The organism is Arenimonas sp. MALMAid1274 (assembly GCF_049195245.1).
In the GTDB taxonomy this organism is placed as follows: domain Bacteria; phylum Pseudomonadota; class Gammaproteobacteria; order Xanthomonadales; family Xanthomonadaceae; genus Arenimonas.
Window position 1 is genome coordinate 605431 of record NZ_JBMIRR010000027.1, and the last position, 55427, is coordinate 660857.

A 55427-nucleotide genomic window follows, 5' to 3' on the forward strand; every position below is an offset into this window, starting at 1 on the left:
GGTGATGGCATGGCTGCTGACCCTGGCCTGGAGTCGATCGGTGGACCGCCTGCGGCGCCAGCGCCGGCAGCGCCTGGAATCGCCGCTGCATCCGGAAGGCCAGGAAGCCGCGTATACGCCGGGTGAAGACGATCCCGCGGACCTGATCATCGACCGGCTCAGCCAGGTGCAGGCCCTGGAGCGCGCGTATGGCGCGCTCACGCCCATCCAGCGCACGGTGCTTGAGCTCGCCTATCGGGAGGACCTGTCGCAGCCCGAGATCGCGCAGCGCACCGGTCTGCCGCTGGGCACCGTGAAGTCGCATGCCCGCCGCGGCCTGGCCGCCCTGCGCAGCGCCCTGCCGGCCGGGACGGAGTCGCCATGAGCGCCTTCATTCCCGAGAACGACGAGCTGCTGGCGGCCGTGCTGGGCCTGGTGCCGCCGCAGCTGCCGCCGCCCGACCAGGCCGCGGCCCTGCGCGAACGCGTGCTGGCGGAGGCCCGCCGCGTGCGCACCCGCGTGATCCGCGCCGACGAGGGCGAATGGAAGCCCTTCGTGCCCGGCATCCGCATCAAGACCCTGCGGCGTGACGAGGCGGACGGTACCCAGACCAGCCTGTGGCGGATCGAGCCCGGCGCGTCGGTGCCGCCGCATCCGCACACGCGTGAGGAAGAGTGCCTGGTGCTGGAGGGTTCGGTCATCCACGACGAGATCGAATATTTCCCCGGCGACTTCCTGCTGGCGCCCCCGGGCGAGCGGCACAAGCCCTTCCTGGCCCCGCGCGGCGCGCTGCTGATGATCCGCAGCGAGCTGATCCCCGACCCGGAGAAGCTGCGCAAGCTGGCCCAGTCGGGGTCCTGATCGATTGCTGCATCCGGGCGCCCTCGAGCCCGCGTAGTCCAACCTGCACGCGGGTGGCGTGCTGCTCGTCCTTGCCGAGGCTCCCATGAAATCAATGCCCTTACTGCTCCTGCTGGCGGCGGCGTCTCCGCTTGCGCTGGCGGCAACCCCGGTTGCGCCGGCGCGTGCCGGGACCGCCAGCACGACAGCGCCCGCGCCCGCCGCGCGCCGGCTGTCTCCTTCCGAAATCGCGGCCGCCAGTCCGGTGCCGATCTGGCGTCGCAACGGCGTGCTGGTCGAGTTCGGCGGGCGTGCGCTGTACACCTTCACCGACGACAAGCCGGGGCAGAGCGCCTGCGATTCGCGCTGCGAAGCGCTGTGGCCGCCGCACTACGCCGAGCCCGACGCCAAGCCGGTCGGCCCCTTCACGCTGGCCCGCAGCTCCGATGGCCGGCCGATGTGGGCCTGGCAGGGCCAGCCCCTGTATCGCTGGGTCTCGGACCGCCGGCGCGGCTCGGCCGGCGGCGACGGTGTGGCCGACAAATGGTTCTTGGTGAAGGTGCCCGCGACCCTGGAATCGCAGGTCACCGCCTACTACCCCATGCCGATGCGCCGTCCGGCGCCGCGGCCCACGCCGTCCGCGGCCCAACCCTCAGGTAATCGTCCATGAGTTCGTACCGCATCTCCCTTCTCTGCACCGCCCTGGTGCTGGCCGCGGCCAGCGGCGCCGCCCGGGCCCAGGACGCCGAAGACGACGACGGCTTCCAGACCCGCGGCAAGCTGCTGCTCACCGGCGGCGTCAGCCAGGTCGAGGGCGCGGCGGGCGGTGGCCTCACGCCCTGGGCCGTGATCGGCGGCTACGGCACGCGCGACCAGATCGGCGCCAATGCCTACTACACCAAGGTGAACCTGGACGATTACCACCTCGACAGCTACGGCGTGCTGGTGGGCCTATACGACCGCGTCGAGCTGAGCTTCTCGCGCCAGAAGTTCGACACCGAGGCGGTGGGCGGGGCACTGGGACTGGGCAACGGCTTCACCTTCACCCAGGACACGATCGGCGTGAAGGTGAAGGTGGCCGGCGACGCGGTGCTGGAGCAGGACAGCTGGCTGCCGCAGATCGCGGTCGGCGCGCAGTTCAAGAAGAACGACCAGGCGGCCGTGCTGGCCTTCGTCGGTGCGCGCGACGACAGCGGCGTGGACTACTACGTCAGCGCGACCAAGCTTTACCTGGCGCAGAGCCTGCTGCTCAACGGCACGGTGCGCTTCACCAAGGCCAACCAGTTCGGCATCCTGGGCTTCGGCGGTGACCGCAACGACAGCTACCGGGCACAGTTCGAAGGCTCGGCGGCCTACCTGGTCAACCGCAACCTGGCCATCGGCGCCGAGTACCGCACCAAGCCCGACAACCTGGGCATCGCCGACGAGGACGATGCCTGGGACGTGTTCGTGGCCTGGGCGCCGGCCAAGAACGTGTCGCTCACCGTGGCCTATGTGGACCTGGGCAACATCGTCATCCGCGACGACCAGCGGGGCGTGTATGCGTCTTTGCAGGTCGGCTTCTGAGTCCCCTGGAGAATTCACGATGAACTTGATCAAACCCCTGGGCCTGGCCCTGGTGCTGGCGTTCGCGCCGGCGGTATATGCGCAGGATGCGGTGCCGGCCGACGAGCAGGCGATGCTGGACGAGGAGGCGCGTCTGGACGCCGAGGAAGCCGCGATTGCGGCCGAGGAAGCGCGGCTGGATGCGGAGGAGGGCGGCAACGTGGCGGCCGAGCCGATGGCCAGCGATCCGACCGCGCCGAACCCGGCGCCGGCGCATCCCGAGCTGCGGCCGGTGCTGGACCAGTTCGGCGGCGAGGCCGGGCTGACCGCGCTGATGGAGACCTTCATGACCGGCCTGCTGGCCGACGAGCGCACCGCCAGCTTCTTCGCCAACTCCGACCAGGTGCGGGTGAAGCGCCAGCTGGTCGAACAGTTCTGCGTCATCCTGGGCGGCGACTGCACCTACACCGGCCGCGACATGCGCAGCTCGCACGCCGGCCTGGGCATCGACCGCAGCCACCTCAACGCCCTCATCGAAGTGCTGCAGGTGGCCATGAACGAGCACGACATCCCGTTCCGCGCCCAGAACAAGCTGCTCGCCAAGCTGGCCCCCATGCACCGCGAAATCGTCACCGAATGACCCGCCGCCGTACCATCCGATCGGTGGCGTGAAAACCTGAAAACATACCGGGTACGCTACCTGGTATGTTTTCTTTGGAGGTGGGGATGGGGCCGGGGCTGGATGCTTATTTGCGGGTGATGGTGGATGAGGAGGCTTCGGACCTCTTCCTCAGCGTGGGCGCGCCGGCGTGCATGAAGGTGGCCGGGCGCATCCGCCGGCTCAGCGAGCAGCTGCTGACGGCCGAGCACGTGGCCGCGATGGCGCACGCCGCGATGAACGAGCGCGAACGCGCCGAGTTCGAGGCCGAGTGGGAGATGAACCTGGGCCTGAGCCGCCCCGGCATCGGCCGCTTCCGCCTCAACATCTACCGCCAGCGCGGCGAAGTGGCGATGGTGGTGCGCTACATCACCGCCGATATCCCGCGCCTGGACGACCTGGGCCTGCCGCCGGTTCTGCGCGAGCTGGTGATGCTGCCGCGCGGCCTGGTGCTGGTGGTCGGCGCCACCGGCGCCGGCAAGTCCACCACCCTGGCCGCGATGATCGACCACCGCAACCGCAGCCGCACCGACCACATCCTCACCATCGAGGAACCGATCGAATACGTGCACCAGCACCGCCTGAGCGTGGTCGACCAGCGCGAGGTTGGCCTGGACACCAAGAGCTACGCCAACGCATTGAAAAACGCCATGCGCGAAGCCCCCGACGTGATCATGATCGGCGAGATCCGCGACCGCGAAACCATGCAGGCCGCGATGGCCTACGCCGAAACCGGCCACCTGTGCCTGTCCACCCTGCATGCCAACAACGCCAACCAGACCCTGGACCGCATCGTGAACTTCTTCCCCGAGTCCGCCCGCGCCCAGCTGCTGTCGGACCTGGCCCAGAACCTGCGCGCGGTGGTCAGCCAGCGGCTGCTGCCGGCGGTGCAGGGCGGTCGCGTGCCGGCGGTGGAAGTGCTCACTTCCACGCCCTACGTGCGCGGCCTGATCGAGAAGGGCGAAGTGACCGGCCTGAAGGAGGCCATGCGCCAGGGCGCCGCCGCCGGCATGCAGACTTTCGACGACGCCATGTTCAAGCTGCACGCCGAAGGCAAGGTGTCCTACGCCGACATCATGGAGCACGCCGACTCGCGCACCGACCTGGCCCTGCGCGTTCGCCTGCAGGGCGGCACCGAGGGCCTGGACCGCGGCCTGCAGCTGGACGCGCTGCCCGAGCCACCGACGCCGCCGCCCGGCCGCAAGGCCTGATCACTCCAGCGTTTCGGCCGCTTCCACCCGGTTCTTTCCCGACTGCTTGGCGCGATACAGCGCCGCATCCGCCGCGGCCACCAGCAGGTCGGGCGACAGCCCCGCGCGCGGCACGATCGCCGCCACGCCGATGCTGACCGTCACGGTGCCCAGCCTTGAGCCCGGATGCGGCAGGTCGGTATGCAGCACCGCCTGCCGCACGCGCTCGGCCACGGCCATCGCATCGGCCAGGTCCAGTCCGGGCAGGACCATGCCGAACTCCTCCCCGCCGTAGCGCCCCGCGGTGTCGTGCGGCTTGCGCAGCTCGGCCTCGACCCGGCGCGCGACCACGCGAAGCGCCTCGTCACCGGCAAGGTGTCCCTTGTGGTCGTTGTAGGCCTTGAACTCGTCCAGGTCGAACAGCGCGAAGGCCACCGGCGTGCCGCGCGCCAGCCCGATGGTCCACTCCGCCTGCAGGCGCTCCAGCAGCCGGCGCCGATTGGCCAGCTCGGTCAGCGCATCGAAGTAGGACAGCCGCGTCAGCTCCTCGTTGGCGCGGCGCAGCTCGATGCCGCGGCTTTCCAGCTCATCGGTGCGTTGCCGCACCAGGTCCACCAGCTCGGTCTCGCGCGCGTGCAGGTGCCGCTCGCGCAGGCGGATCAGGCCCCACAGCGCCAGCAGCAGCATTACCGCGTAGATCGCCAGCGCCGGTCCGCTGCGCCAGGCCGGCAGCGGGATGCGGAAGGCCAGCACCAGCGGCGGGGCTTCGGTGCCGCTGTAGTCGCGGGCCTCGATGGTCAGGCGGTAGTCGCCCGGCGGCAGGCCGGTGTACTGGCGCATCGGCGTGTCGTTCCATTCGCCGGGCGCGGGTTCCAGGCCTTCGAGCCAGCTGCGGTAGCGATTGAGGCCTTCGCGCTGGCCGCTGAGCAGCGCGAATTCCACCAGCAGGCTGCGCGTGCCCACCGGCAGCACCACCGGTTGGCCGGCGAAGTCTTCACCCCAGTCCTGCTCGTCCACCGTCACGCGCTCGAGCTGCAGCGGCGGCGGCACGGGACTGCGCGTGGGCGTGCGCGGCAGGTAGACCGCGGCCCCGCCGATGGTGCCGGCCCAGACCCGGCCCTGCGCATCCACCTCCAGCGCGCCGGCATTGCACTCGTCGTGCGGCAGGCCGTCGCTGCGCTGGAAACGCAGCACGTCGAAGCGCCCGTCGGGCAGCGGCCGCCAGCGCGCGGCGCCGTAGTCGGTGCAAAGGATCAGGTCGCCGGCGCCATCGCGCACGATGCCGTAGGTGTAGGGGTGGGGCGGCTCGGGCAGCACCGGCTCGGTCACCAGGCGCGGCCGCTGCGGGTTGGTGATGTCCACGCGCACGATGCCGTTGGACTGCGAGCCCAGCCACAGCACCTGGCGCCCGCCCGCATCCACCAGCGGCGTGATGTCGAAAAAGCTGTCGTCGGGCAGCCCCTGTTCACGGCCGTAGAAATGCCAGCGGCCGTCGCGCAGCGCGGCCAGGCCGCGACCGATGGTGCTGGCCCACAGCACCGTGTCGGCGCCGCTGCCGGTCTGCAGCAGCGACACCACGCGCATGGGATTGGCCGGGTCCGCGGGATCGAAGTGACGCCAGCGTCCGTCCACGTAATGCGCCACGCCGCCCTGGCGCAGGCCCACCCAGACCTCGTTGCGGCCGACCGGGAGGAGGCTGGCCACCGCCTCGCGCTCGAACTTGCGCCAGGGCGTGGGCAGTTCCTGCAGGCGCTCACCGACCATCCGCACGATGTGGCCGTTCCAGGTGCCGGCCCACAGCTGGCCCTCGGCGCTGCCGTCGGGCACGCGGGCCAGGCTGCGAACGGTCGGGCTGGGCAGGCCGTCGGCCTGGGTCCAGTAGCGCCAGCCGTCACCGTCGAATCGCGCCAGGCCTTCGCCGTCGCTGCCCAGCCACAGGCGTTCGCTGCCGTCCACGCCGGTTTCGAACAGCGTGGCCCAGACGCCGTTGCCGCGCCGGCCCAGCTGGCTCACGGTGCGCCAGTTGCCCTCCAGTCGCAGGCGCGCGGCGCCGGAGTCGGTGCCCAGCCACATCTGCGGCCGGCCCTGCGCATCGCTGCCCAGGGCCAGAGCGCGGGTGCGCGTGCCGGCCAGGCGCGACAGATACTCCAGCGATTCCCAACGGCTGCCGCGCAGCCGCGCCGCGCCCTCGCGCAGGCCCACCCACACCTGCGGCTGCGGCTGGCCGATGTCCTGCAGCGCCAGCGCGTGCACGTAGTTGCTGGCCAGCGCGCCGTTGTCCTGGTGGAAGCGCTGCCAGCGCCCGTCCTTCAGGCGCGCCACGCCGCCCCCGTAGCTGCCGATCCAGACGCTGTGGCCCTGTTCGGCCTCGGCCCAGGTGGCCACGCTGGAGACCTCGAAGAAACGCGGGCCGTCCACGTCGGGCACCACCGGCTCGCAGTCGCCCTCGCGCGGGCAGCGGTACAAGCCCTGTCCGAAGCTGGCCACCCACAGCGCTTCGTTGCGCCCGGGTTCCAGCGCCACGTCGAAAATCTCGACGCCGGCGAGCAGGGCGGGCAGGGGACGCGCCACCCAGCGGCCCTCCACCCACTCGTGCACGCCGCCGACCGTGGTGGCGAACAGGCGGTAGCCGCCGGCGTCGACGAAGCGGCGCAGCCGAAGGGCGTGGGTCGCGCCCAGGCCATCGCCGATCTCGCGCCAGACGCCGCCTTCAAGCACGAACACGCCCGTGCCGGTGATCGACACCCACACCCGGCCATCGGGCGTCACCACCACGTCGCGCACGGTGCCGCCGAGTTTTCCATCCGGCCCCGCAATGGGCAGCATGCGCACGCCGTTGAAGCGCGCCAAGCCGCGCATCGTGCCCACCCACACGTGGCCGTCGGGCGCGGGGGCCACGGTGGTCACCGTGGGGTCGGGCAGGCCATTGCCTTCGTCGAAGAGGTTGGCGGGCAGGTGGCCGATCTGGTCCACGTCAATGCGCGAGGCATGCGCCACCGGCCCCGCGCCCAGGCCCAGGGCGATCAGGCAAAACGCAAACGCAATCCCCCGGCCATACCGCATGCACACCCCCCTTGCGCGACTATAGCCGAAGGTTCAGGCGCCGATGTCGATGATTCCTTGACCTCATTTCCTTTAGGATCACGGCATGGGTGACCTGCAGCGCATCGATGATCTACCGGGCAGCTTCGGCTACGGCGCGGGCGTGCTTTACGGCCTGCCGCAGCCGCCGCGCTGGATGGGCGAGGTGAATCCCGACCTGCAGAAGGTGATCCTGCTGCTCGACAGCGGCGAGCTGCTGTTCGGCCACCTCACCGGCCTGGACTGGGAGGGCGGCAACGTGCTGCTGCGCTCGGGCGAGATCATGCATTCCAATCCCATCGGCGACCTGCGCGGCATCCTGCTCAGCGCCGATACCGAAGGCCGCGCGGTGGCGCCGCCGCAGTCGGTGCGTTCGACGCTGCGCTACCGCGATGGCGGCGAGTGGACCCTGCATGCGCACACCGCCAGTGCCGACCTGTTCGGTGCCGGCTTCTTCGCGGTGGCCGACGGCGAGCTGCACGCCATCTTCGTGCCCTGGCGCGCGCTGGCCGACAACCGGCTCAGCGTCGAATCGGGCCTGGACGACCACCGCCGCGCGCGGCTGCAGCGCGAGGTGGCCTTCCGCCGCGGCGCCGAGATCGACCGCCTGCGCATGGCCAGCCTCAACCTGGTGTCCGAGCCCGGCCGGCAGGCCGCCGACATCCGCCGCAGCGCCTATGCCAAGGCCTTCTGCGAAGCCCTGGGCGGCTGATGTCCACCGTGCAGATCCAGCACTGGAAGGCGGCCGAACAGTACCGCGCGTCCTTCGACCTCGAGGCCGCCAAGCGCGAGTACCACGTGCTGCTGTCCGACCCGGACTGGGTGCTGCCGGCCAGCCTGCGCCTGGGCGCGATCGCGCTCGACAGCGGGCAGCTGCAGGACGCGGTGGCGCATGCGCTGGCCGCCAACGGGGCGCGCGAGCCCGATCCCGTGCTGCTCGAGGCGCTGTGCCGCCTGCTGCTGAACGTGGGCGAGCTGCAGGCCGCGATCGGCTGCGTGATGGACCCGTCGGTGCAGGAATGCACCGACCCGGCCGTGCTGCTGGGCCTGGGCACGATGATGGCCGAGCAGGGGCTGTCGGATTACGCGCTGCCGCTGCTGCGGCGCGCACGCCGCTTCGGGCTGGAAACGCCGGAGCTGAACTATCTGATCGGCAACGACGAAAGCTACGCCGGCAACCTGGATGTGGCCGAGCGCGAGCTGGAAGCCTGCCTGCGCGCCGCGCCCGACCACGCGCCCGCGCACCGCGCGCTGGCCAAGCTGCGCCGCGCCACGCCCGGCAAGAACCACCTGGTGCGCCTGCGCGCCGCGGCCAGCCGTCTGGGCGAGAACCACCCGGACGCGCCGCTGCTGCACTACGCGCTGTTCAAGGAAATGGACGACCTGGGCAATGTGGAAGGCGCCTGGGCCGCGCTGGAAACCGGCATGCGCCTGCGCCGCCGACAGGTGAAGTACGACTCGGTGGCCGAGCAGGCGCTGTTCGACGAGCTGATGCACGTGAAGCCCGCGCCGGGCCCGGACGTGGACGGCATGCCGCAGCCGCTGTTCATCGTGGGCATGCCGCGTTCGGGCACGACGCTGCTGGAACGCATCCTGGGCGCGCACGGCCAGGTGGCCGACGCCGGCGAGCTGCGCGATTTCACCGTGCAGCTGCGCTGGTGCTGCAACAAGATGGGCGGGCCGCACCTGGACGTGGACCTGGCGCGCGCGGCGCGCTGGGCCGACCTGTCGCGGCTGGGCGACCGCTACCTGGCGCACACGCAGTGGCACGCCAACGGCCATGCGTACTACACCGACAAACTGCCCACCAACTTCCTCAACATCGGTTACATCGCCAATGCGCTGCCGCAGGCGCGCTTCCTGCACATGGTGCGCGAGCCGATGGACGTGTGCTTCTCCAACCTCAAGGAGCTGTTCGCGGACGCCTACCCGCACAGCTACGACCAGCGCGAGATGGCGGTGCACTTCCGCCGCTACCAGGCGCTGATGGCGCACTGGCACAAACAGTTCCCCGGCCGCATCCTGGACGTGCACTACGACGCCCTGGTCACCGAGCCAGAGACCACCGCCCGCGCCGTGCTCAAGCACTGCAACCTGGCCTGGACCCCCGACGTGCTGGAACCCGAATCCCGCGGCGGCACCGTGGCCACCGCCAGCTCCGCCCAGGTCCGCGAACCCATCCACACCCGCTTCCTCGGCCAATGGCGCCGCTACGAATCCCAACTCCAGCCCCTCCAGGAAGCCCTCGGCAGCTGACCAAGAAAACATACCAGGTATGTTTTCATCCACGCTGAGACACGAAAACATACCTGGTATGTTTTCTTTCAGGTTGAGACAGCGCGCTTGCCGCGGGCGGCGAGGTCTGCGATTTTGCGGGGGCATGCCGGCAGGGGGCCGGGTATCCTGAGGGGGACGCATGCGAGGGATTGGTTGCGCGTTGTTTTGCTGGCTGCTTTGCCTGTCCACGATCGCCACGGCCAAGTTCGACCGGGTCGAACCTGCCCCGGAACTGCAGACCCAGGCCGAGGCCCGCTTCAACGCCGGCGACATCGCCGGATCCTGGCCGCTGTTCGAACAGGCCGCCGCCCAGGGCAACACCCAGGCCATGGAATGGCTGGCCTGGATGCACCTGGAGGGCAAGGGCACGCCCCCCGACTTCGGCAAGAGCCGGGCATGGAGCGAAAAGGCCATCGCCCTCGGCAATCCCCGCGCCATGTATGGCCTGGGCTTCGAGCTGGCCGGACCCAAACATGGCGCCAATGCCGACTACAAGCGTGGCCTCGAACTGCTGTTGATGGCCCATGAGGCAGGCGACCACCGCGCCGCCGGCCACATCGGCTGGATGTACGAAAACGGCAATGGCGTGCCCGTGGACCTGGGCAAAGCCGCCCAGTGGTACGAACAGGGCGCGCTGCGGCGACATGCCGGCACCCAGGTGTCGTACGCGCGAGTGCTGGTGCAGGGCCTGGGAACACCGCGCGACGTCGCGCGGGCGCGCTACTTCATCAACGACGCCATCGCCGGCAATGGCAAGAATGCCCAGACCGTGCTGGCCCTGGTGGTCGCCGCGGAAGCCGCCGACGCGGCCCAGGCCCAGGCCGCTACCGCCGCTGCCGCCGCACCGGCCCGCACCGCATCCCAGCCCGAACCCGGCCAGGCCGAATTCGACGCCGCCAACAAGTTCTTCTTCACCGACAAGGCCAAAGCCTTCGCGGGCTTCAGCCAGGCCGCCGCGCTGGGCCACACGCAGGCCCGCATCAACGTCGCCGCGGCCTACGCCCAGGGCGACGGCGTGGCCATGGATTCGCGACGCGCCCGCGCGCTGTTCCTGGCGCTGGCCGAAGAGGGCGACAAGTACAGCCAGCGCACCGTGGCCAAGCTGATGATGGATGGCGGCGGCGGCCCGCAGGACTACGCCGGCGCCCGCTACTGGCTCGAACGCGCGTCCAACCAGAACGACACCGAGGCCATGGCCTTGCTGGGCATGATGTACGACCCCGCCAACCACCGGACCCCCGACATGAACCTGGCGGTGTTCTGGTACCAGGCCGCCCACGCCCGCGGCAATTCCATCGCTGAGATGTGGCTCAAGCAGAAGGGCCTGCTGCAGCCGCCCCCCGCGCAGCAGGCCTTCATCAGCCGCATCGAAAGCCAAGGCCCCGACCGGAGCTCCAATGCCGCCTTCCACTACGACGTGGCCGTGTACTGCCAGTACGGCGGCAGCCGCTGCAACGCGCTGCGCGGCGAGGCCTACCGCTTCCAGGAAGCCAACAACCGCGCCGCCGAGTCCGCCAACCAGCAGCGCCTCTGGAACGTCTACCGCCGCGAGGCCGCGGATCCGAACGCGCGCAGCGAGTGCCTGCGCAAGAAATCCGAATCCATCTGGCGCAGCAATTCGGGCCAGCAGGACTGGTATTACGCAGGTGAGTGCTAAGCATGTCGACCTTCCGCCTGCTGATCTGCCTCGCCGGCTTTCTGGCGCCGATGCTTGCCCAGGCCGCCGCACCCCCCGAATCCCAGCTCCGCGCCTGGGGCGAACAGAACGACCGCGCCCGCGCCCAGTACGACGGCGGCAACAAGCCCGAAGGCGTACGTCTGTTCGAAGAAGCCGTGGCGCAGGGCAACCCGGTCTCCAAGCTGACCCTGGGCTGGCTGTTGCTCAATGCCACCGACCTGCCTCCTCGCGACCCGGCCCGCGGCCTGGCGCTGTACGAGCAGTCGGCCGAGGCCGGCATCGCGATGGCCGCGTCCAACCTGGGCCATCACTACGCGCAGGGCAGCGGCGTGGCGCAGGACCAGCGCAAGGCCCTGGCCTGGTTCGAACGCGCGGCCGACCTTGGCCTGGCGCAGGCCATGACCACGGTGGCCTGGTACCACACCAGCAACGCCGCAGGCACCGGCATTGACGCCGCCAAGGCCGCGCAGTGGTACCAGCGCGCCGCCGACGCCGGCGATGCCGCCGGCATGGTCGGCCTGGGCCAGGCCTATCAGTACGGCAAGGGCGTGGCCCGCGACCTGGAGCAGTCGCGGCGCTGGTACGCGGCCGCCGCGGCGCTGGGCAACGATGAAGGAAAAAATCTGCTGGCCGCGCTGCCGCCCTCGGAAGCATCCGTCGCCGCCAGCCAGGGCCGCCGCGTGTTCTTCGACCGCACCCGCATCTACCCCGGTAACGAGCCTTACCAGCGTGCGCTGTCGATGTCGCAAACGGCGCCGGAAACCGTCGCGCTTTACCAGCAGGCCGCCGCCGAAGGCCACCCCGCCGCCCGCCAGCTGCTGGGCAATGCCTACATGAGCGGCGCCGGCGTCCCGCGCGACGACGAACGCGCCCGCTCGATCTGGGTGATGCTGTCGGAGGAAGACTGCGTACCCTGCCAGGTGCTGGCCGGCCGCATGATGATGGAAGGCCGCGGCGGCCCGCGCGACGTGGATGGCGCCCGCTACTGGCTGGAAAAGGCGGCCAACTACGGCAACGTCACCGCGATGGGCATGCTGGGCACCCTGTACGACCCACGCAACAGCTATGTCCCGAACGAAGCGCTGGCGATCTTCTGGCACCAGATGGCGGCGTCCAAGGACAACGGCGCCTCGTGGACCTGGCTGCGCGACCGCGGCCACCTGCCCAAGTCGCCCGAGCAGCAGGCCTTCATCGCCCGCATCGACGCGCAGGGCCCCGACAAGTCCGACCCGGGGGTCTACAACTACGAAGTGGCCGTGTACTGCCAGTACGGCGGCAGCCGCTGCGACCAGCTGCGCGGCCAGGCCTATCGCGACGAGCAGGCCAACAACCGCGCCGCCGCGGCCGCCAACCAGCAGCGCCTCTGGAACGTCTACCGCCGCGAGGCCGCCGATCCCGACGTGCGCAGCGAGTGCCTGCGCAAGAAGTCCGAATCCATCTGGCGCAGCAATTCCGGCAAGCAGGACTGGTACTACGCAGGGGAGTGCTGAGGCATGCAGACGATAATCAGGCCGTGCCGCGTCCTTGCCCTGTGGCTGGCACTCGGGCTTCTGGCTTCCACGGCGATGGCCCAAACCCCGTCCGTGCCCGCGCCCGGCAAGTACGACGACGCCTGGCACCAGCGCGCGCAGACGCTTTACGCCGACGGCAAGTACGCCGAAGCCCAGGCCATCCTGCAGATGGGCGTGGCCGACGGCGTGGCCGATGCCATGACCGCGCTGGCGTATTCGCACCTGTACGCGCCCGAGTTCCCGGGCAAAAACCCGGCGCTGGGCATCGCGCTGTTCGAAAAGGCCCTGGCCCTGGGCGACGCCCGCGCGGCGCGTTACCTGTCCGAGCAGTACCACCTGGGCCAAGCCGTACCGAAGGACGATGCCATGGCCTTCGCGATGATCCAGAAGGCCGCCGAACTGGGCGACAGCGACGCCCTGGCCTCGGTGGGCATGTTCCACTGGAAAGGCGTGGCAACGCCGAGGGACCCCGCCAAGGCGGTGGAATGGTTCCGGCGCTCGGTGGAATCCGGCGATCCCAAGGGCTTCTACCAGCTGGGCATGGCCTACCTGGACGGCATCGGCGTGGCCGCCGATCCCGAGCGCGGCCTGCAGCTGATCCAGCGCTCGGCCGAGATGGGCTTTAGCGAGGCCCAGGCGGAATTGCCGCGGGCCCAGCGCGTGGTCCAGGCCCACCGGCAGCCCCGCCAGCCCTGAGGGCGGGGCGCGGACGGACGGCGTTACAATCGGGGCATCCCGCCCCTTGCCGTACGAGCGCGCCCCATGAGCACCCCCGCCTCCAGCCTCCCCACCACCGACACCGGCACCGAGCGCAGCCCGCTGCGCTTCGTCACCGCGGCCAGCCTGTTCGACGGCCACGACGCCGCCATCAACATCATGCGCCGCCTGATCCAGGCCCAGGGCGTGGAAGTGGTGCACCTGGGCCACAACCGCAGCGTCGAGGACGTGGTGCGCGCGGCCCTGCAGGAAGACGCCGACGGCATCGCGCTGAGCAGCTACCAGGGTGGCCACACCGAGTACTTCAAGTACATGGTGGACATGCTGAAGGAGCGGGGCGCCGGGCACATCCGCGTGTTCGGAGGCGGTGGCGGCACCATCACGCCCGAAGAGATCAAGGAACTGCAGGACTACGGCGTCGAGCGCATCTATCACCCGAATGACGGGATGCAGATGGGCCTGGTGGCCATGATCGAGGACCTCGTGCGGCGGACCGAAAGTGCAAGGACCGCGTACCAGGTACATTTTTCCGGAGAAGAGAGCGGCAAAAAGGGGAAGAGCCCACCCCGGAAAAATGTACCTGGTACGTTGGCTCCGAACATCAACGACGAAATCAGCATCGGCAAATTCCTCACCGCCATCGAGGAAGGCGAATTCGACGAAGCCCAGCTGACCAAACTCCGCAAGGAATGGCAGCTCGCCGCAGGCAAAACCCCGGTCATCGGCCTGACCGGCACCGGCGGCGCCGGCAAGTCCAGCGTCACCGACGAGCTGATGAACCGCTTCCTGCAGCACTTCCCGGAAATGCGCATCGCCGTCATCTCGGTCGACCCCACAAGACGCCGCACCGGCGGCGCCCTGCTGGGCGACCGCATCCGCATGAACTCGCTGCGCAGCCCGCGCGTGTTCATGCGATCCATGGCCACCCGCCGCCAGCACGCCGCCACCAACCCGGTGCTGAAGGACTGCGTGGCCTTCCTGCGCGCCCAGGGCTACGACCTGGTGATGGTGGAAACCGCCGGCATCGGCCAGAGCGACAGCGAGATCGTGGACCTGGTGGATTTCCCGGTGTACGTGATGACCAGCGACTTCGGCGCGCCCAGCCAGCTCGAGAAGATCGACATGATCGACTACGCCGAGCTGGTGGTGCTGAACAAGTTCGACAAGCGCGGCGCCGAAGACGCCCTGCGCGACGTGCGCAAGCAGTGGAAGCGCAACCGCGTCGCCTTCGCCCTGAAGGACGAGGACGTGCCGGTGTATCCCACCATCGCCAGCCAGTTCAATGACCCCGGCGTGACCTGGATGTTCACCAACCTGTGCCGCCTGGTGCGCGAGAAGCTGGAGCTGCCGGCCGAAAAGTGGACGCCGCAGGGCGAGGTCACGCTGAAGGAGCCGCGCGCCACCGTGCTGATCCCCGGCGCCCGCACCCGCTACCTGGCCGAGATTGCCGAGCAGGGCCGCGCCATCAACGCCAGCATCGAGAAGCAGGCCGAGGCCGCCGACCGCGCCCAGAGCTACTGGCAGAGCCTGCGCGACCTGGAAGACCCCGCACTGCCGCGCCAGCTGGACCAGTACGACCCCGAGCAGCTGTCGCTGCCCAAGAGCGGCGCCGCCGCCCTGGACTACCCCGCCAGCGGCGAACGCCGTACCGGCCAGCCCGACCGCCGCAAGCCCACCTTCGCCTGGGAACGCCGCCAAAACCTCAACACCACCGAAACCCCGGCCGCGCCCACCGTGGACCGCAGCCTGGTCACCCTGCGCCAGCGCTACAACGACGCGGTGAAGGCGCTCAGCGCCGAGAGCATCCAGCTGCTGCGCGACTGGCCCGAGCGCCTTAAGTCCATTACCGACGACGTGACCGAGTACCACGTGCGCGGCAAGGCCATCCCGGTCGAGAACTACAGCCAGTCGCTCAGCCACCAGAAGATCCCGAAGATCGCCGCGCCGACCTACCGCAGCTGGGGCGAACTGCTGGTGTTCCTGGGCAAGGAAAACCTGCCGGGTTCGTATCCCTACACCGGCGGCGTTTACCCCTACCGCCGCACCGGCGAAGACCCCATCCGCATGTTCGCGGGCGAGGGCACGCCCGAGCGCACCAACCGCCGCTTCCACTACCTCAGCGTGGGCCAGCCGGCTGCGCGGCTCAGCACGGCCTTCGACAGCGTCACCCTGTATGGCGAAGACCCGGCCATCCGCCCCGACATCTACGGCAAGATCGGCAACAGCGGCGTCAGCATCGCCACGCTGGACGACATGAAGAAGCTGTACTCCGGCTTCGACCTGTGCGCGCCCACCACCAGCGTCAGCATGACCATCAATGGCCCGGCCCCGATGATCCTGGCGATGTTCATGAACACCGCCATCGACCAGCAGGTGGAGAAGTACCTGCGCGAAGACCAGGCCCGCTGGGACGAGGCGCACAGGAAGATCGAAGCGTTCTTCGAAGGCAAGAAGCGCCCCGAATACCACGGTGAGCTGCCGCCCACCAACGACGGCCTGGGCCTGGGCCTGCTGGGCGTCACCGGCGACCAGTTGGTGGACCCGCTGACCTACGAGCGCATCAAGCAGGACACGCTGCGCCAGGTGCGCGGCACCGTGCAGGCCGACATCCTGAAGGAAGACCAGGCCCAGAACACCTGCATCTTCAGCACCGAGTTCGCCCTGCGCATGATGGGCGACATCCAGCAGTACTTCGTGGACAACAAGGTCCGCAACTTCTACTCGGTGTCCATCAGCGGCTACCACATCGCCGAAGCCGGTGCGAACCCGATCAGCCAGCTGGCCTTCACCCTGAGCAACGGCTTCACCATCGTCGAGTACTACCTGGCCCGCGGCATGGCCATCGACGACTTCGCGCCCAACCTGAGCTTCTTCTTCAGCAACGGCATGGACCCGGAATACACGGTGATCGGCCGCGTGGCCCGCCGCATCTGGGCCCGTGCCATGCGCGAGCGCTACGGCGCCAACGAGCGCAGCCAGATGCTGAAGTACCACATCCAGACCAGCGGCCGCTCACTGCATGCGCAGGAGATCCAGTTCAACGACATCCGCACCACGCTGCAGGCGCTGTATGCGCTGTTCGACAACTGCAACAGCCTGCATACCAATGCCTACGATGAGGCCATCACCACGCCGACCGAAGAGAGCGTGCGCCGCGCGGTGGCGATCCAGATGATCATCAACAAGGAGTTGGGGCTGAACTTCAATGAGAATCCGTGGCAGGGGAGTTTTGCCGTGGATTACCTAACTGACATCGTGGAAGAGGCGGTGTACAAGGAGTTCGAAGCGCTTTCGGAGCGGGGTGGCGTGCTGGGGGCGATGGATACGATGTACCAGCGCGGGAAGATCCAGGAAGAGAGCCTGTATTACGAGCACAAGAAGCACGATGGGAGTTTGCCGCTGGTGGGGGTGAATACCTTCCTGCCGAAGGATCACGCCGGCGAGGTGGCTACTACCATCGAGCTGATTCGGAGCACCGAGCCCGAAAAGGCCGCCCAGATCGCCAACGTGAAGACCTTCCAGGCCGCCCGCAACGCGCTGCCTGTCGGCGGGCCTTCAGGGCCGATGCTGTTCGGCGAAGGGCTGAGCTACCTGCAATCCACCGCCCGTGACCGGAAGAACATCTTTGCCGCGTTGATGGAAGCGGTTAAGACGCATTCGTTGGGGCAGATTAGTCATGCGTTATACGAAGTCGGGGGCGAGTATCGGCGGAATATGTAGAACATCAACGCGTCTGTCGCACGATTTGAGATTGCCCTGCTCTAGAATCAGCGAGGAAAGTGGTGATGGAGAAGCTAAAGATCGGGGCGGTAGCTTTTATTGGCGCATTTCTAGGCGCAGTCTTGTTATGGCTGTTCCAGGGTCACTCCCTTCGAGTGCTGCCTGGGGAGATGTCGTATTCAGATTTTGTAGCCATCATTCTGTCCGCTCTGTCTCTCCTGGTAACCGTTCTAGGGTTGGGTTTGGCCTTCTTTGCAATTTGGGGCTGGACGCAGTTCCAGAAGAATGTAAAAACGGTAGTAAACAAAGCCATGCCGGTATATGTCGCTCAGGAGCTCAAGGAGGGCGGTGCGAGGCAAGTCTTGGATGACCTTGTCATCAAGTTCTTCCGGAGTGAGCTGGCGAAGCCTGGTGTTGCAGAGGCTTGGGATGCAGAGCGAAAGCGGCGCATCGAAGAACTAGAGGCGCTCGACGATGATGCCGAAAACCGTGAGTAACAATCTTAATGATGATCGGATAGATGCCACTCAGCAGGCAGCTATCCAAAGAGCGCATGAGCGTATTCCTGTGAAGCTTTCTTCCTTGGCGAAGGACTTAGGCCTGCGGGTGATCGCCTCAACACTCCCGCCGGGCATTTCCGGAGAAATTAGACCTATCGACGGGCGCTTTGTGATCTCCGTTAACCGCCACGATAGTGCGCGACGGCAAAGATTCACGGTTGCTCACGAGATTGCACACTTCTTGCTTCATCGTGATCAGATTGGAAGCGGTATAGCGGATGACGTTCTCTACAGATCTTCACTTTCTGATTCTAGAGAAGCTGAAGCTAATCGGCTCGCTGCAGACATACTGTTGCCCCGTCAAGTGTTAAGTGAAGAAATAAGTTCTCGCAAGGGTCGGTCGCGTGAAGATTTGGTCTCGGAACTGGCTGAGATGTTTGACGTTTCCGAGGTTGCGATGAAAATACGCTTAGGGATCACCTGATTATGGGCGCAAACCGATACTTGCCAGTCATTGACTTGAGGCCGGCAGAGATGTTTGCCCTTCAAGAGCTTCCCGAGAAAGACAAAGAACAGCTAAGGCCGCTTATTGGTCTTCGCAGATGGTCGGCCTCTCATGAACTATCGAAGTCCGTAGATCGAATCACGAAGGCCTTCGGGACTCGCGCTTGTTTTTTGGAGATGGGCGAAGAAGATCCGGTTGAGTCTGGCCAAGAAAGGCCAGTGCATTCTCAGTTGAAAGACTTAAGGTCTCCTGAGAACGGCTTTCAGAATTGGCACGACTTTTTTTTGGAGGAGCGGCATGCTCATTTCACGCCAGGTCTTCAGACGGGTGGTTCTCCAGCTGAATTTGAATTGCAGATTGAGAGACTGATTTCAATTGGTCGCGGACTGATTGTTCGAATAGACAAGCCCACGTCCTTAGTAGTTGGAGCACTTTGTTCGCTAATTGCAGCGAAGGTTAAACTGGCAGAAAACGTCACGCTCGTTTTAGATTTTGGTAAGAAATCGGAACAATTCTTGCTGGAAGAGGGTTCAGTAAAGTCTTTGGTTTCTCTCGCAAGAACACTGTGTCCTCGGGCGGATATCGCAGTTTGTGCGTCGAGTTTTCCCGATAGCTTTACTTCAATAACCTCTCAGCGCATTTTTGAGCGAGTTCTGTTTGAGAGGCTCGCCAAGCACGACAGGGCAATCATTTATAGCGATCGAGGTAGTGCTAGAGCTGAGCGGCAGCAGGGTGGAGGCGGGTTGCCTGCGCCGAGAATAGACTATGCGAAGAAGGATTCGTGGAGCTTCTTTAGGCAATCCTCACCCCTCGCGACTCCTTTTCTTGGATACCAGAGTCAGTCGATTGACTTGATCCAGAGCGAAACTTGGGAGCCTAAGTTGAAGCTTTGGGGCGCCCAGATGATTGAAAAAACGGCTGCCGGAGACGAGGAGGGCGGGATATCCTCGCCGAACAGGTCGACTGCTGTGAGGATTAATTTGCATCTTCACAGGCAACTCTATTTCAACGACGAGGAGTCTTTCTTGGATACCGATGAAGACTGGGTCGATTGAATTAGAGACTCTATCCAGGCCTCTTTTTTCTTGGCGGCTTCTTCAGCATTTGCCTTGTGCGCGTTACGTTTCTCAGAGAAACGGCTCAACAAAGTTAAGTGTTCAAGCGAGATCGGTTCGTTCGCTACTGCATCCCAGAACCTGTCACTGGTTGCTTTAAATCTTCTTCGGAAAGCCTCCAGGTTCTTTTGAGTCGCTTCCGCCCTCATAGCAGCCCCGCTTTCGACCGACTCATCGTTGGTGAGACTTGGCGTGATCAGCCGCCTAAGGGTCAGTCCGCTAGCAATCCAAACCTCGATATCGCGAAGTTCGCTTACAACTACGTCGGTCAGATGGTCTGCTCCGATCACTAGCATCGTTTTGTCAAAATAGGAGCGGTAGACGGGAAGCTGACGAGATAGGCGGGTCAATCTGTCCCGATTGCTCTTGATTTCAACGCCAACGAAATTGCGTCCTTGTAGCACGAGGTCGGCCCTCACGCCTGTATCTCCGAGCGGGAGCTCGTTCGCGATCACAGTAAATGGACTAATTCGCTTGGTTCGCCTAAGTTCATTAAGCAGGCGAACCTTCAATTGATTCTCTGTTGGGGAGATTGAGCGGGGCATTGATTTTGTTTCTATGAGTTGTCGCGAAATGGCTGTGTCTCGACTTAATGTCATGTCTATTCGGCCGGAGCGCGCTGATTGTAGCGCGAAATCTAGGTCGGCCGGATCAGAGCTCGGCCGGCGCGCGAGTAGCACTAATACATGCGAGCTTCGGTTATCTCCACCCGTAAATCACAAGCAGTCAAGAGCGGACTTTTCTCGTAAACGTCTCCGAGGAGACTTCCATAAAAAAGGCCCGATTCACCGACAGCCATATCTTGGCAGTGGCCTACGCCCGCTGACCCGCACCAGCCCCGAAATCATCGCCATCGCCTCCACTGCGAACTTACGCGGCGCCACCACCGCCTTCGTGCTTGCGGAAAGCTTCGACCGGAAGGTCCTAGTAATGCCGGGCATTTTGGTGGGCACCTCGGGGACGGCGCTGGGCACGTACGGGGCGCTGGCGTTGGCGGGGATACTGTGCCAGCTTTGACTCTGCATCGTCTGCAGGCGCAAGTTGGATGCGCTGATGCGCTGCAAGGTGGCACTGATCGTCCACCTGAACCGCTGAAAGAATAGGCCCCCGAACCATGCAGCAACTCGCCGACACCTTCTGGAACCTTCGCGGCGTGCACCGCATCGGCGGCCTGATCGACATCGGCACCCACATGTCGGTGGCGCAACGGCCGGGCGGCGGCTTCATCGTGATCGATGGCTGCGCGCTCGAGGACGAAGCCCGCGAGGCGTTGCTGGCGCTGACCAGTCAAGGCGCCCGGGTCGAGGCGGTGGTCCACGTCCACCCGTTCCACACGCTGCACGTCGAGGCGACGCACGCCTTGCTTCCGAGCGCTGCGCTCTATGGCACGGCCCGCCATCGTGAGCGCTTGCCCGCGTTGCCCTGGGCCGGTGCGCCGGTGGAAGCTTGGGGCGCCGAGCATCCGCTCGACGATACGCTGGACCTGTCGGTGCCTGCAGGCGTCGACTTCGTCTGCCTGGATGAGAGCGTGCACGTAGCATCCGTGCTCGTGCGGCACCGGGCGAGTGGCATCGTGCATGTCGATGACACACTCAACGTGCTCGCCGCGCCTGGGTCCCTGGGTGAGTTGCTGCCGCAGTCGTCGCTGCGGATGCACCCGATGCTGGGGAAGGCGCTGAAAACCGAACCCGGCGCCACGGACGCTTACGCGGGGTGGGCCCGCGACCTTGCGCTGCGCTGGGCCGACACGCCGAAGGTATGCGCTGCGCATTCGGCGGTGCGGATGCTGGCGCCGGGAGGCTTCAAGGATGAGGTCGAGGCGGCGCTGGACAAGGTGTCGGGTACTCTAGAGCGACACCGCAAGCAGTACGGCTGATTCCCCTGAGTGGAATAGCGGTAGTGGACCTTTCCGTCGATCGCAAACTGACTGCAGTATCGGGCGGTACTCGGCACGGCGAAGGGGAATCGCGCGACAGGAGCCTCCTGCCCCCGTCTCACGTGGAGGGATAGCGGGGCCGTTCGCAGTCCTGCCAATGCGGCTACGATTACCTCATTGGCCAGGAACAGGGTGATTTATGACCGAACCCCGCATTGATGATGCAACGCTCGGCGACCTGAGGTTTCGCGGCCCGATCCGGTCCAATCTGCCGACGTCGACGTCCCCAGGAAACTTCTGGCTTGGCGTGGCGATCTTCCTTGGCGTGGCGCTGGTGTATCCGTTCTATTCGCATGAGGTGCAGTCGCGTCTTGCTGCCCGGGACGTCGAGGCCGCGGTGTCTGAGTTCACCGGGCAGATGGACACAATGGCCGATGATGCCCAGCGACAGCTCCAACTCGCTGCTCGCGACGCCGCCGCGCAGGCGGCCGCCAACCGGCAGCGTGCTGTGGTGGTTTTGGGCAGCACGACGGTGGGTGGAGACCGCGTGGTGATCGTCCATCTGGGGCAGGCCACGATGGCCGAGGCGCAGCCATCCATCTGCAGGCAAGCCGCCACTCAGTTCGGCAACTCGCTGTCAGGTGAGATCCTGCGCGTCCAGCGGCACCGCGGCTCCCGGCCTGCCGTGGACGCGGGGACTATTCGATGTGATTGATCCAATCGTGGCGAGCCATCGATTGGGCATCGCATCGGTGGATTCCGCGGATACGCAGTTTCCGCAAGCGTACTGCCGATCCGCCGGTTCGGAATTTCTAGCCCTTGAATCACGCCGTTCTTGAGCCTTTAATCGCACATGGCCGCCCCCTACCGCACGTTCCGCCTCGAGGGCCCGCTCTCGTTCCCGCAGGCCGTACGCGAGGTGGATTCCTGCATTTCGCAGGCCCTGGAAGCCGGCGACCGCCGGATGCTGGTGGACGTGCGCGGCCTCACCGGCTTCGACAAGCCCGACCTGCTGGCCCGCCTCGAGATGGTCCGGCGTTGGGCGGCCACGTCGCAGGGGCGGGTGAAGGTGGCGATGATCAGCCGGCAGGAGATCAACGACGCCGAACGGTTCGATGTCGTGCTGGCCCAGGGTCTGGGCTTCGATGGCAACGTGTTCGAAACCGAAGAGGATGCGATCCACTGGCTGGAGCAGGAGCCCGCGCTGTGGGCGGGTCCGCCGCCGAATTTCTGAGCGGCGCATTTCGCTCATCCAGGATGCGCACGAGGAGGCACAGCCGGTGGGGCCCGTGCGCCTGGCCAGCGGCCGGATCGCGACAGCGGGTGCGGTTGCGACCCTAGGCGCGCAGCTCGCTGGCAAGTTCACTCACGGGCCCAGCCTTGTGCCGACGTGCGTCACGCAGCCTTCGGAGGTTCACGCGCCTGAAGCGACAACAGCGCAAACACCCCGGCCAGCACCACGTAAGCCGCAACGAACTGCCACGACACCTGCTGCGGCAGGCCTTCGATGGCCCACGGCCAGTAGATCCCGCCGTTGGCCGCCACCGAATGGATGACCCCGAACAGCGCCAGCGCCGCGCCCACCAGCTGGGCGCCCGACGCACGCAGCAGCCTTCCGTCAATCAGCGACGTCACGGCCGTGATCCAGATCATGGCCGTGATGATGATTCCGTTGGCCAGCGCAAGGATCACCGCCAGTTCGGGCAGCCCGTGGCTGCTCACGCCGCCCAGCAGCTGTGCGAAACGCTCGGGCGCGATCCAGCCCGGATTGCCGGCCTTGATGGCGACCAGATAAGCCACCGACGGCAGGAAGCCGAACACCAACGCCGCGTGGTGCCTTCGCGGCGTGGCTTCGAAGGCCTGCACCGTGATGTCGATGGCCACGTAGACGATGATGGGCGCCAGCACGGCCAGCGGCAGCCACTGCACCAGCCCCGAGATCAGGCCCAGGGCGCCGCCCACGCCGACGAACAGGCCGGTGAGCAGCGTGTAGCCGCTGCGGGCGCCATGCTCTTGTACGCCGGCTGGCCGATGTAGGGCGTGGTTTGCGCCACGCCGCCGCACACGCCGGCGGCCAGGGTGGATACCGCCTCGGCCAGCAGCACGTCGCGGGTACGGTAGTCGTCGCCGGCGGCACGTGCGCTTTCGCTCACGTTGATGCCGCCCACCACCATCAGCAGCCCGAACGGCAGCAGCAGCGGCAGATAGGGCAGGGTGGCGGGCAGGCCCTGCAGGAACGCCAGGCTGGGCCACGGGATCACCACCGTCAGCGGCACCGACTCAGGCAAGGCGAAACCGGGCGCACCCAGGCCCGCCAGTCCAAGCCCGTAATAAAGCGCGGTGCCCACCACGAACGCCACCAGCACCCCCGGCAGCTTCACCGGCAGCCGGCCTTTGGCCACCAGCACGTACAGCAGCAGCCCCAGCGTGACGAAGCCCACCACGGGCGAACGGAACACTTCCACCATCGGCAGGAAGCCCATCAGCACCAGCGCAATGCCGGCGATGGAACCGGGCCACGCTGTGGTCCGGACCGCCTCCGAAGTTTTGAGCGGTGCGTCACTCTGGTTTCGTTGTTGCGGTCGTCGCAGTCGCTGGAGAACGACGGGGGAACGTACTTGTCGCTGATGGCGATCGCGGGGACGCACCCTCAGGACCCGGCGGCGGCCCCAAGGTTGGCCTCGAATGGCCCCGGTCCGATCAGGGGGTGATCGCGCACCATCCGAAGCCTCGCGTGTTTCTGTCGCAGGCGGACTATTCCGGTGTCCGGGTCACCTACAGGTCAGAGCCGTAGCCTGGCCCGGTACGTCTCCGCAGCCCACGACCTGAATGTCCGTTTCCCCCACCAAAGCTCCGTTCGTCGCGGCAACGGGCATTCCGCCCTTTACCGAAGGAGCAACACGTGCGCAAAACCCTCCCCCTCGCGCTGCTGGCGCTGTCGCTGTGTGGCCAAGCCATCGCGGCCGAAACCCACTGGACCGGCTTCTACTTCGGCCTCAACGCCGGCCACTCCGGCGGCGATGATCGTACCGATGCCGCCCTGAGCGGCCTCTGGACCGGCGACATGGCGGCGCCGTCCCTCGCACAGGCCCTGTCGGTGGATGGCGACGTTTCCGGCAACAGCGTCGGCCTGCAGGTCGGCTACGACCATCAGTTCGCCAACGGCTGGCTGCTCGGTGTGGAGCTGGACTACCAGCGCCCCGGCATCGACGAAACCACCACCACGGTCATCTCGAACATCAACATCGGCTCGGCCACCCAGTTCGCCGATCTGCGGGCCACCAGCCGCCTGCGCAGCGACGACGCGTGGTCGCTGCGGCCGCGGCTCGGTTACGTCACCGGCAAGGCGCTGTGGTACATCACGGCCGGCTATTCGCGCCGTTCCTGGGACGTGGCCTCGGACTACACATTCAACGTGCCGGCGTTTTCGTCCAGCTTCAGCAAGGCCGGCGGTGACTCGGGCACGGCCAATGGCCTGGTGTGGGGCGCGGGTGTGGACTGGCGCTTCGCCGATCGCTGGAGCGCCGGGCTGCGCTACACCCGCACGCGGGAGGAAAGCTTCGACTACGCGCCCACCACCACGACGCGCAGCGGGCTGTACCTGCTGGTGCCCACGGATACGGCCATCGAAGAAATCAGCCGCAAGGTGCAGGCCGACAACCTCAGCCTCACCCTGAACTACCGCTTCTGAGGGGAGTGCCCGCGGCGCGCCGGCCGCCGGCCGCGCCGCGGGCACGCGTGTTCCGCCGGGCGAAAACGCAGGGTATGCTGGCGCCTGCGCTTGGGGATCCTGTCCGGTCATGGGCGACATCACACAGATCATCGAACAGGGCCACGCCTCGGGCGGCGCGGACAGCAACGCGCTGTTCAATGCCGCCTACGACGAGCTGAGGAAGCTGGCGCATGCGCGGCTGTCTCGGGCCGCCCCGATGACCCTGCTCGACAGCTCCGTGTTGGTGAACGAGATCTGGCTGCGGCTGTCGAGCCAGAAGACGCTGAAGGTGGACACGCGGCGGCGTTTCTTCGCCTACGCCGCGCAGGTGATGCGCAGCATCATCGTGGACCAGGTGCGCGAGCGGGCGGCCTTGCGCCGCGGAGGCGGCGAGCGTGTGCTCACGCTCAACACCGCGCTTGGCGATGGCCTGAGCAGCGACGACGAGGCGCTGCAGGTGCACGAAGCGCTGGAGTCGCTGGCGGAGCTGGAGCCGCGGCTGGCGCAGGTGGTGGAGATGCGCTTTTTCGGCGGCATGACCGAAACCGAAATCGGTGAGGCCCTGGGCCTGACCGAGCGGACGGTGCGCCGGGACTGGGAAAAAGCCCGCCTGCTGCTGGCTGCGATGGTGGATTGATTGATCACCGGGCGCTGTCCGGTTCCGGCCCGCCGGCCCGTTCGGCGGTTATTGCCGCCGCGTGGATCTGCATGAAGCCCCTGCCGTGTTCGAGCGCCGACTGGCCCCGCTTCAGCGTGTTGCTGGACCAGTGCCTGGAGGTCGCGCCCGAGGAGCGTGAGGCCTGGTTCCGTCGGCTGTCCCCATCGGATGCCCATCTCGAACCGGTGCTGCGCTCGGTGCTGGCCAAGTCAGAATCGCTGTCGAGCGGCCACTGGCTTGAACATCCGGCCACCGGGGATGCGGCGGCGGCTTCGTATTTCGGGCCTGGTATGGACGTGGGGCCGTGGCGCCTGCTGCGGCCGGTGGGCCGCGGCGGCATGGGCGAGGTGTGGCTGGCCGAGCGCATGGATGGCCGTTACGCGCGGCAGGTCGCGCTGAAGTTGCCGCATCCGCACCTGCTGGGCGGCTTGCTGAAGGACCGCTTCCATCGCGAGCGCGACATCCTGGCGCGCCTGGAGCATCCGCAGATCGCGCGCTTCTACGACGCCGGCATCACCGACGCCGACCAGCCCTGGCTCGCGCTGGAATACGTGGAAGGTGCGCCGATCACCGAACACTGCCGGGCGCAGGCCCTCGACGCGCGCGGCTGCGTGGCGCTGATGCGCGACGTGGCCACCGCCATCCAGGCCGCGCACACGCAGATGGTGGTGCATCGCGATCTCAAGCCCGCAAACGTGCTGGTCACGTCGGACGGCGCGGTGAAGCTACTGGATTTCGGCATCGCCAAATTGCTTGACGATCCGGCGCAGGAGGCCGGGCTCACGCAGCTCGGTCACCGTGCGGCAACGCCCGACTATGCCGCGCCGGAACAGCTCGCCGGCGGCACCGTCAGCGCCGCCACCGACGTCTACGCGATGGGCGTGATGCTGCACGAGCTGCTGACCGGTTCGCGCCCGTTCGAAGCGAAGTCACGTCTGGGCTGGATGCTCGACGACCGCCGCGAGGCGCCGCTAGCCTCGGGCAAGGTGACTGGCAAACGGCGCGCCGAGATCAAGGTTGACCTGGATTCGATCTTGGCCAAGGCTCTGGAGTCTGACCCGGGCAAACGGTACGCCTCCGCGGATGCGTTCTCGGATGATCTCGGTCGCTACCTCGGCCACCAGCCGATACGCGCGCGGCGCATCGGCGGCTGGCAGCGCGCCGCGAAATTCACGCGCCGGCATCGGCAGGGTGTGGTGATGGCGGCGCTGGTGCTGGCGGTGCTCATGGCCGGCGTAGCGGGCGTGCTGTGGCAGGCACAGCGTGCGGCGGAAGAGGCCCGGCGCGCCACGGCCATCAAGGAATTCCTGATCGAGGTGTTTGCGACGCTGGATCCGCGCATCGCTACCGATGGGCCGCGCGGGGGTATCTCCGCGATTGCGATGCTGGACGCCAGCGCGTCGCGTATCCAGGTCCGCTTCGCCGACGACCCGGACGTGCAGATCGAACTCCTGCGTATCGTCGCCGACCTCTATCGCCAGCTTGGCGACGAGGCGGGCTACGAGAAGTACCAGGCACTACAGCTCGAGCAGGTTCGACTTCGCTATGGTCCGCTGCACGCCAATGTGCTGGATGGCGCGGTCGAGTCGGCCTTCCGGGCCTGCAGCGGGGCGGATCGGGACCGCTGCGTCGCGGCCGTGGACGACGCCGGACGCTTGTTGGACCGCGTCGACGAACCCGACCCCGAGTTGCGTGCGATCTGGCTGCTGGCGCGTGGCCTGATGCTGCAGCGCGACGAGGCGCGGCTGCAGGAAGCGGGGCAGGCCTATGCGGACGCGGTCGCGCTTTACGCGCAGCACCATCCGCAGTCGCGCGGGCACGTGACGGCGATGATCCAACTGGCCGGCTTCCACAACGTGGTGCAACTAGACTACCCGCGTGCCATCGAAACCTACCGGAAGGCGGAGGCGCTGGCGCAGTCGCTGCCCGACCGCAACGATGCCGAGCTGCAGACCCTGCATGGCAATCTGGGGCTGGTGTATCAGCAGATGGGGCAATTTTCGGCGGCGGCGGCAGAGTTCCGCAAGTCGGCCGCCCTGGCGGACCGCACCACGGGGCCCGATGTGCCTTCGGCCTGGGTGCCGCGGGCGAACGCGGCGCGCACCCTGCATCTGGCGGGACAACGTGAGGCGGCGCACCGTGAGTTCGAACGGCTGCTGCCGCTGCTTCCCGATGGCGACGACGACACGGTGATAGAAGCCATCACCGCGCGGACCCACTATGGCGAGCGCTTGTCCAGCGAGGGGCGGCCACGGCTGGCGATCCCGGTGCTGGAGCTGGTGGAGCGCGGCTATGCGCGGAACAGCGAATTTGGTTTCCAGCTGCGGCTGGTGCGCCGTTACCTGGGCGAGGCGTACGCCCGCGCCGGACGCCATGCGGACGCTGGCCGGCTGCTGCAGCTGTCGCTGGAGGATTACGTGGCGCACCAGGCTGATGGCGACCAGCCGGTGATGGCCATCCGCGAAAGCTGGGGTCGATGGCTGCTTCATGACCAGCGGCCGGGCGAGGCGGGATCGCAGTTCGAGAACATCGTGGCCAATGCTTCGGGGCGTCCCCTGGCTCACGTGGCGCTGGCGCACGGCGGTCTCGCGCGGGCCGCGTTGGCGCGCGACGACGTGCCCGCAGCACTGCAGCACAGCCAGGAAGCTCTGGCGGTCTGGGGCGAGGTCGTGGGTTTCCGTGATGTGCGCATGCAGCCCTACCTGCAGCGCATCCGCGCTGATGCGCTGGCAGCGGCCGGGCAGCTGGCGGAAGCGCAGTTGTTGGAGAACACCGCGGCGGAGGCCAGTGCGCGCTATGACCATCCCTCCAGTGTCTCGGTGATCCGCCGGCAGATGGCGACGTTGGATCCGACAGCGCAGGCGACGGGGACCCGCTAGCCCTTCAGGTCGTCAGCTCGTCAGCACGTCAGCCCGAAGCGTAGCCTTCGGGGCCGATGCCGTCCTCGAAACTCCCTCGTTAAAAAATTTCGCTGCGCCATGTCCGGTTCAGCCGCCGCGCCACCGTTCGGCAGTTGTCATCCCGCCAACCGGCCCTGCGAATGCTTCGAAACCACTCAACAAGGAAATCGCCGTGAGCGCGCCGCACTGGCTGCTTCGTGCGGCGTGGGTCCTGCTTGCCGGTCTTTTGCTGCTGCAGGGCGCGCAGCTGGTGTCCGCGCTGCGCTATCTCGCCGGCCCCGACGCGTTCGCGGTCAGCCCGCTGCTGCTGGCGGCGCTGTCGTTCAAGGCCCTCTTGGCAGCAGTCAATCTCGCGCTGCTGATCGCCGTGCACGTCAGTCTGCGGCGCCAGGGCACCACCGGTCGCCGTGCGTCCGCCGACCTCTCTTCTTCCGACCGAGGAACTTCCCCATGAACAGATCCATCCTGTGCCTTCCGTTCGTCCTGCTGTTGGCCGCTGGCCCGGCCGCCGCCGTCGAAGCCGCGTGCGAACCCTATTTGCGTGCGGCGGAGAAAACTGCCAGCCAGCCCGCACGCCACACCATCTCCGAGGTCGACGGCGGCCGCATGGAGTTGATCTTCGTCGGCGGCAAGGCCTACAGCCGTTTCGACACCGGCAAGTGGCAGGTGATGCCGGACGCCGCCGCCAACAATCTCATGGCGGCCGAAAAGAAGTTGGTCGCAGCCATCCGCTCAGGCGAGTACCGCATGAGCGGCTGCAGAAAGCTCCCCGCGGAGAAGATCGAGGGCGTGACCATGACCGTGTACGCATACACGCTGACGCTGCCGAATTCGCCGGCCGGCGAAGCCAAGGTCTACATCGGTGCCGACGGCCTGGTGCACGGCCAGCGCGGCGATGGTGCGGTGGTTCGCCACCGCTACCGCGCCGTGTCCGCGCCGGCGCTCTGAGGAGGAATGCCATGACACCTGCTTCACGAATCGCCGCAGTTTCCCTGCTTTCGTCGCTTGCATTGACCGGCTGTACCCAGGCCAGCGATGCCCCCGAGGCCGATTGGCCTTCCGTCGATGCCGCGCCTGTCGCGGCCTCCGCTGACAAGCTGCCCGCGGAGTTGCCGCGCCCCTGTCTGCTGGTCACGGCCGAGGATGCTCAGGCCGTCATCGGCGCCGAAGTAGGGCAGATGGCCGACGACCAGGACGTGTGCATGTGGGCCGGGGGCGAGAATCCCGGTGCCATCACCATGCTGATGGTGCAGGTCTTCCGCACCGACACACCCGAAGAAACCGCATCGCTGTTCGACAACCTGTCCGGCCTGTCCGGTAACCTGGGCATGATGGTGAACGAAGCCATCGACAAGCCCACGCGCAAATCCGGGCAGGACATCGAGGACCTGGGTGATGCCGCCTGGTGTTCGGCGAGCAACGCCGACCTGATCGGCACCCAGCAGATGATCGTGCGCACGGGCACGGTACTGCTATCGCTCAATGTCACCGGCATGACCAAGGGCGAACGTGCTGCATCCCTGTGTCCGCAACTGGAAGTCGCCAGCCGGTTGGCCTACCAGCGGCTCGGGGGTGCGCGATGAGCCGCCCGGACTGGCAGCTGGCCGTGGTCGTCGGCATCACCTCGTCCGTGGTGACCGCGTGCCTCTTTACCGGCGTTGGCAACGTATCCGCCAAAGCGAGCGGGCCGACGCTCGAGTCGCTGAACGCACGGCTGCATCAGTTGGAGTCCAAGCCCAACAATCGAGTGCGTGCGCCGTTCGTGGTCGTGGATGCGCAGGACCAGCCGATCGTCACCATCTCGGCGTCGGGGGCCAATCACCTGCTGACAATGGGCACGCTGGGCAGCGGCACGGCCCTGCAGCTGGAGCGAAGCGCGGAGCACGCCATGCTGGTGGCGCAGTCCGGGTCCAGCGATACGCAGGCGCGGCTCGGTGTGCGGCAGGGGCGCGGTCCGCGACTCGAGGTGTACACCAAGGAAAACTCCACCATCGTCGGCAACGGCACCGCCGGAAGGCACGGCATCTTCGTGCGCGATGGCGGCGGCGGCCCCGGCAAGCCGCCGGCGAAATCGCTGGGCGAGCTCGCGGTCACCGTCGGTTCCAGTGGTGCGGTGCTTCGTTTGTCCGACAAGGAAGGCAAGCCCGTCCTGTCGGCGGGCAGCAACGCCGCCGAAGGCGGGCGCGGTCAGCTGGGGCTGAGCGCACCGGGCAAACCGACAGGGCTATTCCTGTTCACCGGCGTCGATGGCGGCGGCGAAATGCAGGTGATGGGCGGCGACGGCAAGCCCGCGGTCGAGCTGAGCGGCGTTATGCGGCATGTGCTGCTCAGCAATCGCGCGGGTCAGCCTGCGGCCGTGATGCGCCTGGGGCAGGGTGGCAGCGGTTCGGGCGGCAATTTCACCGTCGTGGATCCGGCCGGCAACAACGTGGTGTCGGCCGGTGCGCTGTCCGGCGGAGGTGGCGCGCTGTGCGCGATCCATCCGAAGAAGGGCAACAAATGTTTCCCGTGATGCGGGCGGTCCTACTCGCTTGCGCGGCGCTGGCCGGCTCCGCGAACGCGGCCCCGCCGGTGCGCATTCCGCACGAGACTGGATTGACTGTAACCACCGCCTTGGGGAGCCGCGAAGGTGACTACGAGTCGCGCAAGCGGCTGGCAGGCCGCGAAGGCGAGGGCTGGGTGCTGCTCTACCTGGCCAGCGTTCCGGACGGAAAGGGTGCGACCCGCACGATGGCCAGCGAACGTTACGTGCACGACGCGGATCTCGCGGCCGCACGCACCTACCGCACGGCCTTCGAAGAGGACGTGCAGGAGGACTACCCCGGCACCACGGCGCTCGGAGTGTCGAGCGCCGTGTTGGCTGAACTGCATGCCGCGGGCAAGGCGCGCTTCGCGCTGGTGGGCGAGTCGTCGTGGGTGCTGCCGTCGTTGTCTGGCGCCGCCGGTGGCGCCTTGCCCGGCAGCGATCTGCTGGCCAGCCTCACGCGCAACAACAGCGTGTCATTCAAGGGCGAATTGGTATGCCGCGGCAGCGCGCGTTTCTCCGTGCTGGTGAACGGCCGGCGGCAGTCGCTGGCCGCACTGGTGGCGACGGGGCAGTTCACCGCCCGCGACGGCAAGGTGATGCAGGCCGAGCTGACGGTGCTGGACGATCCGACCAACCCGCTGGCGCTGCAGTGGCGCATCGGGGAATCCGCGCTTCGCGTGGTGCGGCTGGATTTCCCGGTGCCCGAGGCCAGCCAGTCCATGGCCGCACAACTGCGCGCGGAGAAGCGACTGGTGCTGCCCGGGCTCTACTTCGACTTCGGATCGGCGGTACTGCGCCCGGAATCGGCCAGCCAATTGCCCGACATCGTCGCGCTTATCTTGAGTGTTCCCGGGGTGCCACTGGTGATCGAAGGCCACACCGACAGCGTGGGCGCCGACGCCGCCAACCTGAAACTCTCCCAGGCTCGCGCCGATGCGGTGCGCGCCGCGCTGGTGAAGCTCGATGCCGCACTGGCGCCGCGACTTTCCAGCCAGGGCCATGGCGAAACCCGGCCCAAAGCCGACAACTCCACGCTGGAAGGCCGTGCGCTCAACCGCCGTGTCGAGCTGGCGATGCCCTGACTGCTCCGCAATGAAGCCCCTCCCATTTCTCAAGGACACCCCATGAAGCTGATTGCAATGATCCTCCCCGCCGCCGGCCTGGCGCTCGGCATGTCGACCCTGGCCCAGGCCAACGACCTGGTCGGGCCCCGCGTGAATTCATCGCTTCCGCGCAACGAGGCGCTCGTCACCGCCAACCGGCCCCGGATCGATGACCAGGCGCGCTGGGAGCGCGTGCCCGGCTGCGCCCGCGACATCGTCGCCGGGGCCAATGGCGTGGTGTACGTCACCGGCTGTGATGTGGCGCCCAACAGTCGAGCCTCGTCGCCGATCTATCGTTGGACGGGCGCGCACTTCGTGCCGATGCCGGTGCCGGGCCTGGGCAGCGCGTTGGCCACCTTCGCGGGCCACAGCTATACGATCGGCAGTGACGGGTTGCTGTACTCCAGCATCAACGACGGTGAGTGGACGCTGCGCGGTACGCCTGATCGCCAGCCCATCACCGATGTGGCCGTCGGCAAGTCGGGCATCTGGATCGTGTCGTCACAGCCGGCCGATGAGGGCGGCAATACGATCTACCGCGCGCGCACCTGTCCGTCTGTTTTGATCGGCGGCGGCAACGACATCTGCGAATGGACGATCTGGGAAGGTTCGGGACAGCGCATTTCGGTCGGCGACTCGGTGTGGCTGGTCAATGCCGGCGGCGGCATCTTCGAGTGGCGCAACGGAAGTGGCCAGTGGTCCAAGAAGCCGGGCTGCTTCACCGACGTGGCGGCGAACAACCAGCATGTCTACGCGGTCACCTGCGAGGCCGGCCAGGGCGACGGCAACGCCATCTACCAATGGGATGGCGCCGGCAGCTGGGTGGACGTGAAAGGCGCGGGCAAGCGCGTGGCGGTGGATGCGGCCGGCAATGCCTGGGCAATTACCGACAGTGGCGAAATCTGGCGTCGGGCCGATACGCGCGTGGATCCGCCGCGCCAGAACTGAGGGGACGCTGCGGCGAGGGCGGCTGGTCAGCCATCCGGTCCATCAAACCGGATGCGTTTCACGCGCTGCCGGTACGCCTTGACGTTATCCCCGGGAATCCGCGTCGCCTGCGTGCCCGTCACCGTGTCCACCTTGCGCTCGGATCCGGTCACCGGCTTGGCATCGACTTTGGTCTCACGCTCGAAGGCATGCGACTTGTCGGTGTTGCGGTAGTACCGGTAGATGGCCCAGTACAGCGCCGTGCCGCCTGCGGGGCCGAGGGCCAGCAGCCATAGTCCGCCGTCATCACTCATCTCGCTGCTCCCTGGGTCAGGTGTCTGGCCGCCGGTCGGCGCGGTGCGCGACCGGGCGGGTCACTATCGGATACGTCGCACGCGCTGGCGGAAGGCCTTGCCGTTCTCGCCGCGAATGCGCGAATTGGTGAGGGCCTTGAGTTCGTGCGCCTTCTTGTGCGAGCCGGTGGGGAAGATGGCGTCCACCTTGGTCTCGCGCTCGAAGTCATGCGATTTGTCGGTATTTCGGTAGTACCGGTAAATGGCCCAGTACAGCGCCGTGCCGCCGGCCGGGCCGAGGGTGAGCAGCCAGAGTACGCCGCCGTCGTCGCTCATTACTGCGCCGCCAGGATCATCAGCACCAGGCCCTCGATGACGGTGCCGGCGGTCAGCGCGGCCAGCAGCAGCTTCCAATGCTGCACGGGCACGCTGCCCATGGTTTCACCGGTGCGGCCGTTCACCGCGATGTAGTGCAGCATCTTGCTGCCCGGTTCCTGGTAGGAATACAGCCACACCGGCAGGTACATGGCCACCCAGCGGGTGCCGTGCACGTCCAGGCGCTCGGACTCCCAGCGCACGCCGCGGTCGAAGCTGCGCACCGACTTTTCCACCTCGCAGCGGGCAATGGACAGCAGCTGGTCTTCCAGCCGCGGGCGCAGGGCCTCGACGTCGCTGTCGCGCTTTTCCGAGCTGTAGCCCGCCAGGTAGCTGGCGTTCCACTTCACCGCGTTCTTCACGTCGAACGGCAGGATGGTGTTGATGATGTTGTTGGTGTTGACCTTGACATCCAGCTTGCCGCGCTCGCGCGAGGACTCCAGCGGCAGGTCGTCCACGGTGAAGTCCACGTGCCGGTCCACGTCGTACACGTCGGCGTCGTAGTAGGTCTTCTTGCTCTTGCCCGAGCCGCGGGTGTAGCGCCGTGTTTCGATCTCGCCCTGGCCAATGATGTCGGCGCTGCACTTGCCGTCCACGATCATGTAGGGCATGTACACGCCGACCACGTTCTCGGGACTGAACTGTTCCTTGAACGCCTTGAGCGCGAACAGCTTGCGCTTGTCCACGAACTGGCGGATGCGCTCGACCGCGTGCTCCTTCTTGATCTTGAACGGCAGCACGGCGTCGGGCACGGCGCCGTTGTCCACCTGTTCGTTCACGCCGAACTGGTGCCGGCACCAGTGGCAGCGCGCCGTCATGCTGCTTTGCGTGTTCACCGTCACTTCGGCGCCGCAGCCGGTGCACTTGAAGGTCATCAGTGCCTTGGAATCAGCCGCGATGTCGCGGGCGCCCGAGGCGATGATGGTGCCCTTGAGGTCATCCAGGCCTTCGCCCAGCCCGAAGGCTTCCTCCACGCCCTCGCCATGCCACTCGTTGCGGCAGAACAGGCAGATCAGCATGTCGGTGCCGGGCCGCTGCTTGATGTCGGTGGCGCCGCACTTGGGGCAGTGGTTCTGGCCGTCCTTGAGCTCGTCGGACTCGGTGTCGATGGCGACCGGGTCGGGCGCCAGCACTTCATCGCGGATCGGCTTGGGCAAGGTGGCCGGGTCGACCGGGAACGTGCCGGGCAAGGGCGGCACGTCCTGCGGCGAGCCCGGGCCGATGCCGGGCGGCAGCGGCGGGGGCAGGGGCGGTGGCGTCTTCGACATGGTGGGGTCCGGCGCCGGGTTACAGGCCCAGGGCCTTGGCCTTGGCCGCGTCGTAGTCGGCTTGCGTGATCAGGCCCATGTCCAGCATTTCCTTGGCCTTCTTCAGCTTGGCGATCGGGTCGTCGGCCGCCGGCGCCGCGGGGGTGGCCGGCTGCTGCAGGCCACCGATGCCGCCGAGCATGCCGCCCGCCATGCCGATGCCGACCAGGCCGGCCGCACCATTGTTCTCGCCGGCCGCCTGCATGCCCGCGGCCACGCTGGCCTGCAGGTTGGAGTTGCCGCGCGACCCGGCCAGCGCATCGGCGCGCTGCACGGTCTTGAGCAGTTCCCTGGTGTTGGCGTCGTACTCGATCGAGATGATGGCGGTCTTGACGATGGCCAGGCCGCGGTCGCTGCGCCACTGGTAGCCCTGCTCGACGGCGTCGGACAGGCTCTTGGCGAAGCCCAGCGAATCCTGCTGCAGCTTGGTGATGCGGTTGCCCTTGGCCGGGTCGTTGGAATACAGGCTGAAGGCCGGCGCCAGCGAACCCACCACTTCATTGAACAGCTGGCTGGCCGCGGCGTTGTCGATGTCGGTGAAGTCGAACACCTGGCCCGGCTGCAGGTACTTGGCCGGCACGAAGTTCTTCACGAACAGGATGGGGTCCACGATCCTGAGCGTGTACGAGCCGCGCGTGACCGCGCCGACCTGGGTGTTGAGGAAGCCGTCGTCCCAGTAGATTTCCGACTGGGTGCCGAAGCGGTTGTCCGGCAGCTCCTTGAGCGAGACGAAGAAGGCCAGCTGCTGGCCGCCCGGCTGGCCGCCGAACTTGAAGCGCTCCCAGCTCTGCTTGATCAGCGGCGACACGATGCCGTCGCCGGCGAAGATGGACTGGGAGTTGATGTCGTCCGAGCGCCACTCGTAGCCGCCCGCCTCGGCGGCGAAGCCGGTGATCTTGCCGTCCTGCATCAGCAGCAGGCCGTAACCCTCGGGCACGACGATCTTCGAGCCGTTGCTGATGATGTTGGTCGAGCCCTTGGTGTTGGACCCGCGCCCGGCATTGGTGCCCTGCGGCACGGCGGCGAACAGCGCGGCCGTGGCCGGCAGCCCGGCCGGAACCGTGTAGAAGTCCTTCCACTGGTCGGCCAGCATGCCACCGACCGAACCCACCACCGCCTGTACGAGACCCATGACTTCTCTCCGCGTTACGTGGCCGGTACGGCACCGGCCTGCCTGAGCAATATATATCGGCGGCGCGTCCGGTGATCGGACAGGTGCCGTTGGTCACGTAACGCCGCCTGGCTGCCGGTCCGGCCAGGCGCGGCGGTGCGGTGGCGGGCAGGTCATCGCCGCCCGCTCAGCGCGTCTCCCGGCCTCAGGGCTTGCCCGCCACGACCCGGATCGGTCGGGTGGCGATGGTTTCGCGGTCGCGGAACTGGTAGCGCAGCTCGTAGTCACCCGGTGCGTCCGGCATCGTCAGTTCCACCTCGCGCGTGTCGCCCAGGTAGGTGTAGGACACATACGTGTCGCTGCCGGCTTCGGCGATCTGGATGTTGTCCAGCTCCACGTCAGGGCCCGTCCAGGTGATCACCACCGTGCTGCCGGCCGCGGCGGAGTCGGGGGCGCTCAGCGTGGCCTGGGCTGCCGTGGCCTTGATCGGGCGGGTGGCGATGACGGTTTCATCGCGGTGCCGGTACTGCAGCACGTAGTCGCCGGTCTCTCCGGGCATGATCAGGGTCAGCGGGTTGCCGTCCTTGGCGTAGCCGAAGTCGTGCACGGTGGGTTGGCCGTCGATCATCACCACCACGGCGATGACGTCGAGCTCGTCCTTCGGGCCGGTCCAGCGCACCTGCACGCGCGACCCCATCGGCGCGCTGTCGGGGGCGTCCAGCGTGGCCTCGGCCGGTGCCTTGGGCGGGGTGGGCGGCACGGGCTGGGTCACCACCTGGTTCAGCGCTGCGGCCAGGCTGTCGCCGTCCGTGGCCTGCAGGTAGCGGCCGCCGGTGTTTTCGGCCAGGCAGGCCACCTTCGATCCTTCGTCCTCGGTCAGGCCGAACCCGATCACATGCGCGGTGAAGTTCACGCCGCTCTTTTCGAGCTCGGTCGCCACCGCACAGGGATCGGCCGCGCAGGTTTCCAGGCCGTCGGTCACCAGCACCACGGTGGCGGCCTGTTCGCTGTGGCGCAGGGCCTCGGCGGCCTGGCGCACGGCGTCCGACAGCGGCGTCATGCCGAGGAAGCGCATTTCATTCACGGCCTTGAGCACCTGGCCCGACGTGCCCGGTGCGGGCGGCACCATCAGCTCGATGTCCTTGCAGTCGCCCTTGCGGCGGTGGCCGTAGGCGATCAGGCCCAGGGTCTGGTCGGGGGGCAGCTTGCCCAGCACCTGGGCCACGGTTTCCCGCGCGATCTCCAGCTTGGGCCGGCCATCGATCTGGCCCCACATCGAGCCCGAGCCGTCCATCACGATCAGCGTGCGGGCCGCCGGGGCGTCATTGGCCGACGTGGGGCCGGCGATCGCAAGCAGCAGCGCGCCGGTCAGCAGCGCGGGGCGGAGGGAGGCAGGGAAGCGTGACATGGTGGTTCTCCTGGTGCCGTGGGATGGGTGTTGCCGTTACGCACAGGCAGGTGCCATGCGGACATACAGCCGGCGGCGGGGGGTAGGGCGCGGGACGGTAAGATCCCGGCATGGACGCCTACAAGCTGACAATCCTCCTCGTTGGCTTGGCGCTGCTGGGCGCGGCGTGGGTGCCGCACCTGGTCAAGCGCAGCCCGGTCAGCCTGCCGATCCTGTTCGTGGGCGTGGGCGCGCTGGTCTATCTGCTGCCCCTGCCGCTGCCGGCGGCCGACCCTTTTGCGTTTCCCGCAGTGGCCGAGCGCCTGACCGAGCTGACGGTGCTGGTTGCGCTGGTCGGCGTGGGCCTGCGCATCGACACCCGCTTCGGCTGGCGCCGCTGGTCGCTGACCTGGCGCCTGCTGGGCATCACGATGCCGCTGAGCATCGCGGCGGCCGTCTGGCTGGGGCAGGTATGGCTGGGTTATGGCCTGGCCACCGCGATGCTGCTCGGCGCGGTGCTGGCGCCGACCGACCCGGTGCTGGCCGGCGATGTGCAGGTGAACCCGCCCGGCGAAGGCGGGGAGGATCCGGTGCGCTTCGGCCTGACCTCGGAAGCCGGACTCAACGACGGCCTGGCCTTTCCCTTCGTGTGGCTGGCCGTGGCGCTGGCCCTGGCCGCGGCGGGCGAGCCGATGGACTGGGGCCGCTGGCTGGCGCTGGACCTGCTGTGGCGCGTGGTAGGTGGCGCGGTGATCGGTGCCGGCGTGGGTTACGGCCTGATGCACCTGATCTTCCGCACCGAAAGCCGCCCGACGCTGAGCCGCAGCAGCGACGGCCTGACCGCGCTGGCGATCACGCTGATCGTCTACGGCGTCACCGAGCTGTGCCAGGCCTACGGCTTCCTGGCGGTGTTCGTGGCGGCCCTGGTGATCCGGCAGCAGGAGCGCGACCACGACTACCACGCCGTGCTCGACACCTTCGCCCAGCAGTGCGAGAAGCTGATGATGGCGCTGATGCTGCTGTTGCTGGGCGGCGCGCTGGCCGGCGGCATCCTGTCGGAGCTGACTGGCCGCGGCATCGCATTCGCCCTGGTGTTCGTGCTGCTGGTGCGGCCCTTGTCGGGCTGGATAGGCCTGCTGGGCAGCGGGCTGAAGAAGCGCGACCGGCTGGCGATCGCGGTGTTCGGCGTGCGCGGCATCGGCTCGCTGTATTACCTGGCCTTTGCGATGAACCACGCCGACTTCGACAGCATCCGCGAGCTGTGGGCGGTCGTTTGCCTGGTCGTGGTGCTGTCCATCGTGCTGCATGGCGCCAGTGCCAGTGCGGTGATGGCGTGGCTGGATGGGCGCAGGCGGGGTCGGGTGAAAAGGTGAATGGAGCGGGTTCGGAAAGGACAAGCGCCTTTTCGGGCTGGTAATCTTTCGCGCACTGCGAAGGAGAAACCCGCCATGAGCAAGCACCGAATCTGCCTGTGGTACGACCGCGACGCCGAAGCGGCCGCGCGCTTCTATGCCAGCGTCTTCCCCGACAGCCGCGTCGAAGGCGTGCACCGGGCGCCGTCGGACTTTCCCGACGGCAAGGCCGGCGACGCGCTGGTGGTCGATTTCGTGGTGGCCGGCATTCCCTGCATCGGTCTCAATGGCGGGCCGCGCTTCAAGCACACCGAAGCTTTTTCCTTCCAGATCGCCACCGAAGACCAGGCCGAGACCGACCGCTACTGGGACGCCATCGTCGGCAACGGCGGCGAAGAGAGCGCCTGCGGCTGGTGCCGCGACAAGTGGGGCATCAGCTGGCAGATCACGCCGCGCGTGCTGACCGAGGCCATGGCCGCGGGCGGCGAGGTGGCCAAACGTGCCTTCGAGGCGATGATGCCGATGCGCAAGATCGACGTGGCGGTCATCGAGGCGGCGGTGCGTGGGTGAGGGTGCGATGACCCTGTCCATCACCGGCGGCTGCGCCTGCGGCGCCATCCGCTACGCCTGCCGTGCGGCGCCCGTGGCGATGCTCAGCTGCCACTGCCTGGACTGCCAGCGGTCCAGCGGCGCGCCCTTCGCGTCGGGCATTGTCGTGGCAGCGGCAGACACCGAGGTCACCGGCAGTCCGCGGACCTACACCGTGCCGGGCCACAGCGGCGGCCGCACCACCCGTAGTTTCTGCGGCGAGTGCGGCACGCCTTTGTTCACGCGCGGCGAAGTGGTGCCGGATTTCATGTCCATCCGTTATCCGACGCTGGACGATGCGTCCGCGTTCAAGCCGGCGGTGGATATCTGGACCTCGCGTGCCCAGCCATGGGTCTGCCTGGCGCCGGACATTCCGCACTTCCCGGAGTCGCCCGAGTAGCGGGGCCGTGATCGGCGCGGCCTGCATTGGGCATAATGCGCGCCGATCCAACGATGGCCTGAATCAACAGATGATCACTCCCAAGCCCGTCCGCCCCATGGCGCACCTGGCGGCCGACGCATGGATGCAGGGTTTGGCAACGGGGAACCGCCTGACCGGATTCGAGCAGGCCGCCAAGTTCACGCTCAGCTACCAGGGCCACCGGCTGCAGGCGCGGCGGGGCGGGCAGGGCAGTGCACTGTGGCTGGTGCACGGCTTCCCGACCTCCAAGCGCGACTGGCGCGCGGTCTGGCCGGAGCTGGCGACGCGGCATGAAGTGTTTGCGCTGGACATGCTGGGTTTCGGCGCCTCGGCCAAGCCGCGCAGGTTCGACTACTCGATTGCCGCCTCGGCCGACCAGTGGGTGGCGCTGGCCGAGGCGACGGGTGTACGCGAGGTGGCGCTGCTGGCCCACGACTACGGCAACACCGTGGCGCAGGAACTGCTGGCCCGGCAGCGCGAGGGCCTACTGGGTTTCCGCATCACCTCGGTGGCCTTCCTCAACGGCGGGCTGTTTCCCGAGGCCACGCGGCCGCTGCGCATCCAGAAGCTGCTCGCCGGGCCGCTGGGCCCGCTGCTGGTGCGCTTCATCCGCGAGCGCACCTTCATCGCCAGCCTTCAGAAGATCTGCGCACGGCCCTGGCCCGAGGGCGAGCTGACGGAAGCCTGGCAGCAGCTGCAGCGCGATGGCGGGCGGGCGGTGATGCCGCGGCTACTGCGCTACATCGCCGAGCGCCGCCGCCACCGGGCCCGCTGGGTCGGCGCGCTGCAGCAGGCCGGCGTGCCGGTGGCGCTGATCAACGGGCTGGACGATCCCATCTCGGGCCGAAGCATCGTGGCGCGCTGGCGGCAGCTGATGCCGGGCGCCCCGGTGTTCGAATTGCCCGGCGTGGGGCACTACCCGCAGGTCGAGGCGCCGGACGAGGTCCTGGCGGCGTATCTTGCTTTCGCCAGTTCCCTGGAACTTCACGCCAGGCGGGACCCGGACAGGTAGCGGATCCCCGGACCGATTGAGTCCGTCAGGAACTTGCCTGGACGGTCCCGCCGGCCGAGCCCTGGCGCGCACGCCAGGGCGTCGGCCAGGCCTGACAGGGCTTACTTCTCCACCACCACGATCGGCTCGAAACCGCCGTAGATCATGCGCATGCCGTCGAAGGGCATGGGGAAGGCGTCCATGTCCATGCGCGGGTCTTCCATGATCTTCTTCATGCCCGCATCGCGCGTGGCCTTGTCCGGCCATTCGATCCACGAGAAGCACACCGTCTCGTCGTCCTTGGCCTGCACGGCGCGCTGGAAGTCGGTCTGCTTGCCGGGCGGCACGTCGTCGCCCCAGCACTCCAGGATCCGGATCGCGCCGACCTCGAGGAACATCGGGTCGAAGTGGCGCGCGTGTTCGATGAACTTCTGCTTGTTGGCGGTGGGCACCGCGATGACGAAACCATCCACGTAGCTCATGAGGCACTCCTGCTTGGGTGGGAAATGAAGACTTGCGCCGCAAAGGTTAGCCCAGCGTGACAGCCGCGCAAAACCTTTGTTGCTGCGCGACAGCCGTTCACCCTCGGTCTGGTCAGCGGTGGCGATACTCGCCGTTCCCCCCGATTGGAGTTCGCCATGACCAATGCAAAACGCATCGCCATCCTCGCCACCGACGGCTATGAACAGTCCGAGCTGATGGACCCGCGCGAGACGCTGAAGAAAGCCGGCTACGACGTGGACGTCATTTCGCTCAAGTCCGGCCAGATCCGCGGCTGGAAGGGCAAGGACTGGGGCGACTCGGTGGACGTGGACGTCGAGCTCTCCAAGGCCTCGGCCAAGGACTATGCCGCGCTGGTGCTGCCGGGCGGCGTGATCAACCCCGACAAGCTGCGTATGGAGCAGGCCGCCGTGGCCTTCATCAAGGAATTCGACCAGGCCGGCAAGCCGCTGGCGGCGATCTGCCACGGCCCGTGGCTGCTGGCCGAAGCCGGTGCCGCCAAGGGACGCGAGATGACGTCGTGGGCCTCGATCCGCACCGACCTCGAGAACGCCGGCGCCAAGTGGAAGGACGCGGAAGTGGTCGTGGACGGCCACGTCATCACCAGCCGAAAGCCCGATGACATCCCGGCCTTCACCCAGGCCGTGATCAAGGCCGTCGGCAAGGCCTGAGGGTTGGGCGGGCGCCGCGACCGTCGCGGCGCCACGCCTGGATCATTCCACGACCACCTGGTCGCGCCCGGCTGCCTTGGCGCGGTACAGCGCCTCGTCGGCCTTGCGCAGCACGCTTTCGGGCGACATCGAGTTCGAAGGCACTGCGCTGGCCACGCCCAGGCTGAGGGTGATGTGCCCGGCCACGCCCGAGGCGCGATGCGGGATCTGCAGCGCGCGGACCGCCTGCAGCATGCGCTGCGCGACGGCTTCGGCCTCGACGCCGTTGCAGTCCGGCAGCAGCACCGCGAATTCTTCACCGCCGTAACGCGCGGCCAGGTCGGCGCTGCCGCGCACCGCGCCGGCGATCGCGCCCGCCACCGCCGCCAGCGCACTGTCGCCGGCCAGGTGGCCGTAGCTGTCGTTGTAGGCCTTGAAGTCGTCCACGTCGGCAATCAGTACCGCCATCGGCGCGCCACGCGCGGTGTGGTCGTCCCAGGCCTGCAGCAGGCGCTGGTTGAACTCGCGGCGGTTGGCGATGCCGGTCAGGGCATCCAGCGCCGCGATCTTCTCCAAGCGTTCGTTCGCTTCGCGCAGCGCGTCGGTGCGCTGCGCCACCTGCTGCTTGAGCTCACGTTCGCGGCTGCGCGCGCCGCGCAGCCGCAGCCACACCAGGGCCGCCACGATGCCAAGCACGGCCAGCGCCATCAGGCCACGGAACAGCGGCGTCTGGTGCCAGCGCGGCACCAGGCTGAAGGCCAGCGTGGCACCGGCCTGGTTCCAGACCCCGTCGTTGTTGCTTCCCGCCACGCGGAATTCGTAATCCCCGGGCGGCAGGTTGGTGTAGACCGCCCAGCGGCCGCCGCCGGCGTCGCGCCACTCGCGGTCGTAGCCGGCCAACTGGTAGCGGTAGCGCACCGCGGCCGGCGCCACGTAGCTCATCGCCGCGAACTGCAGCTCGATGCGGTCCACGCCCGGCCCCAGGGCCGCGCCCGGCTGTACCGGCGTGTCGTTGCCGTCCACCACCAGGCGTTCGATCTTGACCGGCGGTGCGCGGGTATTGATGCGCATGCGGGTCGGATCCACGATCACCACGCCCTTCGCGGTACCGAACCACATCCGGCCGTCGCGGCTGCGCCAGGCCGGCGTCTGCGAGGCGCCGTTCGCCTGTGCGTTGAGCATGCCGTCGCTGACGCCGAACCACTGCGGCTGCATCACGGCGTTCTCGCTGCGGTCGAGCAGGGCCAGGTCGGCCTGCGCCAGGCGGCCGATGCCGCGGTTGGAGCTGACCCAGAAGTTGCCGCGGCCGTCGTCCAGGATCGCGAACACCGCATCGCCGAAGAAACCGGCGCGCTGCAGGAACGGCGTGACCACGCCATCGCGCACGCGCATCAAGCCCAGGCTGGTGCCCAGCCACATATCGCCGTTGGGCGCGGGATGAAAGGCGAACACGCTGGTGCCGGGCAGGCCGTCGGTGCCGCAGCGGTCCAGCACGCCGTCGCGATGGCAGCGCAGGCCGCTGCGCAGGCCGATCCACAGCCGGCCCGACGGATCCTCGTACAGCGCGCGGGTGTCGTCGCCGCGGGTCGGCGCCAGCGGCGTGACCTGGTCGCCTTCGATGCGCGCCACGCCCTGCAGGGTGCCTGCCCACATGCCGCCGGCGCGGGCCTGGGCGAAAGCGAAGGCGATGGTGCCCGGCAGGCCGTCATCCAGCCCGAAGTTGCGAGCGGTGCCGTCGGTGGCAAAACGGGTGACGCCTTCCGTGCCCGCCACCCACATCCGGCCCTCGGCATCGGTGGCAATGGCCCGTACGAGTTGGCTGGGCAGGCGCGCGTTGTAGGCCGTCGCCGGCACCAGCGCCGGCTCGTCGTAGCGGGCCAGGCCGCCGCCGTCGGTGCCTACCCACAGCACGCCGGCATCGTCCTGGTGCACCGCGCGCACGGCGTTGGACGCCAGGTCGCCGGTGACCGTGATCAGCTTGGATTCGCTCAGCCGGTGCAGGCCACTGGAGGTGGTTCCGATCCACAGGTTGCCCTCGGCGTCCTCGAACATCGAGCGCACGGTTTCGCCGCGCAGGCCGTCCAGGCTGTTGTTGCAGTCCAGGCGCGTCGCAGTCAGCCGGCACAGCCCCATGTCCAGCGGCGCGAACCACAGGTTGCCGTCGCGGTCGCCGTAGAGGGAGTAGATACGGCGGTCGTCCAGCGAGGCCAGCCGCGGGTCACGCCGGAATCTTCCTTCCGAGAAATAGGCCGGGCCGGACTGCGTGCCGACCCAGGCCGCGCCGCGGGCATCGATGGCCAGGCTGTAAACCGCCTGGGTCGGCAAGCCCTGCGCTTCGTCGTAGACCTGCACCTGGCCGGCTTGCCAGCGCACAACGCCCAGCCCATCGGCGGCGATCCACACGCCTCCGGTCGGGTCGGCCACGATGGCGCGGTAGAAACCGCGCGGCGGAAAGCCGTCGCGCGTGTCAAGCAGCCGCGCCTGGCCCTGCTCGATGCGCACCACGCCCGCATTGGTGGTCAGCCACAGCGCCCCGTCGCGATCGGTGACGATGCCGAACACGCTTTCGATGCCCTCGGGCAGCGGCACCGGCTCCAGGCCGCGGCCGTTGCGCCGGTAAAGGCCGCCGTTGAGCGTGCCGACCCAGAGCGTGCCGTCAGGATCGGCGCCCACCGCCGTGATCGCGGAACTCTTGAGTTCCGGCGCAACGCGCGGGTCAATGGTGTCGAACTCGGCGCCGCTGTGGTGCACCAGGCCGCCGTAGGTGGCCAGCCAGATCGAGCCGTCGGCGCGCTGGGCGATGGACAGCACGGTACCTTGCGGCAGCTGGTTTTCGTACCAGGCGTGGGTGAACTGGCCGATGGCGCGGTCGGGATCCAGCGCCTGCACCGGCGGGGCGGCCGCCCCGCCCAGCAGGGCACAGGCGACCAGGACACTGCGCAACATCGATTCACGCCACACGCGTTGGGGTTCCGTGGCCCGGGGCCGGAAGACACCCGGATACTAGCAGCGTATCCGGGGGCTTCCGCAGGGCGGGCACGGGATCAGCGCTTCACCAGTTCGACGCGGCGGTTCTTGGCCCGGCCTTCCTCGGTGGCGTTGTCGGCGATGGGCTTGCCCAGGCCTTCGCCGCGGCCCGTGAGACGGGCTTCGTCGATGCCGTGGTCTTCCACCAGCGAGGTCACCACCGCATCGGCGCGGCGCTGGGACAGCTTGAGGTTGCTGGCGGCGTCGCCCACGTTGTCGGTGTGGCCGACCACGTCCAGCTTCAAGTCGGGCTGGGCGGCCAGCAGCTTGGCGATCTGGGCGATGGTGTCGCGCGATTCCGCACGCAGGGCCGACTTGTTGGTGTCGAACTGGATGCCGTACAGCGCGATGCGGCCGTCGTCGGCCAGGGCCTTGGCCATGGCATCGGAGGTCACGGTGACCATGTTGCGCTCGCGCGCCTTGGCCTCCACCGCCACCACCAGGATGCCGGTGCGGCCGTTGAGGGCCTTGCAGTAGGTGTCGGTCTGGATGCCGAAGGTGTAGATGCCCAGAGTGCGGTCGTTGCCGGCCTCGTCGGGCATCGTCACAAGGGCGTAGCGCTGCTCGCCGGGGCTGCCGCCGGTGGCGCAGGCACCGTTGCTGAAGGCTTCGTCCTTCAGGCGGTTCTGCGGGTAGATCTGCTCCATCAGGCCCTGCCAGCCGCCGCCGTGGTCATTGCCGTGCAGGTCGCCGCCGCATTCGGTGTCGGCGCACTCGTACAGGGTCTTGCCGCCGGCTTCCTGCACCAGGTCCTGGTAGTTGCGAAGGACTTCCAGCGGCGAGCGGTCTTCGGGGGCCAGGTAGACCAGGCGGGTGTACTTGCCCTCGACCCGGCGGTTGTCCTTGGCCCGGAAGACGAGGTTGTTCATGCCGTCGCGCTCGTCGTTTTCGTTCTTGAGCAGCTTGGAGGCCGGGAAGCTGACCTCGTCGAAGGCGCGGTGCTCGTAGCTGATGATGAAGCTGCCCTCGTAGCGCTTGAGCCAGGCCGGGTCCTTGGCCCCGTCGATGTCGCGGGTGGGCAGGGTGGCGTCGGCCAGGGCGGCGGTGGAGGCAAGCAGCAGGCAGAGCAGGGCGGGCAGTCGGCGCATCGGGTGGGTCCTTGGTGGGTGACCTGAGGCTGATCGGAATCCGGCGCGGCCAGAGGCCACCGGGGGAGAACTTGTGTACTGGTACGGGCTGGCGGGCCGCTGGCGGCCACCGGGCTGGGCCGGACCGGGCGACCGGGGCGGGGGCGATTTCGGGCGCGGCCCGCGCCGTATACTCCCGGCACCTCACCCCTGCGCCCGGAATGCCCATGCTCGGTACGTCGCTCGTCCTGCTCATCGTCGCGGCGGTGGCCGCCGTCATCGGCGCGCTGCTGTTCTTCTGGATCATCGCCCTGCGCCGGGTGGTGCCGGTGAACGAAGTGCACATCGTGCAGACCCGCAAGAACACGGTCTCGTACGGCAAGGGCTTCGACAGCAACACCTACTACGAGTGGCCCTCGCGCTTCCCGCTGATCGGCCTGACCCGCGTCACCCTGCCGGTGTCCAACTTCGCCATCGACCTGCCCGACTACGCGGCCTACGACAAGGAGCGCGTGCCCTTCCTGGTGCACGTGATGGCCTTCTTCCGCATCAACGACTCCAACACGGCGGCCCAGCGCGTGGCCTCGTTCGACGAGCTCAAGCAGCAGCTCACCGCCATCGTGCAAGGCGCGGTGCGCACCGTGCTGGCCGGGCACGAGATCGACCAGATCATGCTCGACCGCAGCCGCTTCGGCGAAGCCTTCACCAAGGAAGTACAGCCGCAGCTGGGCGGCTGGGGCGTGGAGGCGATCAAGAACATCGAGCTGATGGACATCCGCGACAGCAAGGACAGCGACGTCATCCAGAACATCATGGCCAAGCGCACCTCCGGCATCGAGCGCGAATCGCGCCTGGTGGTGGCCGACAACACCCGCCAGGCCGAGATGGCCGAAATCGCCGCCAAGCGCGAGATCGAGATGTCGCGCCAGCTGGCGGCCGAGCAGGTGGGCCTGCGCACCGCCGAGAAGGACAAGAACGTGGGCGTGGCCAACGAGCAGGCCTCGCAGCAGGTGAAAGTGCAGCAGCGCGAAACCGCGGCCAAGGAAATGGACGTGGTGCAGGTGAAGAACGTGCGCGGCGCCGAGATCAGCCGCGAGGTGGCGGTGATCACCGCGGCCCAGGCCAAGGAAGTGGCGATCGTGCAGGCCGATGCCGCCAAGCAGGTGGCCATCGTTTCGGCCGAAGGCACCAAGCAGGTGGCCATCGTCGAGGCCGAGGGCCACAAGCAGCAGACGGTGCTGACGGCCGAAGGCCAGCTCGAGGCCGCCAAGCGCAACGCCGAGGGCATCGCGCTGGAAGGCCACGCCAAGGGCTCGGCCGAGACCGCCATCCTGATGGCGCCGGTGGACGCGCAGATCAAGCTGGCCGAGAAGATCGGCAGCGACCAGGGCTACCAGACCTACCTGCTGGGCATCCGCAACATCGAGGCGGCGCAGGCGGTGGGCATGGCCCAGGCCGAGGCGCTGAAGACGGCCGACGTGAAGGTGATCTCCAACGCCGGCACGCCAGGCAAGGGCCTGTCCAACGTGATGGACCTGTTCTCGGCCGATGGCGGCACCGCGGTGGCCAGCATGCTCGAAGGCCTGGCGCAGTCGCCGGAAGGCAAGAAGCTGCTGGAGAAGTTCGTCAGCAAGCCCGACGGCAAGGCCGACGAACCGCGCAAGTGAACCGGAGCGCGACCATGGCATGGATGGTGGGGCTGGGCATCGTTCTGGCCATCGCCGTCGCAGGCGGCGCGTGGCTGCTGCGCGGCAAACCGGCCACGGCGGCCGAGGCCCCCGCGGCCAAGCCGGCGAAGCCGGGCAAGGCGATGTCCGCGCAGCATCTGCGCGCGTTCATGGCGCCCTACGAGGAACGCTTGGCCGCAACGGCCCGGCCCGTGCGGCCGCTCAGCCTTGAAGCGCTGCCGGACGATGCCCTGACGGTCAGCAAGGTGGGCGGCCGGGCCTGGTGGCCGGACGGCGAACCCGCGCCGCGCGACGCCGCGGGCGCCCCCCTGGTGCTGCTGGCCCAGATCAATTTCGCCGAACTGCCGCCGACGCCAGGCTATCCCGCCGAGGGCCTGGTGCAGTTCTTCATCACCGACAACGACCACTACGGCGCCAATTTCGACGGCGAGTTGGACGAGGCGGCGCTGTCGGCCCAGCGCAATTTCCGCGTCGTCTACTGGCCGGACCTGTCGCGCAAGGCGCAGGCGCTGCCGCTGCGCGATACGCAGTACCTGCCGCACGAGCCCGGCAAGCCGCGGCGGCTGCGCTTCGGGAGTGGCCAGGAGACGCTGAGCAGCAGTGACTGGCGCTTCGACGGCCTGCTGGGCGGCAACGCCTATGCGCAGGCGGAGAAATACGCGGACCAGCACGGCATCTCCGCCGACGAACTGATCTACGAGCTGAGCCTGGAGCGCGGGGGCGGCGGCAGCAAGGTCGGCGGCTATCCCTTCTTCACCCAGACCGATCCGCGTTCGCGCGGGGACTGGGAGCTGCTGCTGCAGCTGGATTCGGACGACGAGATGATGTGGGGCGATGCCGGCGTGGGCGGCTTCTTCATCCGCCCCGAGGACCTTGCGCGGGCCGACTTCAGCCGCGTCATCTACACCTGGGACTGCTACTGACGCTGCGAATGGGGAAGGGCATGAAGCGATGCGCTCAAGGCGTATCTCGACGCGCGCTGGGCGGCGCGGGCGGGATGCTAAAATCGCGGCCTTCGAACCCGGGACCGCGACCATGAGCCTGAGCTTCTATCCCATCGGCACCCCCGGCACGCCCTGGGGCGCGGACGAACGCGCCGCCTGGCGCGCCGCGCAGGTGCGCCAGCGCAGTTATCACGACGACGTGCTGGCCGCGATCGACCGACTGAAGGCGCGCTTTGACGTGAACGAGTACGCGGTGCTCGATACCGGCGTGGACGGCAGGTTCCCGCTGTTCGCGCTCAGCAGCAGGGACTGGGACGACACGCTGCCCAGCGCCCTGGTCACCGGCGGCGTGCACGGCTACGAGACCAGCGGCGTGCAGGGCGCGCTGCAGTTCCTGGACCAGCGCGCGGGCGACTACGCCGGCCGCATCAACCTGCTGGTGGTGCCCTGCGTCAGCCCCTGGGCCTACGAGCGCATCCAGCGCTGGAACCCGCACGCGGTCGATCCCAACCGCCAGTTCCGCCCCGGTGGTGACGCCGAGGAGTCGGCGGCGCTGGAGCGGCTGGTGGCGCCCTTGCGCGACCGCTTCCTGGTGCACGTGGACCTGCACGAGACCACCGACACCGATGAATCCGAGTTTCGCCCGGCCAAGGCCGCCCGCGACGGCCAGCCCTTCGAGCCCGGCGAAATTCCGGACGGCTTCTACACCGTGGGCGACACCGAGGATCCGCAGCCGGCCTTCCAGCAGGCGGTCATCGCCGCGGTCGAAAAAGTCACGCACATCGCGCCGGCCGACGCGCGGGGCGAGATCATCGGATCGCCGGTGGTGGCGCACGGTGTGATCAACTACGAAGTGCGTGACCTGGGCCTGTGCGCCGGCGTCACCACGGCCCGCTACCGCACCACCACCGAGGTCTATCCCGACAGCCCGCGCGCCACGCCCGAGCAGTGCAATGCGGCGCAGGTGGCGGCGGTGTGCGGCGCGCTCGACTTCGCCCTCGCCGCCGGCTGACCCGTTGTGGCGGCGTCGGCGGCCGATTAGGCTGGCGGCAACGGCCGGGGAGGGCCCTGCATGCGCCTGGGGATGATTGCCGTGCTGGTGCTGGCGATGGTCGGCTGCGGCCACGACCGGCCGCCGCGCGACTATCGTCCGGCCGAGGGCAGCTGCGAGGACCTGCGCGGGCACTGGATCGTGGACGCCGCCGACCTGGGCTGGCTGGTGCCCGACCGTCGCCTGCCGCAAGGCACGCGTTTCACCTACCTGAGCATCGTGGACGACCGCAACGGCTCGCTGAGCCTGGTGCTGCGTCCGCGTCGCGAGGACCTGCTCGCGCAGGCCGCCACCTTGCGCCTGACCGACCAGGATGCCTACCGCGCCTGGCGCGCCGGCGTGCTGGGCGAGCCGATGGAAGGCTACCTGGGCCGCGTGGCCAACGAACGCCCCGGTCCCGCGGTGGCCTACTCATGGCAGATGGGCATGAGCGAGTGCCGCCGCGACTGGCGACACGGCGGCGGAGGCTATGACCTCACGCCGGCAGCAGGCCGGGATCCGGCCGAAAACCTGGCCTTCCTGGCCTTGGGCCGCGGCGAAGGTGGCGAACTGCTGATCGAACGGCACGTGCGCCGCGAGAATTCCTTCGGCAATTTTTTCGGACAGCCGATCCGCTACTACACCTACGCCTATTCGGAGTGGCGGCGACTGTCGCCGGTGCCCCCCGGGCAGGTGCCCGCACCGCTGACCGCGAAGGACCTGGTGGTGATGCCCAGCGCCGCGGACCGGATGTGGGGCGACATCGACCGTCGTCGCGGCTGGAGCAACTTCGGGGGTTGGGTGCGCGACAACGTGCCGGCCGGCACCGTGATCACCCTCCTGCGCGAGCGGCCGATGGATCCGGTGGCCATGGGCCTGCCGCTGGACCAGATCCGCATCGAGCTGGCGGGCCATTGGCCGACCGGCGCGCCCGATCCGTTCACGCCGCTGCTGCAGCGGCATCCTGGCGTGGGCCCGATCGAGGTCAAGCAGTCGCGGCTGCAGCCGGACAATCGCTCGTACCTGCTGCTCGAATTCACCTTCACGGTCGAGCCGGGTCCGCGTTGAGCCGATGCTGACGCTCCTGGCGCAACTGGTGGTGGTGAAGGCCGCGCTGTACCTGCTTGGCCTGGGCCTGGTTGCGCTGGCCCGGCCGGCGATGGCGCGGCGCTTCCTGCGCGGGTTCGCGACCGCGCGCGGCCTGCACTTCCTGGAGATGGGGCTGCGGATCCTGGTCGGGCTGGCCTTCGTGCACGTTGCCCCGCTGATGCAGTTTTCGCAGGTGTTCCTCGCGCTGGGCTGGCTGCTGATCGTGACCAGCGCGGTCCTGGTGCTGCTGCCCTGGGACTGGCACCGCCGTTTCGCCGCGCGCTCGGTGCCGCAGGCGCTGAAGTTCCTGCCGCTGATCGGTGTGTCGTCGCTGGCCGCCGGGGTGGCCATCCTGGGTTGCCTGTTCCCTGACGGTCCCTGAGCCTGGCCCCCGACTTTTGCCACGGGTGGGCCGGGCCTGGCGGTGTCAGTCTGCGGTCTCCATTCTCGCCGGGGGACACCACATGGGCACCACACGTCGCGACCTGCTCAAGCTGGGAGCGCTGGCCGCCGCCGGCGCCGCCTTGCCGTCCCTGGCCAACGCACAGGCGGCACCCGCGATCGCCAAGGCCGACAAGCCGCTGCGCATCCTGATCCTGGGCGGCACCGGATTCACCGGGCCCTTCCAGGTCAACTACGCGCTGGCACGCGGCCACCAGGTGACGATCTTCAACCGCGGCAAGCGGCCTTCGCCGGAGTGGCCGGGCACGGTCGAACAGCTGCTGGGCGACCGCAACACCGGCGACCTGAAGTCGCTCGAAGGTCGCGAGTGGGACGTGTGCATCGACAATCCCACCAGCCTGCCGTTCTGGGTGCGCGATGCGGCGGCCGTGCTCAAGGGCAAGGTGGGCCACTACCTCTTCATCTCCACCATCTCGGTGTATGCCGATGGCTCGAAGCCGGGCATGACCGAATCCGCGGCCGTCGCCGCCTACACCGGCAAGGACGCGATGGCGGAAACCATCGAGAACCTGCGCGCCAACATGGAGCTTTACGGCCCGCTGAAGGCGCTGAGCGAAGCCGAGGCGCGCAAGCAGTTCGGCGAGCGCACCACCATCGTGCGCCCGGGCTACATCGTCGGTCCGCGCGACGAGACCGACCGCTTCACCTACTGGCCGCGCCGCATCGCCGAGCGGGGCGAAGTGCTGGTGCCGGGCGACGGCCATGATCCGGTGCAGATCATCGATGGCCGTGACCTGGGTGAGTGGATGGTGCGGCTGGCCGAGCAGGGCACTTATGGCACCTTCAACGCGGTGGGTCCGGACTACCGGCTGGGCACCGATGCGATGGTGCATGGCTGCCACGCCGTCACCGGCGGCGACGTCAGGTTCACGCACGTGCCGGTGGATTTCCTCACCGAACAGAAGGTGTCCTTCGGCGATGAACTGCCGGTGTGGTTCCCGGCGGCGCACGAGTACGGCGGCTACGGCCAGGTGGACAACCGCAAGGCGATCGCCGCCGGACTCACGTTCCGGCCGCTGGCGACCACGGTGACCGACCTGCTGGCCTGGTACCGCAGCCTGCCGGCCGAGCGCCAGGCCGAACGCCGCGCGGGCATGGACCGGGCGCGCGAAGCGGCGATCCTCAAGGCCTGGCACGACCGGCCGCAAGGCTGAATCCGGCGCGGGCCCAGGGCGGGTGCTGTCCCTGACGCGGCCCGGCCCACGTTGAATCCCAGAAGGCCGTTCCGACGGGCGGCCGTTCCGGGAGCGGGCATGTCCAAGGCAAGCAAGAAGGTCGGGTGGGCAACGATGGCGCTGTGCCTCGGGCTGGCGTTGACCGCCTGTACCTCGAGCCACCTGGAGGATCCGCAGGTGGTCGGCCGGCCGGCCATGGTCGAGCACGGCGGGCAGGCCATGCTCTGGGTGCTGACCAAGCAGGAGGAGAGCCGCGAGGTGCGCGTCACTTCATCCAGCCGGAGCGCCGGCAGCTGGCGCACCGACACCTTCTTCCACTTCGACCTCACCGCCTACGATCCGGCCGGCGCGCGGCCGGCATGGAACAAGCGCCTGATGACGCTGGGCGATGACGAGGCCAGCGGCGCGGGGCCGTCGCGCGTGATCGGTTCAAACACGACCGGGCAACTGCTGGGCCAGGACGGCGACATCGTCTGGCTGCTGATCGACAGCCTGCCGCTGGGCCTGAGCGCCACTGACGGCCGCGTCGTCGCCGATGCCGCGGCCCTGGAAGCGCGCAATGCCGGGCTCAAGGGCGTGATGCCCCGCGACGCCAAGTTCTACGACTTCGACGCGGGCCTGGTGGTGCTGGCCGCCGACGGACGCCACCATGTCATCCGTGGCCCGGACCTGAAGGCCGCGGACTACCAGCCTCCCAGTCGATCGGTGCCGTTGGAGGTGGAGATCGACGGCCGGCGCCACATGCTGCCCTTGCGTCCGGTGATGGGCGAGCCGCCGTCGCGCAACTTCAGTCTGGGCGGGCAGTGGATCGGCCTGTTCTCGGAGAAGGAGGCCGCGGACGCGGCAAACGATCCCTTCGGTCGGCACTACGTGTTTCCGTACGTGATCCTGGACGAAGGGGCGCTGGCCCGCCGCAGCTTCTGGCGCGGGCGCATCGAGAACAAGCAGCACTTCGACGAGAATTTTCCGCACATCGCAGGCATGGACGCGATTCCCGAATCGCCAACCTTCATCCGGGGACGATTCGTTGCCAGGGGATCCGAGGGTGTGCCCGTGCGGCTCGCGGCGCCCGACAGCGTGCTGGTCTGGCACCTGACGCGCATCGACAGTGCGGGTCGCGTCGCGCTCACCCGCCTGGGTACCGACCTGCGCACCCTGTGGACGACCGAGTTGCCCTTGAGCGAAAGCGGCATGATCCAGCCGATGCAGCGCTGGCAGCTTGCGGGTCACCTGGTGGTGCTGGGCGACCAGGAGTTCGTGGACGACGGCGTCACGCGCCGCGAAACCTACCTCAGCTCGGTTCAGCTCGCGGATGGCAAACTGCGGTCCTGGAACCTGATCCGGCAACGCGCCCTAGACGAATGACGCGCGCGCCCGGGGATCGGCTTCCGTTCCTGGGCCACGGGCCCGCTGCTGGAGGATGCGCATGACCTACTGTGTTGGCCTGCGGCTGGACCAGGGCCTCGTCATGCTGGCGGATACCCGTACCAATGCCGGTTTCGACAACATCTCCTGCTTCTCCAAGCTGCACCGCTTCCATCGGCCCGGCGACCGCATGATCGCCATCTTGTCGGCCGGTAACCTGGCGGTGTCGCAGGCGGTGCTGACCCTGGTCCGGGACGGGCTGACGGATCCGGAAACCGGTGGGGTCGAATCGCTGCTCACCGTGCCGACCATGTTCCGCGCCGCCGGCCTGGTGAGCGAGGCGGTACGTCACGTGCACCACATCCATGGCGACGGCATGAAGCTGCAGGGCGTTGATTTCGACGTCAGCTTCCTGGTGGGCGGCCAGATCGCCGGCGGTGAGCTGGCCCTGTTCCAGGTCTATTCGGCCGGCAACTTCATCCAGGCCACCACCGACACGGCCTTCTTGCAGATCGGCGAACACAAGTACGGCAAGCCGATCCTGGATCGCGCCATCACGCCGGAGACCTCGCTGGTGGATGCGACCAAGCTGGCGCTGATCTCGATGGACTCCACGCTGCGCTCCAACCTCAGCGTGGGCATGCCGCTGGACCTGCTGGTCTACCGCGAAGGCGAGGTGGACAGCGCGGTGACGCAGCGCATCGCCGAGCGCGATCCCTACTTCGAGCTGGTGCGCGAGCGCTGGTCGGACGCGCTGGCCAAGGCCCACCGCGACATTCCCGCGCCGGAGTGGCTGGGGTCCTGAGTCCGGCGCCGGGCCTGCAGGCGCTCGTCGATGACCGCGGTGATCAGTGCACCGACGAAGAACACCAGCGCCGCGTAGTACATCCACACCAGCAGCACCACCAGGGTGCCGAAGGCGCCGTAGGCGCTGCCCGGTGCGGCCTGGGCGATGTAGAGCCCGATCAGCCAGCGCCCGAGCACGAACAGAGAAGCCGTCACCGCGCCGCCCAGGAAGGCCTGGCGCCAGCGCACGCGGCGGTCGGGCAGATAGTGGTACAGCAGCGCAAACGCCACCACGTACAGGCCCAGCGTGATCAGGTTGCCCACGGTGGGCACCAGCGACGGCAGGTTGGCGAACAGCACCTGCACGGCGGTGGTGAGCATCATGGACACCAGCAGCAGGAAGCCCAGCGCCAGCACCACGCCGAAAGAAAAAATGCGCTTGCGCAGCCACACCAGCGCACCGCCGCTCAGCTGCTCGGCATCGGTGGCAAAGATGGCGTTGAGCGTGGCCTGCAGCTGCGCGAACACCACCGTGGCGCCGACGAACAGCAGCAGGGTGCTCCATAGTCCCGCCAGCGAGCCCAGGTCGGGCCGGTCCTGCGCGCTGTCGAGCACGGTGGCGGCCACTTCCGCGGCGTGGTTGCCGGCCAGCGCCGAGATCTGTTCCAGCAGGGCCGCCTGGGCCGAAGGCAGCATGGAGGCGGTGAACCACAGCACCAGCAACAGCAGCGGTGCCAGCGACACCAGGGCGTAGAACGACAGTGCTGCCGCGTGGGCCAGCAGGTCGCGGTCGATGAAG

Annotated in this window: 52 protein-coding genes and 1 pseudogene (2 of these 53 only partly in view); 41 read left to right on the forward strand and 12 right to left on the reverse strand. The window is 67.9% G+C overall.

The features are described 5' to 3' along the window. The 6 genes from ACOQFR_RS11370 to ACOQFR_RS11395 all read left to right on the forward strand — a co-directional run. A protein-coding gene (locus tag ACOQFR_RS11370) for a sigma-70 family RNA polymerase sigma factor (RefSeq protein ID WP_421383283.1) crosses the window boundary here: on the forward strand, positions 1-364 show its 3' portion. 149 nt of this gene lie to the left of the window's left edge; only the last 364 of its 513 coding nucleotides appear in the window; its start codon lies off the left edge, out of view; the stop codon is at positions 362-364. Beyond that, positions 361-840 carry a cupin domain-containing protein gene (locus ACOQFR_RS11375; RefSeq protein WP_421381946.1) on the forward strand — a complete coding sequence of 160 codons (480 nt, stop codon included), beginning with the start codon at positions 361-363 and terminating at the stop codon, positions 838-840. The genes ACOQFR_RS11370 and ACOQFR_RS11375 overlap by 4 nt, the downstream gene beginning before the upstream one ends. A 94-nt stretch (positions 841-934) precedes the next feature. After that, positions 935-1489: a hypothetical protein gene (locus ACOQFR_RS11380; protein ID WP_421381948.1), complete on the forward strand. Its 555-nt coding sequence runs from the start codon at positions 935-937 to the stop codon at positions 1487-1489. Beyond that, a complete protein-coding gene (locus ACOQFR_RS11385) occupies positions 1486-2385 on the forward strand; it encodes a DUF3034 family protein (protein ID WP_421381950.1) in 900 nt (299 codons plus the stop codon). The genes ACOQFR_RS11380 and ACOQFR_RS11385 overlap by 4 nt, the downstream gene beginning before the upstream one ends. 19 nt (positions 2386-2404) lie before the next feature. Continuing rightward, positions 2405-3004, forward strand: coding sequence for a group I truncated hemoglobin (locus ACOQFR_RS11390; RefSeq protein ID WP_421381952.1), 600 nt, complete (start codon positions 2405-2407; stop codon positions 3002-3004). An 86-nt stretch (positions 3005-3090) separates the two neighbouring features. Next, positions 3091-4233 carry a PilT/PilU family type 4a pilus ATPase gene (locus ACOQFR_RS11395; RefSeq protein WP_421381954.1) on the forward strand — a complete coding sequence of 381 codons (1143 nt, stop codon included), beginning with the start codon at positions 3091-3093 and terminating at the stop codon, positions 4231-4233. Here the strand turns inward: ACOQFR_RS11395 and ACOQFR_RS11400 are convergent, their stop codons facing one another. Then, positions 4234-7275 carry a diguanylate cyclase gene (locus ACOQFR_RS11400; protein WP_421381956.1) on the reverse strand — a complete coding sequence of 1014 codons (3042 nt, stop codon included), beginning with the start codon at positions 7273-7275 and terminating at the stop codon, positions 4234-4236. Positions 7276-7360: 85 nt separating this feature from the next. On the opposite strand from ACOQFR_RS11400, the gene ACOQFR_RS11405 reads away from it, so the two are divergent. From ACOQFR_RS11405 to ACOQFR_RS11445, 9 genes are all read left to right on the forward strand, one after another. Continuing rightward, positions 7361-8005: a hypothetical protein gene (locus tag ACOQFR_RS11405; protein WP_421381958.1), complete on the forward strand. Its 645-nt coding sequence runs from the start codon at positions 7361-7363 to the stop codon at positions 8003-8005. Next, positions 8005-9549, forward strand: coding sequence for a tetratricopeptide repeat-containing sulfotransferase family protein (locus tag ACOQFR_RS11410; RefSeq protein ID WP_421381960.1), 1545 nt, complete (start codon positions 8005-8007; stop codon positions 9547-9549). The genes ACOQFR_RS11405 and ACOQFR_RS11410 overlap by 1 nt, the downstream gene beginning before the upstream one ends. A 181-nt stretch (positions 9550-9730) precedes the next feature. Further along, a complete protein-coding gene (locus tag ACOQFR_RS11415) occupies positions 9731-11227 on the forward strand; it encodes an SEL1-like repeat protein (protein WP_421381962.1) in 1497 nt (498 codons plus the stop codon). 2 nt (positions 11228-11229) lie between these two features. Then, the gene (locus ACOQFR_RS11420; RefSeq protein ID WP_421381964.1) at positions 11230-12738 is read left to right on the forward strand and encodes a tetratricopeptide repeat protein; all 1509 of its coding nucleotides are present in this window, start codon (positions 11230-11232) and stop codon (positions 12736-12738) included. Between the two features lie 75 nt (positions 12739-12813). Continuing rightward, complete coding sequence (locus tag ACOQFR_RS11425; RefSeq protein WP_421381966.1) at positions 12814-13455, forward strand: tetratricopeptide repeat protein; 642 nt, start codon at positions 12814-12816, stop codon at positions 13453-13455. A gap of 66 nt (positions 13456-13521) precedes the next feature. Then, a complete protein-coding gene (locus ACOQFR_RS11430; RefSeq protein ID WP_421381968.1) occupies positions 13522-17196 on the forward strand; it encodes a methylmalonyl-CoA mutase family protein in 3675 nt (1224 codons plus the stop codon). A gap of 65 nt (positions 17197-17261) precedes the next feature. Further along, complete coding sequence (locus tag ACOQFR_RS11435) at positions 17262-17693, forward strand: hypothetical protein (protein WP_421381970.1); 432 nt, start codon at positions 17262-17264, stop codon at positions 17691-17693. Further along, positions 17671-18180, forward strand: a complete 510-nt coding sequence (locus ACOQFR_RS11440) for an ImmA/IrrE family metallo-endopeptidase (protein WP_421381972.1) — start codon at positions 17671-17673, stop codon at positions 18178-18180. Before ACOQFR_RS11435 ends, ACOQFR_RS11440 begins: the two co-directional genes overlap by 23 nt. A gap of 2 nt (positions 18181-18182) precedes the next feature. Then, positions 18183-19256, forward strand: coding sequence for a beta family protein (locus ACOQFR_RS11445; RefSeq protein ID WP_421381974.1), 1074 nt, complete (start codon positions 18183-18185; stop codon positions 19254-19256). On the opposite strand, the gene ACOQFR_RS11450 is transcribed toward ACOQFR_RS11445, so the two are convergent. Continuing rightward, positions 19202-19828, reverse strand: a complete 627-nt coding sequence (locus ACOQFR_RS11450; protein WP_421381976.1) for a hypothetical protein — start codon at positions 19826-19828, stop codon at positions 19202-19204. The two genes, ACOQFR_RS11445 and ACOQFR_RS11450, sit on opposite strands and share 55 nt — an antisense overlap. 85 nt (positions 19829-19913) lie before the next feature. On the opposite strand from ACOQFR_RS11450, the gene ACOQFR_RS11455 reads away from it, so the two are divergent. From ACOQFR_RS11455 to ACOQFR_RS11470, 4 genes are all read left to right on the forward strand, one after another. Continuing rightward, positions 19914-20333 (forward strand): DUF819 family protein, encoded by a 420-nt coding sequence (locus tag ACOQFR_RS11455; RefSeq protein WP_421381978.1) that lies wholly within the window; start codon positions 19914-19916, stop codon positions 20331-20333. Between the two features lie 97 nt (positions 20334-20430). Further along, positions 20431-21192 (forward strand): hypothetical protein, encoded by a 762-nt coding sequence (locus tag ACOQFR_RS11460; RefSeq protein ID WP_421381980.1) that lies wholly within the window; start codon positions 20431-20433, stop codon positions 21190-21192. A 199-nt stretch (positions 21193-21391) separates the two neighbouring features. Then, positions 21392-21907, forward strand: a complete 516-nt coding sequence (locus ACOQFR_RS11465) for a hypothetical protein (RefSeq protein ID WP_421381982.1) — start codon at positions 21392-21394, stop codon at positions 21905-21907. A gap of 138 nt (positions 21908-22045) precedes the next feature. Further along, on the forward strand, positions 22046-22426 hold the full coding sequence (locus tag ACOQFR_RS11470) for a hypothetical protein (RefSeq protein WP_421381984.1): 381 nt from the start codon (positions 22046-22048) through the stop codon (positions 22424-22426). Positions 22427-22587: 161 nt separating this feature from the next. On the opposite strand, the pseudogene ACOQFR_RS11475 reads toward ACOQFR_RS11470, so the two are convergent. After that, positions 22588-23714, reverse strand: a pseudogene (locus ACOQFR_RS11475) (hypothetical protein); the annotation flags it as partial. Positions 23715-24094: 380 nt separating this feature from the next. Between ACOQFR_RS11475 and ACOQFR_RS11480 the strand changes: the two are divergent. From ACOQFR_RS11480 to ACOQFR_RS11520, 9 genes are all read left to right on the forward strand, one after another. Continuing rightward, on the forward strand, positions 24095-24883 hold the full coding sequence (locus ACOQFR_RS11480) for an outer membrane protein (RefSeq protein WP_421381986.1): 789 nt from the start codon (positions 24095-24097) through the stop codon (positions 24881-24883). A gap of 109 nt (positions 24884-24992) precedes the next feature. Continuing rightward, the gene (locus ACOQFR_RS11485) at positions 24993-25541 is read left to right on the forward strand and encodes an ECF-type sigma factor (protein WP_421381988.1); all 549 of its coding nucleotides are present in this window, start codon (positions 24993-24995) and stop codon (positions 25539-25541) included. 71 nt (positions 25542-25612) lie between these two features. Further along, a complete protein-coding gene (locus ACOQFR_RS11490; RefSeq protein ID WP_421381990.1) occupies positions 25613-28441 on the forward strand; it encodes a protein kinase domain-containing protein in 2829 nt (942 codons plus the stop codon). A 193-nt stretch (positions 28442-28634) separates the two neighbouring features. Further along, positions 28635-28916 (forward strand): hypothetical protein, encoded by a 282-nt coding sequence (locus ACOQFR_RS11495; protein WP_421381992.1) that lies wholly within the window; start codon positions 28635-28637, stop codon positions 28914-28916. Beyond that, the gene (locus ACOQFR_RS11500; protein WP_421381994.1) at positions 28913-29410 is read left to right on the forward strand and encodes a hypothetical protein; all 498 of its coding nucleotides are present in this window, start codon (positions 28913-28915) and stop codon (positions 29408-29410) included. The genes ACOQFR_RS11495 and ACOQFR_RS11500 overlap by 4 nt, the downstream gene beginning before the upstream one ends. Positions 29411-29421: 11 nt before the next feature. Continuing rightward, complete coding sequence (locus ACOQFR_RS11505; RefSeq protein ID WP_421381996.1) at positions 29422-30045, forward strand: hypothetical protein; 624 nt, start codon at positions 29422-29424, stop codon at positions 30043-30045. Continuing rightward, on the forward strand, positions 30042-30974 hold the full coding sequence (locus ACOQFR_RS11510; RefSeq protein ID WP_421381998.1) for a hypothetical protein: 933 nt from the start codon (positions 30042-30044) through the stop codon (positions 30972-30974). The genes ACOQFR_RS11505 and ACOQFR_RS11510 overlap by 4 nt, the downstream gene beginning before the upstream one ends. 83 nt (positions 30975-31057) lie before the next feature. Further along, on the forward strand, positions 31058-32071 hold the full coding sequence (locus ACOQFR_RS11515) for an OmpA family protein (RefSeq protein ID WP_421382000.1): 1014 nt from the start codon (positions 31058-31060) through the stop codon (positions 32069-32071). Positions 32072-32113: 42 nt separating this feature from the next. After that, positions 32114-33040, forward strand: coding sequence for a hypothetical protein (locus tag ACOQFR_RS11520; RefSeq protein ID WP_421382002.1), 927 nt, complete (start codon positions 32114-32116; stop codon positions 33038-33040). Between the two features lie 26 nt (positions 33041-33066). Here the strand turns inward: ACOQFR_RS11520 and ACOQFR_RS11525 are convergent, their stop codons facing one another. From ACOQFR_RS11525 to ACOQFR_RS11545, 5 genes are all read right to left on the reverse strand, one after another. Then, entirely contained in the window at positions 33067-33333 is a 267-nt protein-coding gene (locus ACOQFR_RS11525) for a hypothetical protein (protein ID WP_421382004.1), read from the reverse strand. Between the two features lie 63 nt (positions 33334-33396). Beyond that, on the reverse strand, positions 33397-33648 hold the full coding sequence (locus ACOQFR_RS11530) for a hypothetical protein (protein WP_421382006.1): 252 nt from the start codon (positions 33646-33648) through the stop codon (positions 33397-33399). Further along, positions 33648-34955 carry a TFIIB-type zinc ribbon-containing protein gene (locus ACOQFR_RS11535; RefSeq protein ID WP_421382008.1) on the reverse strand — a complete coding sequence of 436 codons (1308 nt, stop codon included), beginning with the start codon at positions 34953-34955 and terminating at the stop codon, positions 33648-33650. The genes ACOQFR_RS11530 and ACOQFR_RS11535 overlap by 1 nt, the downstream gene beginning before the upstream one ends. 19 nt (positions 34956-34974) lie before the next feature. Then, complete coding sequence (locus ACOQFR_RS11540; RefSeq protein ID WP_421382010.1) at positions 34975-36126, reverse strand: SHOCT domain-containing protein; 1152 nt, start codon at positions 36124-36126, stop codon at positions 34975-34977. Positions 36127-36310: 184 nt separating this feature from the next. After that, complete coding sequence (locus ACOQFR_RS11545) at positions 36311-37513, reverse strand: vWA domain-containing protein (RefSeq protein WP_421382012.1); 1203 nt, start codon at positions 37511-37513, stop codon at positions 36311-36313. 110 nt (positions 37514-37623) lie between these two features. On the opposite strand from ACOQFR_RS11545, the gene ACOQFR_RS11550 reads away from it, so the two are divergent. From ACOQFR_RS11550 to ACOQFR_RS11565, 4 genes are all read left to right on the forward strand, one after another. After that, positions 37624-38865 (forward strand): cation:proton antiporter, encoded by a 1242-nt coding sequence (locus ACOQFR_RS11550; RefSeq protein WP_421382014.1) that lies wholly within the window; start codon positions 37624-37626, stop codon positions 38863-38865. Positions 38866-38940: 75 nt separating this feature from the next. Beyond that, the gene (locus ACOQFR_RS11555; RefSeq protein ID WP_421382016.1) at positions 38941-39414 is read left to right on the forward strand and encodes a VOC family protein; all 474 of its coding nucleotides are present in this window, start codon (positions 38941-38943) and stop codon (positions 39412-39414) included. Between the two features lie 7 nt (positions 39415-39421). Beyond that, positions 39422-39832 (forward strand): GFA family protein, encoded by a 411-nt coding sequence (locus ACOQFR_RS11560; RefSeq protein ID WP_421382018.1) that lies wholly within the window; start codon positions 39422-39424, stop codon positions 39830-39832. A 70-nt stretch (positions 39833-39902) separates the two neighbouring features. Continuing rightward, positions 39903-40865: an alpha/beta fold hydrolase gene (locus ACOQFR_RS11565; RefSeq protein WP_421382020.1), complete on the forward strand. Its 963-nt coding sequence runs from the start codon at positions 39903-39905 to the stop codon at positions 40863-40865. Between the two features lie 101 nt (positions 40866-40966). Here ACOQFR_RS11565 and ACOQFR_RS11570 read toward each other — a convergent pair whose 3' ends face one another. Then, the gene (locus tag ACOQFR_RS11570; RefSeq protein ID WP_421382022.1) at positions 40967-41326 is read right to left on the reverse strand and encodes a DUF1428 domain-containing protein; all 360 of its coding nucleotides are present in this window, start codon (positions 41324-41326) and stop codon (positions 40967-40969) included. Positions 41327-41482: 156 nt separating this feature from the next. Between ACOQFR_RS11570 and ACOQFR_RS11575 the strand changes: the two genes are divergently transcribed. Further along, entirely contained in the window at positions 41483-42016 is a 534-nt protein-coding gene (locus ACOQFR_RS11575) for a type 1 glutamine amidotransferase domain-containing protein (protein ID WP_421382024.1), read from the forward strand. A 42-nt stretch (positions 42017-42058) separates the two neighbouring features. Here ACOQFR_RS11575 and ACOQFR_RS11580 read toward each other — a convergent pair whose 3' ends face one another. Next, positions 42059-44941 (reverse strand): ligand-binding sensor domain-containing diguanylate cyclase, encoded by a 2883-nt coding sequence (locus ACOQFR_RS11580; protein ID WP_421382026.1) that lies wholly within the window; start codon positions 44939-44941, stop codon positions 42059-42061. A gap of 98 nt (positions 44942-45039) precedes the next feature. Next, positions 45040-46110, reverse strand: a complete 1071-nt coding sequence (locus tag ACOQFR_RS11585) for an OmpA family protein (RefSeq protein ID WP_421382028.1) — start codon at positions 46108-46110, stop codon at positions 45040-45042. Positions 46111-46316: 206 nt separating this feature from the next. On the opposite strand from ACOQFR_RS11585, the gene ACOQFR_RS11590 reads away from it, so the two are divergent. The 8 genes from ACOQFR_RS11590 (at position 46317) to ACOQFR_RS11625 (ending at position 54647) form a co-directional block, all read left to right on the forward strand. Further along, positions 46317-47756, forward strand: a complete 1440-nt coding sequence (locus ACOQFR_RS11590) for an SPFH domain-containing protein (protein WP_421382030.1) — start codon at positions 46317-46319, stop codon at positions 47754-47756. 14 nt (positions 47757-47770) lie between these two features. Next, positions 47771-48700 (forward strand): YwqG family protein, encoded by a 930-nt coding sequence (locus tag ACOQFR_RS11595; RefSeq protein ID WP_421382032.1) that lies wholly within the window; start codon positions 47771-47773, stop codon positions 48698-48700. A 112-nt stretch (positions 48701-48812) separates the two neighbouring features. Next, positions 48813-49733 (forward strand): M14 family metallopeptidase, encoded by a 921-nt coding sequence (locus ACOQFR_RS11600; RefSeq protein WP_421382034.1) that lies wholly within the window; start codon positions 48813-48815, stop codon positions 49731-49733. A 60-nt stretch (positions 49734-49793) separates the two neighbouring features. Beyond that, positions 49794-50819, forward strand: coding sequence for a hypothetical protein (locus ACOQFR_RS11605; RefSeq protein ID WP_421382036.1), 1026 nt, complete (start codon positions 49794-49796; stop codon positions 50817-50819). Positions 50820-50823: 4 nt separating this feature from the next. After that, positions 50824-51222 (forward strand): hypothetical protein, encoded by a 399-nt coding sequence (locus ACOQFR_RS11610; RefSeq protein WP_421382038.1) that lies wholly within the window; start codon positions 50824-50826, stop codon positions 51220-51222. 82 nt (positions 51223-51304) lie between these two features. Beyond that, positions 51305-52456, forward strand: a complete 1152-nt coding sequence (locus tag ACOQFR_RS11615) for an NAD-dependent epimerase/dehydratase family protein (RefSeq protein WP_421382039.1) — start codon at positions 51305-51307, stop codon at positions 52454-52456. 99 nt (positions 52457-52555) lie between these two features. Then, positions 52556-53842: a PA2928 family protein gene (locus tag ACOQFR_RS11620; RefSeq protein WP_421382041.1), complete on the forward strand. Its 1287-nt coding sequence runs from the start codon at positions 52556-52558 to the stop codon at positions 53840-53842. 61 nt (positions 53843-53903) lie between these two features. Further along, positions 53904-54647 (forward strand): peptidase, encoded by a 744-nt coding sequence (locus ACOQFR_RS11625; RefSeq protein WP_421382043.1) that lies wholly within the window; start codon positions 53904-53906, stop codon positions 54645-54647. On the opposite strand, the gene ACOQFR_RS11630 is transcribed toward ACOQFR_RS11625, so the two are convergent. After that, positions 54560-55427, reverse strand: partial view of a YihY/virulence factor BrkB family protein gene (locus ACOQFR_RS11630; protein WP_421382045.1) — the 3' portion only. The gene runs 110 nt beyond the window's last position; the window shows 868 of its 978 coding nt (coding positions 111-978); its start codon lies off the right edge, out of view; its stop codon occupies positions 54560-54562. The genes ACOQFR_RS11625 and ACOQFR_RS11630 overlap by 88 nt on opposite strands.

Coding starts and splice junctions, on each gene's coding strand:
- ACOQFR_RS11385 (WP_421381950.1), top strand. CDS start 1,486: ATGAGTTCGTACCGCATCTCCCTTCTCTGCACCGCCCTGGTGCTGGCC.
- ACOQFR_RS11440 (WP_421381972.1), top strand. CDS start 17,671: ATGATGCCGAAAACCGTGAGTAACAATCTTAATGATGATCGGATAGAT.
- ACOQFR_RS11375 (WP_421381946.1), top strand. CDS start 361: ATGAGCGCCTTCATTCCCGAGAACGACGAGCTGCTGGCGGCCGTGCTG.
- ACOQFR_RS11490 (WP_421381990.1), top strand. CDS start 25,613: ATGAAGCCCCTGCCGTGTTCGAGCGCCGACTGGCCCCGCTTCAGCGTG.
- ACOQFR_RS11540 (WP_421382010.1), bottom strand. CDS start 36,126: ATGGGTCTCGTACAGGCGGTGGTGGGTTCGGTCGGTGGCATGCTGGCC.
- ACOQFR_RS11410 (WP_421381960.1), top strand. CDS start 8,005: ATGTCCACCGTGCAGATCCAGCACTGGAAGGCGGCCGAACAGTACCGC.
- ACOQFR_RS11595 (WP_421382032.1), top strand. CDS start 47,771: ATGGCATGGATGGTGGGGCTGGGCATCGTTCTGGCCATCGCCGTCGCA.
- ACOQFR_RS11500 (WP_421381994.1), top strand. CDS start 28,913: ATGAACAGATCCATCCTGTGCCTTCCGTTCGTCCTGCTGTTGGCCGCT.
- ACOQFR_RS11520 (WP_421382002.1), top strand. CDS start 32,114: ATGAAGCTGATTGCAATGATCCTCCCCGCCGCCGGCCTGGCGCTCGGC.
- ACOQFR_RS11600 (WP_421382034.1), top strand. CDS start 48,813: ATGAGCCTGAGCTTCTATCCCATCGGCACCCCCGGCACGCCCTGGGGC.
- ACOQFR_RS11545 (WP_421382012.1), bottom strand. CDS start 37,513: ATGTCACGCTTCCCTGCCTCCCTCCGCCCCGCGCTGCTGACCGGCGCG.
- ACOQFR_RS11530 (WP_421382006.1), bottom strand. CDS start 33,648: ATGAGCGACGACGGCGGCGTACTCTGGCTGCTCACCCTCGGCCCGGCC.
- ACOQFR_RS11470 (WP_421381984.1), top strand. CDS start 22,046: ATGGCCGCCCCCTACCGCACGTTCCGCCTCGAGGGCCCGCTCTCGTTC.
- ACOQFR_RS11555 (WP_421382016.1), top strand. CDS start 38,941: ATGAGCAAGCACCGAATCTGCCTGTGGTACGACCGCGACGCCGAAGCG.
- ACOQFR_RS11560 (WP_421382018.1), top strand. CDS start 39,422: ATGACCCTGTCCATCACCGGCGGCTGCGCCTGCGGCGCCATCCGCTAC.
- ACOQFR_RS11570 (WP_421382022.1), bottom strand. CDS start 41,326: ATGAGCTACGTGGATGGTTTCGTCATCGCGGTGCCCACCGCCAACAAG.
- ACOQFR_RS11585 (WP_421382028.1), bottom strand. CDS start 46,110: ATGCGCCGACTGCCCGCCCTGCTCTGCCTGCTGCTTGCCTCCACCGCC.
- ACOQFR_RS11405 (WP_421381958.1), top strand. CDS start 7,361: ATGGGTGACCTGCAGCGCATCGATGATCTACCGGGCAGCTTCGGCTAC.
- ACOQFR_RS11435 (WP_421381970.1), top strand. CDS start 17,262: ATGGAGAAGCTAAAGATCGGGGCGGTAGCTTTTATTGGCGCATTTCTA.
- ACOQFR_RS11535 (WP_421382008.1), bottom strand. CDS start 34,955: ATGTCGAAGACGCCACCGCCCCTGCCCCCGCCGCTGCCGCCCGGCATC.
- ACOQFR_RS11625 (WP_421382043.1), top strand. CDS start 53,904: ATGACCTACTGTGTTGGCCTGCGGCTGGACCAGGGCCTCGTCATGCTG.
- ACOQFR_RS11465 (WP_421381982.1), top strand. CDS start 21,392: ATGACCGAACCCCGCATTGATGATGCAACGCTCGGCGACCTGAGGTTT.
- ACOQFR_RS11580 (WP_421382026.1), bottom strand. CDS start 44,941: ATGTTGCGCAGTGTCCTGGTCGCCTGTGCCCTGCTGGGCGGGGCGGCC.
- ACOQFR_RS11590 (WP_421382030.1), top strand. CDS start 46,317: ATGCTCGGTACGTCGCTCGTCCTGCTCATCGTCGCGGCGGTGGCCGCC.
- ACOQFR_RS11525 (WP_421382004.1), bottom strand. CDS start 33,333: ATGAGTGATGACGGCGGACTATGGCTGCTGGCCCTCGGCCCCGCAGGC.
- ACOQFR_RS11510 (WP_421381998.1), top strand. CDS start 30,042: ATGAGCCGCCCGGACTGGCAGCTGGCCGTGGTCGTCGGCATCACCTCG.
- ACOQFR_RS11420 (WP_421381964.1), top strand. CDS start 11,230: ATGTCGACCTTCCGCCTGCTGATCTGCCTCGCCGGCTTTCTGGCGCCG.
- ACOQFR_RS11615 (WP_421382039.1), top strand. CDS start 51,305: ATGGGCACCACACGTCGCGACCTGCTCAAGCTGGGAGCGCTGGCCGCC.
- ACOQFR_RS11565 (WP_421382020.1), top strand. CDS start 39,903: ATGATCACTCCCAAGCCCGTCCGCCCCATGGCGCACCTGGCGGCCGAC.
- ACOQFR_RS11610 (WP_421382038.1), top strand. CDS start 50,824: ATGCTGACGCTCCTGGCGCAACTGGTGGTGGTGAAGGCCGCGCTGTAC.
- ACOQFR_RS11605 (WP_421382036.1), top strand. CDS start 49,794: ATGCGCCTGGGGATGATTGCCGTGCTGGTGCTGGCGATGGTCGGCTGC.
- ACOQFR_RS11575 (WP_421382024.1), top strand. CDS start 41,483: ATGACCAATGCAAAACGCATCGCCATCCTCGCCACCGACGGCTATGAA.
- ACOQFR_RS11430 (WP_421381968.1), top strand. CDS start 13,522: ATGAGCACCCCCGCCTCCAGCCTCCCCACCACCGACACCGGCACCGAG.
- ACOQFR_RS11485 (WP_421381988.1), top strand. CDS start 24,993: ATGGGCGACATCACACAGATCATCGAACAGGGCCACGCCTCGGGCGGC.
- ACOQFR_RS11505 (WP_421381996.1), top strand. CDS start 29,422: ATGACACCTGCTTCACGAATCGCCGCAGTTTCCCTGCTTTCGTCGCTT.
- ACOQFR_RS11460 (WP_421381980.1), top strand. CDS start 20,431: ATGCAGCAACTCGCCGACACCTTCTGGAACCTTCGCGGCGTGCACCGC.
- ACOQFR_RS11390 (WP_421381952.1), top strand. CDS start 2,405: ATGAACTTGATCAAACCCCTGGGCCTGGCCCTGGTGCTGGCGTTCGCG.
- ACOQFR_RS11400 (WP_421381956.1), bottom strand. CDS start 7,275: ATGCGGTATGGCCGGGGGATTGCGTTTGCGTTTTGCCTGATCGCCCTG.
- ACOQFR_RS11620 (WP_421382041.1), top strand. CDS start 52,556: ATGTCCAAGGCAAGCAAGAAGGTCGGGTGGGCAACGATGGCGCTGTGC.
- ACOQFR_RS11550 (WP_421382014.1), top strand. CDS start 37,624: ATGGACGCCTACAAGCTGACAATCCTCCTCGTTGGCTTGGCGCTGCTG.
- ACOQFR_RS11380 (WP_421381948.1), top strand. CDS start 935: ATGCCCTTACTGCTCCTGCTGGCGGCGGCGTCTCCGCTTGCGCTGGCG.
- ACOQFR_RS11395 (WP_421381954.1), top strand. CDS start 3,091: ATGGGGCCGGGGCTGGATGCTTATTTGCGGGTGATGGTGGATGAGGAG.
- ACOQFR_RS11425 (WP_421381966.1), top strand. CDS start 12,814: ATGGCCCAAACCCCGTCCGTGCCCGCGCCCGGCAAGTACGACGACGCC.
- ACOQFR_RS11455 (WP_421381978.1), top strand. CDS start 19,914: ATGTCTATTCGGCCGGAGCGCGCTGATTGTAGCGCGAAATCTAGGTCG.
- ACOQFR_RS11445 (WP_421381974.1), top strand. CDS start 18,183: ATGGGCGCAAACCGATACTTGCCAGTCATTGACTTGAGGCCGGCAGAG.